This is a genomic window from Halorussus ruber (assembly GCF_004765785.1).
GTDB classification, from domain to species: domain Archaea; phylum Halobacteriota; class Halobacteria; order Halobacteriales; family Haladaptataceae; genus Halorussus; species Halorussus ruber.
The window spans coordinates 387,252-442,721 of the sequence record NZ_SBIT01000001.1; the positions used below are offsets into that span (position 1 = coordinate 387,252).

Annotated in this window: 55 protein-coding genes and 1 tRNA gene (1 of these 56 cut by a window edge); 24 read left to right on the plus strand and 32 right to left on the minus strand. The window is 65.1% G+C overall.

All coding sequences use genetic code 11. The features are described 5' to 3' along the window. From EPL01_RS06500 to EPL01_RS06510, 3 genes are all read left to right on the plus strand, one after another. Positions 1-249: the 3' portion of a 3-hydroxyacyl-CoA dehydrogenase/enoyl-CoA hydratase family protein gene (locus tag EPL01_RS06500; protein WP_135824436.1), read on the plus strand. It extends 1,734 nt beyond the left edge of the window; the window shows 249 of its 1,983 coding nt (coding positions 1,735-1,983); its start codon lies off the left edge, out of view; the stop codon is at positions 247-249. Positions 250-441: 192 nt separating this feature from the next. Next, positions 442-1,173, plus strand: a complete 732-nt coding sequence (locus EPL01_RS06505; RefSeq protein WP_135824437.1) for an NUMOD3 domain-containing DNA-binding protein — start codon at positions 442-444, stop codon at positions 1,171-1,173. 67 nt (positions 1,174-1,240) lie between these two features. Beyond that, positions 1,241-1,315 (plus strand) — tRNA-Glu (locus tag EPL01_RS06510). A 77-nt stretch (positions 1,316-1,392) separates the two neighbouring features. Here EPL01_RS06510 and EPL01_RS06515 read toward each other — a convergent pair. From EPL01_RS06515 to EPL01_RS06540, 6 genes are read right to left on the minus strand one after another with little or no spacing between them, the layout of a single operon-like run. Then, entirely contained in the window at positions 1,393-2,250 is an 858-nt protein-coding gene (locus tag EPL01_RS06515) for a DUF58 domain-containing protein (RefSeq protein ID WP_135824438.1), read from the minus strand. Then, positions 2,247-3,200 carry an AAA family ATPase gene (locus EPL01_RS06520; RefSeq protein ID WP_135824439.1) on the minus strand — a complete coding sequence of 318 codons (954 nt, stop codon included), beginning with the start codon at positions 3,198-3,200 and terminating at the stop codon, positions 2,247-2,249. Before EPL01_RS06520 ends, EPL01_RS06515 begins: the two co-directional genes overlap by 4 nt. 45 nt (positions 3,201-3,245) lie before the next feature. Next, entirely contained in the window at positions 3,246-4,202 is a 957-nt protein-coding gene (locus EPL01_RS06525) for a DUF7502 family protein (RefSeq protein ID WP_135824440.1), read from the minus strand. After that, positions 4,199-4,945, minus strand: a complete 747-nt coding sequence (locus EPL01_RS06530) for a hypothetical protein (protein ID WP_135824441.1) — start codon at positions 4,943-4,945, stop codon at positions 4,199-4,201. Before EPL01_RS06530 ends, EPL01_RS06525 begins: the two co-directional genes overlap by 4 nt. Then, positions 4,942-7,317 (minus strand): vWA domain-containing protein, encoded by a 2,376-nt coding sequence (locus EPL01_RS06535; RefSeq protein WP_135824442.1) that lies wholly within the window; start codon positions 7,315-7,317, stop codon positions 4,942-4,944. The genes EPL01_RS06530 and EPL01_RS06535 overlap by 4 nt, the downstream gene beginning before the upstream one ends. Further along, positions 7,317-9,128: a vWA domain-containing protein gene (locus tag EPL01_RS06540; RefSeq protein WP_210424083.1), complete on the minus strand. Its 1,812-nt coding sequence runs from the start codon at positions 9,126-9,128 to the stop codon at positions 7,317-7,319. Before EPL01_RS06540 ends, EPL01_RS06535 begins: the two co-directional genes overlap by 1 nt. Positions 9,129-9,517: 389 nt before the next feature. On the opposite strand from EPL01_RS06540, the gene EPL01_RS22390 reads away from it, so the two are divergent. Then, entirely contained in the window at positions 9,518-9,649 is a 132-nt protein-coding gene (locus tag EPL01_RS22390) for a hypothetical protein (RefSeq protein ID WP_281275338.1), read from the plus strand. Positions 9,650-9,779: 130 nt separating this feature from the next. Here the strand turns inward: EPL01_RS22390 and EPL01_RS06545 are convergent, their stop codons facing one another. Continuing rightward, positions 9,780-10,166 (minus strand): secondary thiamine-phosphate synthase enzyme YjbQ, encoded by a 387-nt coding sequence (locus EPL01_RS06545; protein ID WP_135824443.1) that lies wholly within the window; start codon positions 10,164-10,166, stop codon positions 9,780-9,782. Between the two features lie 540 nt (positions 10,167-10,706). Between EPL01_RS06545 and EPL01_RS06550 the strand changes: the two genes are divergently transcribed. The 3 genes from EPL01_RS06550 (at position 10,707) to EPL01_RS06560 (ending at position 12,456) form a co-directional block, all read left to right on the plus strand. Continuing rightward, entirely contained in the window at positions 10,707-11,666 is a 960-nt protein-coding gene (locus EPL01_RS06550; protein ID WP_135824444.1) for a D-2-hydroxyacid dehydrogenase, read from the plus strand. Between the two features lie 195 nt (positions 11,667-11,861). Then, on the plus strand, positions 11,862-12,170 hold the full coding sequence (locus EPL01_RS06555; protein ID WP_135824445.1) for a DUF7344 domain-containing protein: 309 nt from the start codon (positions 11,862-11,864) through the stop codon (positions 12,168-12,170). A 55-nt stretch (positions 12,171-12,225) separates the two neighbouring features. Beyond that, positions 12,226-12,456, plus strand: coding sequence for a glycine zipper 2TM domain-containing protein (locus EPL01_RS06560; RefSeq protein ID WP_135824446.1), 231 nt, complete (start codon positions 12,226-12,228; stop codon positions 12,454-12,456). A gap of 31 nt (positions 12,457-12,487) precedes the next feature. On the opposite strand, the gene EPL01_RS06565 is transcribed toward EPL01_RS06560, so the two are convergent. From EPL01_RS06565 to EPL01_RS06575, 3 genes are all read right to left on the minus strand, one after another. Continuing rightward, positions 12,488-13,333: a hypothetical protein gene (locus EPL01_RS06565; RefSeq protein WP_135824447.1), complete on the minus strand. Its 846-nt coding sequence runs from the start codon at positions 13,331-13,333 to the stop codon at positions 12,488-12,490. A 36-nt stretch (positions 13,334-13,369) separates the two neighbouring features. Beyond that, positions 13,370-14,404, minus strand: coding sequence for an aspartate-semialdehyde dehydrogenase (gene asd, locus EPL01_RS06570; protein ID WP_135824448.1), 1,035 nt, complete (start codon positions 14,402-14,404; stop codon positions 13,370-13,372). A 301-nt stretch (positions 14,405-14,705) separates the two neighbouring features. After that, positions 14,706-14,879 (minus strand): 30S ribosomal protein S17e, encoded by a 174-nt coding sequence (locus tag EPL01_RS06575; protein WP_135824449.1) that lies wholly within the window; start codon positions 14,877-14,879, stop codon positions 14,706-14,708. Between the two features lie 112 nt (positions 14,880-14,991). On the opposite strand from EPL01_RS06575, the gene EPL01_RS06580 reads away from it, so the two are divergent. Beyond that, positions 14,992-15,189, plus strand: a complete 198-nt coding sequence (locus tag EPL01_RS06580; RefSeq protein WP_135824450.1) for a hypothetical protein — start codon at positions 14,992-14,994, stop codon at positions 15,187-15,189. A 2-nt stretch (positions 15,190-15,191) separates the two neighbouring features. Here the strand turns inward: EPL01_RS06580 and EPL01_RS06585 are convergent, their stop codons facing one another. From EPL01_RS06585 to cofD, 4 genes are read right to left on the minus strand one after another with little or no spacing between them, the layout of a single operon-like run. Then, positions 15,192-15,818, minus strand: a complete 627-nt coding sequence (locus tag EPL01_RS06585; RefSeq protein ID WP_135824451.1) for a DUF447 domain-containing protein — start codon at positions 15,816-15,818, stop codon at positions 15,192-15,194. Further along, positions 15,815-16,657, minus strand: coding sequence for a triphosphoribosyl-dephospho-CoA synthase (locus tag EPL01_RS06590; RefSeq protein WP_135824452.1), 843 nt, complete (start codon positions 16,655-16,657; stop codon positions 15,815-15,817). Before EPL01_RS06590 ends, EPL01_RS06585 begins: the two co-directional genes overlap by 4 nt. Further along, entirely contained in the window at positions 16,654-17,445 is a 792-nt protein-coding gene (locus tag EPL01_RS06595; protein ID WP_135824453.1) for a tRNA-dihydrouridine synthase, read from the minus strand. Before EPL01_RS06595 ends, EPL01_RS06590 begins: the two co-directional genes overlap by 4 nt. Beyond that, positions 17,445-18,455: a 2-phospho-L-lactate transferase gene (gene cofD / locus EPL01_RS06600; RefSeq protein ID WP_135824454.1), complete on the minus strand. Its 1,011-nt coding sequence runs from the start codon at positions 18,453-18,455 to the stop codon at positions 17,445-17,447. The genes EPL01_RS06595 and cofD overlap by 1 nt, the downstream gene beginning before the upstream one ends. 368 nt (positions 18,456-18,823) lie before the next feature. On the opposite strand from cofD, the gene EPL01_RS21990 reads away from it, so the two are divergent. The 5 genes from EPL01_RS21990 to EPL01_RS06625 all read left to right on the plus strand — a co-directional run bounded on the left by EPL01_RS21990 (position 18,824) and on the right by EPL01_RS06625 (position 24,487). Next, entirely contained in the window at positions 18,824-19,432 is a 609-nt protein-coding gene (locus EPL01_RS21990; protein WP_135824455.1) for a hypothetical protein, read from the plus strand. A 104-nt stretch (positions 19,433-19,536) separates the two neighbouring features. Continuing rightward, positions 19,537-20,763: an HD domain-containing protein gene (locus EPL01_RS06610; protein ID WP_135824456.1), complete on the plus strand. Its 1,227-nt coding sequence runs from the start codon at positions 19,537-19,539 to the stop codon at positions 20,761-20,763. 219 nt (positions 20,764-20,982) lie between these two features. Then, positions 20,983-22,509 (plus strand): aldehyde dehydrogenase family protein, encoded by a 1,527-nt coding sequence (locus EPL01_RS06615; RefSeq protein WP_135824457.1) that lies wholly within the window; start codon positions 20,983-20,985, stop codon positions 22,507-22,509. Between the two features lie 315 nt (positions 22,510-22,824). Further along, positions 22,825-23,838 (plus strand): amidohydrolase family protein, encoded by a 1,014-nt coding sequence (locus tag EPL01_RS06620; protein ID WP_135824458.1) that lies wholly within the window; start codon positions 22,825-22,827, stop codon positions 23,836-23,838. A gap of 127 nt (positions 23,839-23,965) precedes the next feature. Continuing rightward, a complete protein-coding gene (locus EPL01_RS06625; protein ID WP_135824459.1) occupies positions 23,966-24,487 on the plus strand; it encodes a universal stress protein in 522 nt (173 codons plus the stop codon). Between the two features lie 389 nt (positions 24,488-24,876). Here the strand turns inward: EPL01_RS06625 and EPL01_RS06630 are convergent, their stop codons facing one another. From EPL01_RS06630 to EPL01_RS06640, 3 genes are all read right to left on the minus strand, one after another. Continuing rightward, positions 24,877-25,872 (minus strand): biotin--[acetyl-CoA-carboxylase] ligase, encoded by a 996-nt coding sequence (locus EPL01_RS06630; protein ID WP_135824460.1) that lies wholly within the window; start codon positions 25,870-25,872, stop codon positions 24,877-24,879. A 49-nt stretch (positions 25,873-25,921) separates the two neighbouring features. After that, the gene (locus EPL01_RS06635) at positions 25,922-26,251 is read right to left on the minus strand and encodes a DUF7344 domain-containing protein (RefSeq protein WP_168215831.1); all 330 of its coding nucleotides are present in this window, start codon (positions 26,249-26,251) and stop codon (positions 25,922-25,924) included. Positions 26,252-26,365: 114 nt separating this feature from the next. After that, positions 26,366-28,216 (minus strand): acetyl-CoA carboxylase biotin carboxylase subunit, encoded by a 1,851-nt coding sequence (locus EPL01_RS06640; RefSeq protein ID WP_135824462.1) that lies wholly within the window; start codon positions 28,214-28,216, stop codon positions 26,366-26,368. Positions 28,217-28,680: 464 nt separating this feature from the next. On the opposite strand from EPL01_RS06640, the gene EPL01_RS06645 reads away from it, so the two are divergent. Then, positions 28,681-29,562 carry a class I SAM-dependent methyltransferase gene (locus EPL01_RS06645; RefSeq protein ID WP_135824463.1) on the plus strand — a complete coding sequence of 294 codons (882 nt, stop codon included), beginning with the start codon at positions 28,681-28,683 and terminating at the stop codon, positions 29,560-29,562. A gap of 68 nt (positions 29,563-29,630) precedes the next feature. On the opposite strand, the gene EPL01_RS06650 is transcribed toward EPL01_RS06645, so the two are convergent. From EPL01_RS06650 to EPL01_RS06700, 11 genes are all read right to left on the minus strand, one after another. Next, positions 29,631-29,897, minus strand: a complete 267-nt coding sequence (locus EPL01_RS06650) for a hypothetical protein (RefSeq protein ID WP_135824464.1) — start codon at positions 29,895-29,897, stop codon at positions 29,631-29,633. A gap of 546 nt (positions 29,898-30,443) precedes the next feature. Further along, positions 30,444-30,773, minus strand: a complete 330-nt coding sequence (locus EPL01_RS06655) for a DUF8022 family protein (protein ID WP_135824465.1) — start codon at positions 30,771-30,773, stop codon at positions 30,444-30,446. Further along, the gene (locus EPL01_RS06660; protein ID WP_135824466.1) at positions 30,754-32,298 is read right to left on the minus strand and encodes an acyl-CoA carboxylase subunit beta; all 1,545 of its coding nucleotides are present in this window, start codon (positions 32,296-32,298) and stop codon (positions 30,754-30,756) included. The genes EPL01_RS06655 and EPL01_RS06660 overlap by 20 nt, the downstream gene beginning before the upstream one ends. Before the next feature lie 96 nt (positions 32,299-32,394). Next, positions 32,395-33,759, minus strand: coding sequence for a sodium-dependent transporter (locus EPL01_RS06665; RefSeq protein WP_135824467.1), 1,365 nt, complete (start codon positions 33,757-33,759; stop codon positions 32,395-32,397). A gap of 204 nt (positions 33,760-33,963) precedes the next feature. After that, positions 33,964-35,298, minus strand: coding sequence for a sodium-dependent transporter (locus EPL01_RS06670; protein ID WP_135824468.1), 1,335 nt, complete (start codon positions 35,296-35,298; stop codon positions 33,964-33,966). Between the two features lie 142 nt (positions 35,299-35,440). Beyond that, positions 35,441-36,184, minus strand: a complete 744-nt coding sequence (locus EPL01_RS06675; RefSeq protein ID WP_135824469.1) for an SDR family NAD(P)-dependent oxidoreductase — start codon at positions 36,182-36,184, stop codon at positions 35,441-35,443. Positions 36,185-36,444: 260 nt separating this feature from the next. Further along, the gene (locus EPL01_RS06680) at positions 36,445-37,401 is read right to left on the minus strand and encodes an NADPH:quinone reductase (RefSeq protein WP_135824470.1); all 957 of its coding nucleotides are present in this window, start codon (positions 37,399-37,401) and stop codon (positions 36,445-36,447) included. Between the two features lie 423 nt (positions 37,402-37,824). Further along, positions 37,825-38,616: a sugar phosphate isomerase/epimerase family protein gene (locus EPL01_RS06685; RefSeq protein ID WP_135824471.1), complete on the minus strand. Its 792-nt coding sequence runs from the start codon at positions 38,614-38,616 to the stop codon at positions 37,825-37,827. Next, complete coding sequence (locus EPL01_RS06690; RefSeq protein ID WP_135824472.1) at positions 38,613-40,277, minus strand: HAD-IIA family hydrolase; 1,665 nt, start codon at positions 40,275-40,277, stop codon at positions 38,613-38,615. The genes EPL01_RS06685 and EPL01_RS06690 overlap by 4 nt, the downstream gene beginning before the upstream one ends. Positions 40,278-40,375: 98 nt before the next feature. Next, positions 40,376-41,254 (minus strand): glycerophosphodiester phosphodiesterase, encoded by an 879-nt coding sequence (locus tag EPL01_RS06695; protein ID WP_135824473.1) that lies wholly within the window; start codon positions 41,252-41,254, stop codon positions 40,376-40,378. A gap of 140 nt (positions 41,255-41,394) precedes the next feature. Continuing rightward, positions 41,395-42,654, minus strand: coding sequence for a CDP-glycerol glycerophosphotransferase family protein (locus tag EPL01_RS06700; protein WP_135824474.1), 1,260 nt, complete (start codon positions 42,652-42,654; stop codon positions 41,395-41,397). 175 nt (positions 42,655-42,829) lie between these two features. Here EPL01_RS06700 and EPL01_RS06705 point away from each other — a divergent pair, with 175 nt between their 5' ends. The 5 genes from EPL01_RS06705 to EPL01_RS06725 all read left to right on the plus strand — a co-directional run bounded on the left by EPL01_RS06705 (position 42,830) and on the right by EPL01_RS06725 (position 47,688). After that, entirely contained in the window at positions 42,830-44,023 is a 1,194-nt protein-coding gene (locus EPL01_RS06705) for a redox-regulated ATPase YchF (protein ID WP_135824475.1), read from the plus strand. Between the two features lie 490 nt (positions 44,024-44,513). Beyond that, complete coding sequence (locus EPL01_RS06710; protein WP_135824476.1) at positions 44,514-44,714, plus strand: hypothetical protein; 201 nt, start codon at positions 44,514-44,516, stop codon at positions 44,712-44,714. A 608-nt stretch (positions 44,715-45,322) separates the two neighbouring features. After that, positions 45,323-46,468, plus strand: coding sequence for an ADP-forming succinate--CoA ligase subunit beta (gene sucC / locus EPL01_RS06715; protein ID WP_135824477.1), 1,146 nt, complete (start codon positions 45,323-45,325; stop codon positions 46,466-46,468). Further along, the gene (gene sucD / locus EPL01_RS06720; RefSeq protein ID WP_135824478.1) at positions 46,465-47,334 is read left to right on the plus strand and encodes a succinate--CoA ligase subunit alpha; all 870 of its coding nucleotides are present in this window, start codon (positions 46,465-46,467) and stop codon (positions 47,332-47,334) included. Before sucC ends, sucD begins: the two co-directional genes overlap by 4 nt. 99 nt (positions 47,335-47,433) lie before the next feature. After that, complete coding sequence (locus tag EPL01_RS06725; protein WP_135824479.1) at positions 47,434-47,688, plus strand: DUF7127 family protein; 255 nt, start codon at positions 47,434-47,436, stop codon at positions 47,686-47,688. A gap of 23 nt (positions 47,689-47,711) precedes the next feature. Here the strand turns inward: EPL01_RS06725 and EPL01_RS06730 are convergent, their stop codons facing one another. The 4 genes from EPL01_RS06730 to EPL01_RS06745 form a co-directional block, all read right to left on the minus strand. After that, positions 47,712-48,284: a mechanosensitive ion channel family protein gene (locus tag EPL01_RS06730; protein WP_135824480.1), complete on the minus strand. Its 573-nt coding sequence runs from the start codon at positions 48,282-48,284 to the stop codon at positions 47,712-47,714. Between the two features lie 340 nt (positions 48,285-48,624). Beyond that, positions 48,625-48,951 carry a zinc ribbon domain-containing protein gene (locus tag EPL01_RS06735; protein ID WP_135824481.1) on the minus strand — a complete coding sequence of 109 codons (327 nt, stop codon included), beginning with the start codon at positions 48,949-48,951 and terminating at the stop codon, positions 48,625-48,627. Between the two features lie 113 nt (positions 48,952-49,064). Further along, positions 49,065-49,352, minus strand: a complete 288-nt coding sequence (locus EPL01_RS06740; protein ID WP_135824482.1) for a DUF7344 domain-containing protein — start codon at positions 49,350-49,352, stop codon at positions 49,065-49,067. Between the two features lie 259 nt (positions 49,353-49,611). After that, positions 49,612-49,842, minus strand: coding sequence for a DUF7511 domain-containing protein (locus tag EPL01_RS06745; protein WP_135824483.1), 231 nt, complete (start codon positions 49,840-49,842; stop codon positions 49,612-49,614). A gap of 403 nt (positions 49,843-50,245) precedes the next feature. On the opposite strand from EPL01_RS06745, the gene EPL01_RS06750 reads away from it, so the two are divergent. From EPL01_RS06750 to EPL01_RS06770, 5 genes are all read left to right on the plus strand, one after another. Next, the gene (locus tag EPL01_RS06750; RefSeq protein WP_135824484.1) at positions 50,246-50,878 is read left to right on the plus strand and encodes a DUF7282 domain-containing protein; all 633 of its coding nucleotides are present in this window, start codon (positions 50,246-50,248) and stop codon (positions 50,876-50,878) included. 179 nt (positions 50,879-51,057) lie between these two features. After that, entirely contained in the window at positions 51,058-52,251 is a 1,194-nt protein-coding gene (locus EPL01_RS06755) for a M24 family metallopeptidase (protein WP_135824485.1), read from the plus strand. A 388-nt stretch (positions 52,252-52,639) separates the two neighbouring features. Next, positions 52,640-53,092: a hypothetical protein gene (locus tag EPL01_RS06760; protein WP_135824486.1), complete on the plus strand. Its 453-nt coding sequence runs from the start codon at positions 52,640-52,642 to the stop codon at positions 53,090-53,092. Continuing rightward, positions 53,093-54,823 carry an ATP-binding cassette domain-containing protein gene (locus tag EPL01_RS06765; RefSeq protein ID WP_135824487.1) on the plus strand — a complete coding sequence of 577 codons (1,731 nt, stop codon included), beginning with the start codon at positions 53,093-53,095 and terminating at the stop codon, positions 54,821-54,823. It begins immediately after the preceding gene. Then, positions 54,823-55,266 carry a hypothetical protein gene (locus EPL01_RS06770; protein WP_135824488.1) on the plus strand — a complete coding sequence of 148 codons (444 nt, stop codon included), beginning with the start codon at positions 54,823-54,825 and terminating at the stop codon, positions 55,264-55,266. Before EPL01_RS06765 ends, EPL01_RS06770 begins: the two co-directional genes overlap by 1 nt. The last annotated feature ends 204 nt before the right edge of the window (positions 55,267-55,470 follow it).

Genomic DNA, 55,470 nt, shown 5'->3' on the forward strand with positions numbered 1-55,470 from the left:
TTCGTCAACGAAGTCGTCGAGGTCTCGGAGTTCGAGGAGCGGGCCTTCGAACTCGCGGCCGACCTCGCCGCCGGACCGCCCATCGCCCAGAAGTACACCAAGCGCGCGATGCTCGCCGGTCGAGACGACACCGACGCCGGTCTGGAAGTCGAATCGCAGGCGTTCGGCCACCTCATGAGTACCGACGACCTGATGGAGGGCATCACGGCGTTCATGGGCGACGGTGAGCCAGACTTCGAAGGGAAGTGACCGAAGCGAACGCCGTCAGGGTTTGCGGCTGACGGGAACTAACTCATTCGGCGTAGACATTTTCATTTCCTAAGGTGGCGATTCTGATTTCACAGCGGTCGTGCTGAGTGACCACTGTCGGTTATCTCCGAATACGTTTCTCCCCCAGTTCCGAGAAATTTTTGTAGTCTCGATAGTCTAGAAAGACTACAGATGAAGCGATACCGGAACAGTCGTTGGCTCGAAGAAAAGTACTGGGAGGAGGGACTGACGCAGAAGGAAATCGCCGAGAAATGCGGTATCTCGCCGACGACAGTCCGGAAGTACATGAAGCGGTTCGACATTCCCACCCGCGAGATGCGCGGCGAGAATCACCCGATGTACGGCCGAGAGCGAACCGAAGAGGAAAAACAGAAAATCTCCGAATCGTTGGAAGGTCGGACCCTCTCGGACGAGACTCGACGGAAGATGTCGGAAGCACAACGAGGACAGGAACTTCCGAAGGACGTGCGCGAGAAGATTTCTAATTCCCTTGAAGGCTTCACTCGACCCGAGGAAACCCGCCGAAAGATGAGCGAATCTACAGCAGGAGAGCAAAACCCGAACTGGCGAGGCGGATACAGCAATCGGTACGGCTCTGGCTGGTCGGTCGTGCGCGAGAAAATCCGTGAACGCGACGTAGTGTGCCAGCATTGCGGTCACGACGGGTCAGAACGCCGTCTAGAAGTACACCACATCGTCCCTGTTCGGGTGTTCCGGAAGGCCGACCATCTCGAAATCGAGGACGCACACGAGGAATCGAACCTCGTCCTGCTCTGCAACCGCTGTCACGGTCACGCAGATCACGGACAAATCGAGTTCGACGCTCCGATAGAACTACTCTTCAAGGGCAAGCGCGAGAACCCATCACGTGACAAATCGCCCCACGGCGAGAGAGCGATTTAGTTGGGTTTATAAGCATGCGGGCCATTCGTCGAAATGCGTCCGGAAGTGGACCCGGACCGAAGTAGTCGCTCCGTTAGTGTAGTCCGGCCAATCATCAGGGCCTTTCGAGCCCCGGACCTGGGTTCAAATCCCAGACGGAGCATACTTTTCCAAGAAATTACCCTCGATTAGCGACGATTCTTCAATTCTCGCGTTCCGCAAACCGCGCCGAGGTCCGACCTACTCGAACCACAGTTGGCCGAACGATTCGAAGAACGGTCGTCCGGTATCGACCCGCTCGTAGCGCGCCCGGAGGTCTCGCGCCACGTCGGCCACCGCGTCGGCGTGGGCGTCGAACTCCTCGCGGTACGAGCGCTCTAACCGATTACTGACGTAGGCCCGGAGCGACTGGTCGCTCTCCAGCGCCTCGAAGACGGTGTCTCGGCCGGTGGGGAGGGTTCGCTCCTCGGGAGCGACGACGTGCCCGAGGAGGACCTGATTCGAGGCCAGCGCCTCTAGTCCGGCGTCGATGGCGTCCACGTCGCCCAGAAAGTCACTGCACACCACGACCAGCGCCTTCGAGTCGATGGTGGCGGCGTAGTCGGCAAGCGCGTTCTCGAAGTCGGCTTCGCCGTCGGGGGAAATCTCGTTGCATCGCTCGACCAGCCCCAGCACCTCGCCGCGGTTCGAGCGGCCGCGGTCGAGTCGCTCGGCGGCGGAGTCGAACACCGCGAATCGGAAGTCGTTGTGTTCGCGGGCGGTGAGGTAGGCGAACCCTAACCCGAGTTTGGCGGCGGTCTCGAACTTGTGGGCGTCGCCGTCGCCGAAGTCCATCGACGCGCTGGCGTCGACCAGCACGTGGACCGTGAAGTTGCGCTCGGCCTCGAACTGCTTGACGTACAACTCGTCGGTCCGGGCGTAGAGGTTCCAGTCGATGAACCGCGGTTCGTCGCCGGGCGCGTACCGTCGGTAGTCGGCGAAGGTCAGGCCCTCGCCGACCGCCTCGGTGGTGCGCTCGCCCTGCTGGTTCGACCGGGCGTCTCGGTCGCGGGCGGACTCGAACCGGTCGAGTTCGTCCAGAAAGTCGGTGGTAATCATCGGTCTGCGACCAGCGCCTCGATTACGTCGTCGGGGGCCAAACCCTCGCGCTCGGCCCGGAAGTCCACCACGACGCGGTGGCGCAGGACCGGCACGGCCATCGCGGTCACGTCCTCGCTACTGACGTGGGTCCGGCCCTCGACCAGCGCGCGAGCCTTCGCGGCTCGGACCAAGGACATGCTGGCGCGGGGACTCGCGCCGTACTCCAAGTCGTCGGCGGTCCGAGTCTCGCGCACGAGGTCCACCGCCGTGTCCCGCAGGTCGTCGGCGATGGGGACCTGATGGGTGAGCTGTTGCATCTGGCGGAGTTGCCCGGTCGAGACGCGCTGTTCGACCGAGACCGAGGAGTCCACGTCGCGGGTGTACCGGTCGACGATTTCGCGTTCGGCCTCGGCGTCGGGGTAGTCCACCAGAATCTTCATCAGGAAGCGGTCGGACTGGGCCTCGGGCAGGGGGTAGGTCCCCTCTTGGTCGATGGGATTCTGGGTCGCCAGCACGAAGAACGGTTCCGGCAGGTCGTAGGTCTCGTTGCCCGCCGTGACTTGGCCCTCCTCCATCGCCTCAAGCAGGGCCGACTGGGTCTTCGGGGTCGCTCGGTTGATTTCGTCCGATAGCACGAGGTTGGCGAACACCGGTCCCTTCTCGAAGGTGAACGACCGGCCGGTCTCGGTCTCGCGGACCATCTCGGTCCCGATAACGTCCGAGGGCATCAGGTCCGGCGTGTTCTGGATGCGCGAGAACGACAGGTCCGTCACCTCCGCCAGCGTCCGGACGAGGAGCGTCTTGCCCAGTCCGGGCGTACTCTCCAGCAGGGCGTTGCCGTCGCAGAGCAGGCAGGCAAGCACTTGGTCAACCACCTGCTCCTGTCCGACGATTCGCTTGCGGACCTCCGAGCGGATGGCCTGAATGCGGTTCGTCACGTCGTCGATGGTCGGTTTTCGGTCGGTCATGGGTCGGTTGTCGGTTTTCGGTCGGTCACGGGTCGGTTGTCGATTTCAATCATCGGTCGAGTTCGCCTCCAATCGGTGCGCGTAGCGTTGCACGAGCGCGGCGTCCTCCACCCGGTCGGGCGAGGAGAACCCGGCGCGCTGGGCCTCGACGGCCTCGTCACCGCCGGACTCGCCGCCGTCGCGCTCGTAGTTCCAGTCGCGCTCGCCCTCGCCGCCGGGGCTCGCGCTGACCGCGGCCGAGAGGTTCTTCGACCCCGCGGTCACGTCGGTCGGTTCGCCCAGCACCTCGTCGCCGGATTTCAGTTCGGCGGTCTGGTTCGGGAGCGCGCGCTCGGACGGATTCCCGGCAGGCCCGCCAGCGCCCGGCCCGCTTTCGGAGACGCCGACGCCCAAATCCACGCCGACGACCGCGGTCTGGACCGTCGCCAGACTCAGCGCGAGCGCGAGAGCGACGGTCGCGGCGAGTCGGGTCGCGTTCAGCAGGCCGACGCTGGAGGTCTCGCGGAGTTTCTCCAGCACGTCGGCGTAGAGCGCCCGCTCCACGGGGTTCGGTCGGTCGGGGTGTTCGGAGCCGTCTCCTCGGTCGCCTCGGCCGGATTCGGCCACGTCGCGGGCGGTCCGGAGCGCCTCCCGAATTTCGGGATTGGCCGCCTCGAACTGCTCGGCGGCGGGTCGGCGCGTCCGGATGCGAAACTCCGCGGCGAACGCGACCGCGCCCGCGACGAGCGCGACCAGCGTGCCGAGGTCGGGCGCGGGCAGTCCGGCCGAGGAGAACGTCTTTGCGGCGACTTCGGCGTCCAAGGCTGGCACGCCGACCGCGGTGGCCGCGAAATCGACCGCCAGCAGGACGCAGACCGCGTCGAGGCTGGCGTAGACCAGCGCCGCCTTTCGGCATTCCCGGCGAATCTCGGCGAGCGCGGCATTGATTTCGTTGCTTTCGGAATTGTCTTGATTCTCTTTAGACAACTTCTTGTTTGTCTCTGACTCCGAGTCCTCGGTCATCGTCTCACCTCCGCGGAAAGGACGCCGCTGGGAACGCGGGCGGGACTGCCGAGGTGACGCTCTCCGAGTCGTGTGAGCAGTCCTGCCTCCGACCCCGCGTCCGACCGGCTCCGCCGGAGTCGGTCGGGCCGCGCGTAGTCGTTCGACGACGACTCGTTGAGTTCCTCGCGGAGGCGCTCTATCTCCTCGCGGAGGTTCGCTATCGTCCGGTTCTTCCGGATGAGCATCCGCTCGTGGCGGTCGAGCGTCTCGTTGACGCGCTCAAGCGTCGCGTTGCGTGCCTCGCCCCGCGTTTCGAGGCGCTCGATGGTCTCGTTGAGTTCGTCGGTGCGCTCTTGGGTCTCCTCGAACTGGCGTTTCAGCCTGTCGCGCTCGTCTTCGAGTTTCGAGAGGCGACTCCGGGCCTGCGAGAGGTCTCGCTCGGTCGAGTCGAGTTCCGACTCGGTTTCGTTGAGTTGCTCCTCGGTCGCTCGCAACTGCTCGGACACCTCCTCGATGTCCGAGAGCCGAGTCTGGAGCGACTGGTTGATGTTCCGGAGCGTCCGATTCAGTTCCGCGACGCGCTGTCGCTTGGCCTCCACCTGCGCCGATAGTTTCTCGTTCTCCTCGGCCAGTTTGCGGTTCTCGGTCCGGAGTTCGTCGACCGACTCCTGATAGTAGACGGTCGTCCCGACCAGTCCGACGGCCGACAGCGTGACGAACAGCGCCAGCGCGACGTTGATGGTGTCACCGATGTAGCTCATGGAATCACTCCCTGACCGCGATAGCGTCCGAGTCGCCGGGCGCAGACCTCGCCGACGAGGACCAGCAGGCCCGCCAGCAGGGCGGCCCAGTCCCACGACCGCTCGACCCGGCGCTCGCGGGTTACCTGTCGCTCGACCGCCGACGCGACGGTCGCTGGCCGATTCGCCGAGAACGCCCGGCCGCCGGTCTGCTCGACGGCCCGCTTCAGTTCCGGCGAGACGCCGAGCGCGGCGTACTCCGCCGGGTAGTTGACGGCGTAGGCGCTCCCCGAAACCTCCCGATAGCCGACTTCGGTCGGGGTCTCCTCGGCCTCGTAGCGCCCCGGCGCGACTTCCGAGAACGACAGACTGGCGCTCCCGACGCTCTCCGGCGGCTCGCTGCCAGCGTAGACGAGGGTCGTGGGTTCGCCGACGCGGGTGTCGGGCGAGGAGACCACGCCGGTCGCCTTGCGCTGCGGGTCGCCGATGGCCCAGTTCACCGACCGCGAGACGAGTAGCGAGTCGGGCTTGGTCAGCAGGTCCCCGAGGCCGCCCTCGGCCCCGTAGGCGGTGACGCTCGCAACTCTGCCGAGGCCGAACCGCCACGTCGAGATGGCGGGCGCGCCGTAGCCGGTCGCCACCAGCAGGTCCGCGCTCTCCTTGACGCTGACCTCGTTGACGCCCGACAGCGAGGCCGTCGGCGAGACCCCGCGCGTGACGAAGTGACCGTCGTCCACGACGACAGCGTGGTCGCCGTCGTACTGCCGGTTCGCGCCGCCGAACTCGACCCGGAGTCGGTTGGTCTCGTCGGCCAGCAGGAAGGAGCCGTCGGTCCGGTCGGCGACGCCGCGGAGCAGGCCCTCGTTGACGCTCCCGACGCCGACGCTGACGACCCGGACGTTCCGGTCGGAGAGCTTTCGGGCCGCCGCGAACGCGGGTTTCGGGGAGTCACGACCGTCGCTCAGGAGGATGACCGTCCCGCCCTCGTCGCCCAGAAGTTTCGACGCCCCGAGCAGTCCCGCGCCGATGTCCGTGCTGCCGCCGCTCCGGAGGCGTCGAATCTTGTGCTCGAGCCGTCCGCGACCGGAGTCCAGCGACGTGCGGTCCGCGACTCGGTAGGCGTCGCCGTCGAACGCGACGACGCCGACTTCGTTGCGGTCGCCGAGTTGGCCCAAAACGTCGAGCGCGAGCGCCTTCTGGACCGCCATCCCGGCCTTCGCGCTCCCCGAGACGTCCACCGCCAGCACGACCCGAGACTTCTGGCCGGTCGAGCCGCCGACCCGGACCGGGAGGAGCGACGAGATGCGGGAGTTGCCGTATCGGCCCTTCTCGTAGGCGCGTTCGCCGCCGACCACCACGAGGCCGCCGCCGTCGATGACGTGGCTCTGGAGCGCGCCGACGTTCCCGAGGTCGGGTGCGGCGACGTCCTGAATCACGACCGCGTAGTAGTCGCTCAGGTTCGTCGGGACCGATTTCGCGCGAGTCACGTCGTAGAGTTTCCGGAGGTACGATTCGAGGGCGTAGTCGCCGCGACTCACGTAGAGGACCCGGGGTTGCTCGACGACTTGCACCGTCTTGCGGGAGGCGTCGTTGACCGCGAAGGCGTCCTCGGTCCCCGAGATGCGGGCCGTGACTCGGTGCGGGCCGGTCTCGCTGAAGTTGTGCGCGAACGACAACGACCCGTCTTTCGGAACTTTTCGGGAGACGACCTCGGAACCGTCGATAGTGACCGTGACCCGGGCACCGCTCGGAGTCTTCTCGATGCCAGCCACGCGGACTCCGAACCGACTCTCGACGCCGACGCTGGCCTTCCGCGGCCCGGAGAGCGTGACGCGGGCGTCGGACCGATTTGCGGTGAGCCGGACCCGATTGATCGTCGCGTTGACCGACTGGGCGAGGTCGCCAGCCCGCGATAGCGACGCGCCGCCCGTGGTCTGTCCGTCCGAGACCACGAGCAGACTCGCGTTCGGCCGGAGGTTGGCGACGACGCCCTCGCCGACTCGGGACCGGTTTTCGGTGCCGACCGTGACGCGGTTCACCGCGATGCCCTGCCGTTCGATTCCGGATTCGAGGTCGTCGGCGACCGGCGAGTGGACGCCCATGCTGGCCGACTCGTCCACCAGCATCGTGACCTGCGGGTCGCCCGCCGTGGTCGCGGTGGTGACGGTGGTCGGCCCGGCGGCCGCGGTCACGAGGCAGGTCACGACGACGAGTCGAGTCCCGAAGAGCGCGAGGCGAGCGCGGCGACTCGGTTCGCTGTCGGCCGATTCGTGGTCGGATTTTTCCCCTCCTCGCCGGACGACGAGGACCCAGAGGACGAGCGCGGCGACCGGCACCGCGCCGAAGACGACCGGCCGGGCGAACTCGATGGCGGTACCGACTGGGAGATTCATCAGAGGTCACCTCGATAGCGCAGGTAGGCCATCTCCAGCAGGACGACCAGGACCGCGAGGCCCGCGACTGCTGGCGTCAACTGCTGGGGAACGGTGGTCGTCTCGGTGTCTCCTCCGGCCGCGCCGCCCTCAGCTTCGGACTCAATCGAGGGAGCCGCGACGTTCGACTCCGCAGCGCTGGCAAGCGACGCGGCGTAGCGCCGCCCGCCGACCTCGTAGGAGCCGACCCGTCGGAAGGTGAGGAGGCCGGTTTTCCGTTTCCCGGCGGGCGTCTCGACGGTCGCGTTGCCGCCGAGCGGGAGGGTGGTCCCGGTTCGGCGGTTCATCGACGACAGCGAGCGCCGCCCGGTGAGTTCGTAGACGACGCGCTTCCAGAACACCGGATAGCGGTAGTTGTGTTCGAACGACGAGTTGTCGGCGGGGTAGCCGTAGTAGAACACCCGGCCTCCCGAAAGCGGCGCGGCGGCGAGCAGGGGCGTGCCGTTCGCGGTCCGGAGGTGGGCCGTCCCGGCCCGGAGGTCGGCGCGAACGTAGCCCTCGGGTGCCGGGAAGGTCACGTCCTCGGTCAGGGGCGTCGGCGACGGCTGGCGGACTGTCGGGTCGGTTGCGGTGCCGTTGGGCGCGACGGGGAGGAGGTCGCCGTAGCCCACCGCCGAGAGGTTCGACTGGGCCTGAATCACGACGCCGCCGCCCGCCGACAAGGTCTCGCGGGCCACGCTGAGCGTCCCGTCGAGGAGTCTGTCGGGGGCGACTTCGCTGAACACCACGAGGTCGTAGGACTCCGAAATCGACGCTGGCGGATGTTTGACCGTGACCCGCGTCCCCCGGATGACCGACAGCGCGGTGGTCAGCGGGCGGTTCTCGTCGTTGGTGACGACCAACACGTCGATGGTCGGCTCCTCGGGTGCCGCGATGGCGAGTCGGTCGTCGGTCGGGAAAGAGTCGCCGGGCGCGAGTTCGAGGGTCCCGCCGCCCGCCGGGACGGAGAGTCTCGCGGTGGCGACCTCGCCGGGGTCGAGAGTTAGGGACTCGCTCTCGCCGCCGAGCGTGACCTTCCGGGTCGCTCGGCGCTCGCCGAAGTTCTTGACCCGGACCGAGACGGTGCCGTTGGAGAAGGACGACCCCACGACGCCGACGTTTTCGGACCCGCCGCCGGAGAACTGCCGGAGTGCGACCGTGTAGCCTCTGGCGCGGGCCGACGCGACCGCGGTCCGCCAGTCGCCGGAGGCGAAGTCGCTCAGGACCACGATTCGGGCGTCGTCGCCCGCGACGGCCGCGGCGCGACTGACGGCCTCGCGGAGGTCGCTCGTCCCGGCGGTGACTCGCAGGTCCGAGAGCGCGGCCTTCGCCTCGGTCGGCGGAGCGCGCCGGGTGGGGACCGTCGTCTCCGCGCCCGCGACGACGACCGAGGTCTCTGAGGTCACGGCGTCCTCCGCGGCCTGTACGGCTCGGTCGAAGCGCGTTTTTTCGCCCGCTTCGGTCGCCATGCTCGCGGTCGCGTCCACCACGACCACGGTCTCGGAGACCGTCTCGCGCTCGGAGACGGGGACGTAGGGCGCGGCCAGCGACACCGCGACGAGGAGGACGGCGAGCAACTGGAGCGCGAGCAGGGCGTTGCGCTGGAGTCGTCGGAGCGCGGGGTGGCGGCGACGCTCCTCGCGGTCCCCGAGCAGGAACTCGACCGCGGGGAAGGCGACCTCCTCGGGGTCGGGTTTGAGCAGGTAGAGCGCGATTATCGGGAGCGCCGCGGCGACCGCGGCGAGGCCCAGCGGCCGGAGGAACACCGACGAGAGGGCGTCTGCCAGCGTCACGGCTCAGGGGCCACCTCCGGAGCGCAGAGCGGAGCGAGCGAGGAGCTGTCGCCGGGCGAAATGGACGGGGCTACGGCTTCTGACCATCGTTGGTGAGTCGCCCGCGTTCGGAGCTGTTGGAGGGCCGACGGGCGATTTGGTGGTTGTGAGAACGGATAGTGTAAATACTTTTTCATCAGGCGGCGTTCGGACGAGGGGGACCCGACTCGACGGTCGCTCGGACCGTCGGTGACGCGCTATCTCGGCGTCACGTTCGCTACCCCGGCATCACGTTCGCTATCCTGGCGTCACGTTGCCAGACCGTTGCGGGACCCGGAAGAAGACCGTGTCGTCGGTCTCGCCGTCCGCCTCGACCGTCAGCGTGTAGAGGGCCGGGTTCCAGACCGTCGGTGTCCATCGCAACCGACCAGTTGCCGTCGGTGTTCCAGTTGTCGGTCCAGACGACCGGGACGCGCCCGGCCGACGGCCCGGAGATGGCCTCGACCCGGATGGTGTTGTCGCACGGGAGCAGGTTGGTGTAGCCCGCGACAATTATCCCTGTTCGGGCGCGAGGCGAGTCAGTCGTCCGGTTCGACGGTCGAACCGTCCCGCGAGGGTCGCCGCGGGGTAGCGGTGGCCGCGATGACGGCTTGACGGCGGGTCGAGCGATTTTCAGGAGGTGACGACGACGTCCACTTTCCTGGTCCGCGGGCCGTCGCACTCCACGAGCAGTATCGACTGCCACGTCCCGGTGGCCAGTTCGCCGTCCTCGACCGGGACGCTGACCGACTCGCCCAGCACGGTGGCCCGGAGGTGGGCGTCGGCGTTGTCGTCGATTCGGTCGTGGCGATAGTCGCCGTCGCTCGGTGCAAGGTCCTCGGCGAACTCCTCGATGTCCTCCAGCAGTCCGGACTCGGCCTCTTGGACGACCACCCCGGCGGTGGTGTGACGGACGAAGACGGTGCAGACGCCCGACGAGACGGAGTCCGGAATCTCGTCGGCCACGCGGTCGGTCACGTCCACGACCTCGGTTCGGTCGCTGGTCTCGACGCGGAACATACCAAACGGTCGCACGGCGAACCCCGTAGTTGCACCGGAGGACCGGGCTTTGGGAAATGTTTTGTTGTGTTTAAGGCTTGTAATCCGTTGTGTATCAAAGCCTTCGGACTCGTTCGGAACCTACTGACCGGCGCGCGCTGGCGCGGCTTTATGCCGCGCCATCGTCGCGCGAGGGACGAGCAACGCAGGCCACAGGCCGAGTAGCGCAGGAGGTTGGGGAGGTGTGAGGGCCGTGCTGTGCGGTGCTGTGCGGTAGACGCCTCGGCTCAAGCCTGAAGCTAGCTCCGACGAACAATCCAGTGTTGATAGCTGGCTCCGACGAACAATCCAGTGTTGATAGCTGACTCCGACGAATTAACCTCGGTGCCGATAGCTGGTTCCGACGAAGCAATCCCAAGATAGCCAAAGATAGCTCCGACGAACCAATCCCGGTGCTGGTCGCGGTGCAGTTGCGGTTTCGGATACGCGAATCTTCCTCGTCTCCTGATTAGCCCCTTTCAGGTGCTACTTTACACCCGCACGCCAAACCACCGCGTACGAATGACCGACAGTACACCCGACCTGCTCGTCCTGCGGAAAGGGACCCACGGCGTCCCCGTCTCCGAGTTCGCCGACGAACTCCGCGAGCGCCTGCCGGACCTCGACGTGCGCCACGCCCGGACGCCGAAAGAGGAGCGCGAACTCGTCGCCGACGCGCCAATCGTCGCCGGGATGGAGTTGGACGAGGACCTGCTGGCCCACGCCGACGCGATGGAGTTGTTCGCCTGCGCCTACGCCGGGACCGGCCACCTGCCCCTCGACGCGCTCGAAGACCGCGGCGTGGCGGTGACGAACGCCTCGGGCGTCCACGGGCCGAACATCGCCGAACACGTCATCGGCAATCTCCTCGTCTTCGCGCGCCGCCTCCACGAGGGGTGGCGTCGCCAGCAGAACCGCGAGTGGCGGCACTTCCGCGCTCACGAACTACAGGACAGCACCGTCACCGTCGTCGGCCTCGGCGCGATTGGACAGTCCGTGGTCGAGCGACTGGCGGGCTTCGGCGTCGAGACCATCGGCGTGCGCTACACCCCCGAGAAGGGCGGCCCGACCGACGAGGTCCTCGGCTTCGGCGAGGAGGACTTCCACGAGGCGCTCGCGCGCACGGACTATCTCGTACTAGCCTGCCCGCTGACCGAGACGACGCGTGGCCTCGTCGGGAGCGAGGAGTTCGAGACCCTGCCGCCCGAGAGCGTGCTGGTCAACGTCGCCCGCGGGCCGGTGGTCGAGACCGACGCGCTCGTGACCGCCCTCCGGAAGGACTACGTCCGCGGCGCGGCGCTGGACGTGACCGACCCCGAACCGCTTCCCGAGGACCACGCGCTCTGGAACTTCGAGAACTGCCTGATTACGCCCCACTGCTCGGGACACACGCCGGAGTACTACTCCCGACTGGCTGACATCGTCGCGGGGAACGTCCGCCGGTTGGACGAGGGCGAGGAGTTGGAGAATCGAGTCGTCTGAGGCGATTCCACGCCAAACGCGGCCTCGCTCGCTTTCCGATTCCGCGCTTGTCGAAACATATTCGTAAAAGGAGAACGACGTTCAGGTGCGAGTCGATTAGTGAAAACGACCCTCAACTTAAAAACCATCGGCCTATTTCTCGCAGGCTGAAAATCTGCTCCGTTTTCTAACCCGATGGAGCGACGACGTTCGAACATGAAGGAGCAAATCGACCTCGTCTTTCGGGCGATGGCCCACCCGCTTCGGCGCGAGGTGCTGGCCCTGCTCGCCCGGCGAGACGACGGCGTGGCCGACGTGGTCGAGTTGGCAGACGGACTCGGGCACCTGTCCGAGAAGACCGACGAGCAGTTGCGGGTGGCGTTCCACCACGTCCACCTGCCGCTCCTCCGAGACGCCGGACTCGTCGAGTACGACGACCGAACCGGTTTCGCTCGACACCAAGACGGCTCCTCGTCGGACCTCGCTGAGTCCATGCTTGCGAAGTCCCGCGAGTTAGAGAGTTGAATCTGACCTCGGCTCGGCAACTAGTTTTATCTGCCCGGCCATCGACGTTCGAAGTATGCGAAAACGCATCAAACGAGTCCTGAACCGCGCAGAGTACGCCGCCGCCGGGGCTGCGGTCGGCGGAGCGCTCGGCGGACTGTTCAGTCGGAACGCCGCCAGCACCGCCGCCGGGGTCGGCGCGCTCGTCGGCGCGACCATCGGCGAGAAGCGCGGGTCGGTCGACGCGGCCGTGACGAAGGTGACGGAGACGCGAGAGCGTCCCCAGAACCTGCTCCGCGGGAAGTAACGCCGGGAGAGCGGGTCCGGCGAACCCCGTCTCAGCCGCCGCGAATCCCGACTGCGACGAGGAGGACGCCGACTCCGCCGCTCGCAAGCGCGGCGTACCAGAGGACGACCCCGCTTCGGGGATTCGCGGCCGTCGGGCCTACGGTCGAAAGTAGCCCTGCGAGTCCGAGAAAGCACGCGCCGAGTGCGAGCGCCGCGAGTCGAACCCCGCGCCGCGTCGAACCGGGGTCGCCGGAGTCGGCTTCCACGCCGGATTCGAGCGCATCGCGGACCGCGGCGTCGGCCTTTCGGGGTACCACGAGCGACCGCGGCGTGCCGAAGGTCGCGGCCTCCTCGGCGTACGAGAGTCGATAGACGACGTAGCCGCCGACCACCCACCGCCGGAAACCGGCCAGCGTTGAGCAGTCGATAGCGGTGCCGGAGTAAGTGAGCATCGCGGCGTCCGCGTCGATTTCGCCCTCGGAGGCGAGCAGACTGGCGAGCGCTAGCGGTAGCGAAACCGTCGCCACGACCAGTGTCGAGAACCAGTTGTACGGGGCGAAGAAACCGCCGAGAACGAGGAACCCGAGACCGCCGACAGACGCCGCCGCGAGTGACTTGCGTCCGAGTCCGCGGAGCGCGGGGGTTCCCTTTCGCGGGGAGGTCGCCGCGAGGTGGGGCGCAGTCCGCGCCAGTCCGAAGAGGAACGCCAGCAGGACGCCGACGCCAAGCGCGTACCGGCCTTCGACCACCAGCAGGACTCCGAGGCCGACCGCTCCGAGGGCGATGCCGAGGCCGAACCCGCCGACGACGCCGACCGAGACGGAGGCGAGCGCCCGGAGGAGTCGAGAGTTCTCCGGGGTGTGCGACCACGAGACCGTCTCGGAGCGGGGCGTCACAGCATCCGGTACTGACCCGAAGAAAGTAAACCCCCGCTAAATCCAGCCTTCGCTCTGGAGCAACTCGCCGTTCAGCACCGCCGCGCCAGCCGCGCCGCGAATCGTGTTGTGTGCCAGACAGTTGTACTGAATACCTGCGGGCGTCGTCTGGACGCCGCCAGCGGCGACCGACATCCCGCCGCCCAGCGTCCGGTCGAGTCGGGGCTGTGGTCGGCTCGGGTCCTCGAACACCTCGATGAGTTGGTCGGGCGAACTCGGCAGGTCGAGGCTCTCGACCGCGCGGAAGGCCGCCTCGATTTCGGCCTCGCTCGGGTCGGCGTCGAGTTCGGCCCAGACGTTTTCGAGGTGGCCGTCGATGGTCGGCACGCGGTTACAGGAGGCCGAGACCTCGGCGTCGTGACGGGAGAGTTCCGCGCCGTCGAAGCTACCGAGGAGTTTCCGGGATTCGGTCTCCATCTTCTCCTCCTCGCCGCCGATGTGCGGGATGACGTTGTCGATGATTTCCATCGAGGAGACCCCGGAGTAGCCAGCGCCGGAGACCGCTTGCAGGGTCGAGACGTGGACCCGCTCCAGACCGAACTGGTCGAGCGCAGACAGCGTCGGGACCATCGTGATGGTCGAGCAGTTGGGGTTCTTGACGACCGCGCCGTCCCAGCCGCGCTCGTCGCGCTGGACCTCCAGCAGGTCGAGGTGGCCCGGATTGATTTCGGGAATCACGAGGGGCACGTCGTCGGCCATCCGGTCGTTCGAGGAGTTCGACGAGAGGACGTACCCCTCCTCGGCGAAGTCGGGTTCGACCTCGCTTGCGACGCCCGAAGGGAGCGACGAGAACAGCAGGTCGACGTCGTCGGGGACCTCCGCGGGGTCGGTCGCGCGCACCGTCAGGTCTGCCACCGCGTCGGGAATCGGGGCGTCGACCCGCCACTTCGCGGCCTCGCTGTAGGAACTGCCCGCGCTGTCTTCGCTCGCCGTTACCGCCGCCAGTTCGAATTCAGGGTGGCCGTCCAGTAGCTGGATGCATCGCTGGCCGACCGCGCCCGTCGCACCGAGGACTCCGACTCGTACAGACATTGTTCGGGAGTAGGGTGATAGGCCGTGAAAACGGTTTTGGTCTCCCTAAACCTTTCCAAATCTCGAATGACATCACGATAGTACCCAATATGTTTTATAAAACCGCGGTAGTGGCGGATATAATTTATAAAATGTGGGGTCCCGTGTTCAGGAAGAGTTCACGAAGAGCATCGGTCGCTATCGCCGAGGCGGACCGATTGCACGGCGCGGCGGCGTCCGACCACGGTTGTCGCGGAGTCGCAACGCTCCGCTGGTGGGTTTCGACGCGCCGGAGAATAGCCTCGCCGATGTACTCGCCGAGTTACTGCTTGCGCGTGACGTAGCCCGCGATGCGGTTGCGGACGCCCTTCGACTCGATGTTGGTCAGCTTCTTGACGCTCTCTTTGTTCTGGTCGAAGTCGGTCGTGAACGCCTCGGGGTACCGTTCGAGCAGGATTCGCCCCGTCTTCTTTACGTAGTCGGGTTTGATTGCCATACTCGACAATTTCCCGTTGTCGACCTTAAAAGCATTCGTTCGGCCCGGCCGCGACGCGACGATGGATTCGTAAGGGTAATGAGGATGGAATATGCACGGAGAATCAGTAACCGTGCGTGGAGCTGACCGAGATACCGATGGGAACATCGAAACCGACGCCGGAAAGCGGGAGTTCGAGAGCGAACTCGAAGAACTCGTTCTCAAGGCGTTCGGGGACGGCGAGGAGATAGAGGGCGTCTGGGACCTCGAATACGAACCCGACGAGATTCCGAACTGGACCGTGACCATCGACCGCAAGGACGGGATTTGAGGCTACTCGCCGACGTACTCAGCCAGCTTATCCAGCGCCGCGCGTACTCGCTGGTCGCCGCACTTTCTGCCGACCTCCTCGAAGTAGTCGAGGCGCTCGCGGAGTTCGGTCTGGTCGTACTCGGGGACGTCGAGCCGCGAGGCCGCGACCGTGGCTTCGACCACCGCGGGAAAGCCGCGGGTGACGGTCGGCACCGTCTCGCGCTCGACGCCGGACTCGCGGGGCCGGAGTTTCCACTCTTCCCACTCTGTGCCGCCGGATTCGCCCGAATCGACCTGTTCGACTTCGACCTCGACCCACGCGTCGGCCGAGTCGAGGAGTGGCTCGTCGATCTCGTAAATCGAGAGCGTGGCGTCCACGAAATCGACCGGGTCGCGGGTGAACTGGACGTAGCCGCCGCCCTGCCGGTGGAAGTTCCGCCGGGTGCGGGTGTTGCCCCACGTGCGGGCCGTGACGACGCCGTCCGCCGCCTCATCGCAGTCTGGCGCGTCCGATTCGGGGGGATGGAGTCCGAGCGCGGCGACGTTCCACAGGTCGTTCGGACCGAGCGTGGTCGCGAGCGACTCGGTGACGCCCCGGAACTCGACGGGCCAGCCCGCAACTCCCCCGTCGCGTCTCCCGTCGCTCACACCGACACCTCCCCGCGAGCCAGCGCGACGAACAGTCCCGCCGCGGTGATGTCGGCGGTCGTGCCGGGATTGATACCGTCCTCGACCAGCGAGTCGGCGAAGGCCTCGACTACTTCGGGGCCGCCTTCGAGGGCCTGCTGGGCGCGGACCCGGACGCTCTCGGCGGTCTTCTGGCCGTGCTGTTTCGCCACGAAGGTGTCGGGTTCGCGCGCGAGGAGTTCGAGGTAGACCCGCGCGCCGATGGCCGAGGCCGGGGCCGACCCCGCCAGTTCCGCGAGGCGATTCGCCGCCCAGAAGGTGCGCTCGAACTCGTGGGTCCACTCGCGGGCCACATCGTCCTCGTCGTCGCCCAGCTCCATCACGTCGTAGAGGGTGACGCCGCGCTCCTCGACCGCGGGAACCGCGTCGCTCCCGCGCCGGGCGTCGAGCTCCTCGGCGTCCTCCGGCGGGTCGTCGACGTACACGTCGGCGTGGTCGAAGGCTCGGAAGAAGTTCGCGGCGTCCTCGACGGTCGTATTTTTCACCACGCGCGCGACTCCGTCGGGCGTGAGGTCTCCTTCTCCGGCGGCCCGGACGAGGGGCACGAGGAGCAAGAGCGCGCCGAACTGGGTGTTGCCGCCCTCCTGCTGGCTCATCCCGGCGACGGCCTGCTCGAAGGCCTCGCCGACCGGGGCACCGTTCTGGGCGGCGCGCAGGCCCGGTCCCGCGCCGACCGCGCCAGCGAGGAAGTGTTCGAATCGGAGGTCCGGAAGGTCGCGGTCGCGGTCCACGTTGCCGGGCTTGGGAGTGCCCGCGACTTCCAGCAGGAGCGCGAGCTGGGCGTTCTCGGCGGGAGTCATGCTTCGACCTCCGTTTCTTTCGCTTCTTCGATGCTCTCTGCCTCGAACCACTCGTCTACCGCGCTCCGGACGCGCCGGAGGACCGCGGGGTCGTCGCTCGGCCTGCCGACGCTGACCGCGTCCGCGCCGTAGGCCAGATACTCGCGGACGGTGGCGCGGTCGCGGACGCCGTTGTTGGCGATGACGAAGAGGTCCGATTCGTCGGTGGCTTCGGCGGCGTCTGCAATCTCGGCGACGACGCCCTCGGAGTCCATCGCGTCCACGTGGACGGCGTGGCCCCCGGCGTCGGCGACGAGTCGGGCGATTTCGGGGAGATTGACGCCGGGGAGTTCGGCCCGGACCTTGACGCTGACCGTGGCCCCTTCGCTCGCGGCGGTCCTGACCTGTTCTCGGAGGCGCTCGGAATCCCGCAGGAGGGCCTCGCCAGCGCCCGCGCGGCACATCTCGTCCTGTCGGCAGTGGGCGTTGAGTTCGAGGAGGGCGTCGCGGTCGGCGCAGGTCTCGGCGACTTTCCGGAGGGGCGGAAGGGTCGCGGTCCGGACGTTGAAGCCCGGTCGGATGTCGGCGTCTCCGAGCGCGGCGAGTTGGCGGTCCACGAACGCGACCGGATTTTCGGGCAGGAACTCCTCGCGGTCGCGCTCGACCATCTCGCGGGCGGCCTCGCGGGTCGGTTCGTCGAGGGCGATACCGCCCAGCATGGCCGCGCCAGCGAATTTTTGGGCGTTCTCGGCCCACTCGGCGTCGGACTGGCCGCTGAGGCTGGCGAGTGCGAGTCGGGGTTCGAACATCACAGCACCTCCAGCGCGTCGGCGACGGCGCGGGCCACGCGGTCGGCGTCCGATTCGTCCTCGATTTCGGTGTCGGTCTTGATTACGGGGCGGTCGAGGTCGGTGTCGTCGTGGTCGTCCAGCACGAAGGCGTCCGCGAAGGGGTAGGCCTCCGCGACGCCTCTCGTAGAGGGTTCGAAGCCGACGCCTTCCATGAGTTCCGCGGCCGGGCCGGAGAAGACCTCGTCTTCCACGAAGGGCGAGATTGCGACCACGGTGGTCTCTTCGAGCGCGTCGTGGAGTTCGTCCAGCGCGAGCATCGGGCCGATGCTGGTGACGGGGTTCGAGGGACCGATGACGACCGGCCCCTCCTCGATTGCGCCGAGCGCGGCAGGCGCGGGAGTTGCGGATTCTGCACCGCGGAACTCGACGGTGTAGACTTCGGGGTCCGCGCGGTGGGCGACCCAGTACTCCTGAAAGTGCATCTCGTCGCGGTACCGGTCGTCCTCGGGCGGCGTGTGGACGATGGATGCCACGGGGTCGTCGCTCATCGGCACCACGTCCACGGGCACGTCGAAGGCGTCGCCGAGGAGGCGCGTGACCTCGGTCAGGCTTCGACCCTCGTCGAGGAGGCCGGTCCGAGTGATGTGGACCGCTCGGTCGCGGTCGCCCAGTTCCATGAACTCCGCGACGCCGGAGAAGCGCCGCCAGCGCGAGAGTTCCCGGCCCGCGGTCTGGGCTTCGGCGGGCAGATAGCGCGGGCCGCCCTCCAAGCCCGCGGCGTCGGCGAGCGCGTGGAGTTCGTCGTGGGTCTCGGTGGTGTCGTCTTCGATACCCCACCAGAGTTCGCGGTCGAGGACGTCGCCCTGGTCGAAGAGGACGGTGTCAACGTCGGGGCACACGAGGAGGCCGCCCAACTCCACGTCGTCGCCCGTGTTGGCGACCACGGTGGTCTCGGCCGGGTCGAAGACGGAGTCGGCTCCGGCGAGGAGCTTCGGGGTGCCGGTCCCCCCGGAGAGAAACGTCGTCATAGGGGGAGGTGCGTGTTCGGGGAGGTAAATGCTTGTGCTGTCGCGGTGCGGTTGCGTGGTTGCTTGGGCTATCGTGGACTAACCCACTTGACCTCCAAAAGCTTATTACTCTACCTCAATATTCAACATTAAATTCAAATATGAGTGATAACTCATCAAGCTCTGATTCGCCCCGAGAAATCACACCTATAGAATACGAAAGCAGTCGCCGTCAGTTACTACGACGGATTGGAATCGGAGCCGCCATCACCGGAACTATCTCCCTCGCTGGTTGTAGTGGCACACTCAGCTCGTCGGAAGAAGTATCGCACAAAACGAACGTGGGTCCAGCCGATTCCGGGATGTCCCAACGAGCGTTTACGGAGTTCGTGAAGAGAACAGAGAAGAGATACGGAAATGCCGGAGTCTGGGGCAACTCCCGAACGGAACCAGCGCACGATTTAGAGTACGTCGGTGCTTGGAAGTCGAGCGAGTCGGTCGAGAAGGGCGATGCGACCGAGGGGTTCGCTATTTTCGATAGCTCCGTCACACTGTATCGGATTCCCGAGAAAGTGAGCGAGGACAGTCAACAGCACTATCAATTTTGGCTCTGGTCCGCGGTCAGACCAGTAGAGCAGGCTTCCGACGACGAGATACTCCCGTTCACACACGTAGAAAACCGCGTCTCCTTCGACGATTCAGCGTATACCATGCTCGCTTATTCTCCGTCGCACGATTCGTCGGAGGGACCCGTTTCTGTCGGGCCGCAATCTCCCGGCGTAGACGGGCTCGCGGTGGACTTTCCGCTTCGTCAGGGCAAAGTCCGGTACGACCCCGACAGCAAAGTCGGGGCAAGCGGAGAGTACGGAGTCCAATGGAACGGGGAGGTTACGCGAGCGCAATCAGTCAACGCGACGTTCGAAGCGAGTTGGCCAACCGGAGCGAAACACCAGTTCGGTTGGGAGTCCCGTCTCGAAACGACTAAATCTAAATTCTAGTGGATATCGCGCGTATTCACATCTATCGAGCGACCCGACGAAATCATCTGCCACGACCCCTCTACTCCCGGCGGTTTTTATACGAAGGCGAACAACCCAGTAATATGAAGACAATCAAGGACAGCGTCCACGACCACATCGAGGTCGAGGGCGTCGCTCGCGCCTTGTTCGACACGCCCGCGGTCCAGCGCCTCCGGCGCATCAAGCAACTCGGTCCGGCCCATCTCGTCTACCCCTCGGCGAACCACACCCGGTTCGAACACAGTCTCGGCGTCTACCATCTGGCCTGCGAGGGCCTCGACCATCTCGGGATTCAGGGCAAGCGGGCCGAGCGCGTTCGCGCGGCGGCGATGCTCCACGACATCGGCCACGCGCCCTACAGCCACACCATCGAGGAGGTCGTCTATCGCCACACCGGCAAGTACCACGACGACGTCCACGACCTGCTGGCGGAAAACGAAGTCGGCGACGTGCTTCGGAACCACGGCCACGACCCCGACACCATCGCCGACCTCATCGCTGGCGAGGGCAAACTGGGCCAACTCGTCTCGGGCGAACTCGATGTGGACCGGATGGACTACCTCGTGCGCGACGCCCACCACACGGGGGTTCCCTACGGCACCATCGATCACGCGCGCCTCGTTCGGGAGCTGACGCTCGTGGACGACGAACTGGTGTTAGAGGAGGGCAACGTCCCGACCGCAGAGAGCCTTCTGCTCGCTCGCGCCCTGATGAACCCGACCGTCTACAACCACCACGTGACGCGCATCTGCCGGGGCATCCTCCAGCGCGCCAGCGAGCGCCTGCTGGCCGAGTCGGACGTGACGCCCGAGCGACTCCGCCGGATGGACGACCACGACCTGTTCGCCGCGCTCCGGGCGACTCCCGAGACTTCCGAGTACGCCCGCCGACTCAGCGAGCGCGACCTCTACAAGCGGGCGGTCTGGGCCGAGATGGGCGACGTGCCCGAGGAGGTCATCGACGCCGACCACGACGAAATCCGCGAGTTCGAGGCCGACATCGCCGACGCGGCCGGAGTCGAGCAGGGCGAGGTCATCATCGACGTACTCGGCCGCCCGAGCATGACCGAGTCCTCGACGCGGGTCATCGTCAACGGCGAGATTCGGCGCTTGGACCAGCAGTCGGCGCTGGTCGCGGCGCTCCGGCACGTCCAGCGCGAGCAGTGGCGACTCGGCGTCTACGCCCCCGAGGACGACACCGACGCGGTGGGCCACGCCGCCGAGTCGGTGCTGGGACTGGAGACCGACGGCGCGCTCGTCAACGAGATTCGCTCGCCCGGCCAGCGCACGACGCTGGACCAGTTCGAGTAGGGTCTCCTCGGCGGCGAGAACTAATTGCAAGCCGGAAAGTGTCTCGCTCTGTCACTCGTTACGTGTTTACCCGTCATCTCGCTATCAGGTAAGAGTGCGCGGTTTGCCCCGGCGAAAGCGCTAAAAATTCTTATCTTATTTAAATCCTTTGATATTCTGGTAGTGTTATATACTACTTCGCCAGAAAATATAAATCAGAAGAGAGCTTTAGTATCTCACATGGCGACCGAACGTCAATCAGCCCCAGAGTTCGACGACGGACGCACCACCGCGCTCGACGGCCTCGAAGTCGCCCCCGAGGGCGGTTGGAACGCGCTCTACGTGGACGGAAACTGGCGGCCACAGGGCGACCGCGACGGCCTCGACGTCGTGGACCCGACCGCCCGAGACGCCGTCGGGACGGTGCCCGCCGGGACGGCCGCCGACGTGGACGAGGCCTACGCCGTCGCCGACGAGGCCCAAGACGAGTGGGCCGAGGTCGCGCCCGAGGAGCGCGCGGCCGTGGTCGCCGAGGCCCGCGAACTCGTGGACGAGTACCACGAGGACTTCGCGCACCTGTTCGCCGTCGAGTGCGGCGGGTCGCGTCTGAAGGCCGAAATCGAACTCGACTTGACGCAGGGGACGATGGAGGTCGCCGAAGACCTCGCCGACTCCTACGAGACCGAGGAGCGCGAGTCGGTCATCGACGGTAAGCGGAACCTGCTGTTCCGCGAACCGACCGGAGTCGTCGGGGTCATCTCACCCTGGAATTTCCCGCTGTACCTCTCGATGCGGGCCGTCGCGCCCGCCATCGCGCTGGGCAACAGCGTGGTGCTCAAGCCCTCCACGCACACGTCGATTATGGGCGGCCTCGCACTCGCGCGACTCTTCGACGAGGCTGGCCTGCCAGACGGCGTGCTGAACGTCGTCACGGGGAAAGGTTCAGAAATTGGTGACGCAGTCGCCGGGCACTCGACGCCCTCGGTCATCTCCTTTACGGGGTCGACCGAGGTCGGCAGGGAAGTGGGCGCGGCGGCGGCGGAACAGCTCTCGCTCCCGGCACTCGAACTCGGTGGGAACAACGCTCACATCGTCACCGCTGAGGCCGACCTCGACCGCGCGGTCGACGGCGGCGTCTTCGGGTCGTTCACCCACCAGGGCCAGGAGTGCATCTCCATCAACCGCCACATCGTTCACGAATCGGTCTACGACGAGTACGTCGAGCGCCTCGCCGAACGGGCCTCGAAGCTCCCGATGGGCGACCCGCGCGACGAGGACGTGCTGGTCGGGCCGGTCCAGAACGAATCGCAGTACGAGTCCATCGTGGACCTCCTCGAGCGGTCGGTCGAACAGGGCGCCGAAATCGAAACAGGGGGCGACCACTTCGACTGGTTCATCGAGCCGACGGTCCTCTCGAACGTGGACAACGACATGCCCATCGCGGCCGAGGAGCACTTCGGCCCGATTGCGCCGGTCATCCCGTTCGAGGACATCGACGAGGCCATCGAGATGGCCAACGACACCGAGTACGGTCTCTCGGGGTCGGTCCACAGCGAGGACGTCGAGCGAGCGATGGACATCGCCAAGCGACTCGAAACCGGCATGGTCCACATCAACGGCCAGACGCTGAACGACGAACCGCACGTCGCGTTCGGCGGCGTCGGCGCGTCTGGCATCGGCCGGTACAACGGCGAGTGGATCATGGAGGAGTTCACCGAGACCCGGTGGATTTCGGTGCAGGACGAGCCGCGAGAGTATCCTTATTAAGGCGTCAGTGACTCATTTTCTGGTCTTTTAGTCCGGCGCGTGGGCCGCGCGCAGAACTGCGCGCGGCCTCGCGCGAGGGACGAACGACCGAACGAAGTGAGGGAGTGAGGAGGCTGGGGAGGCGTGAGGGTCCTGGGGAGGCCCGAGGTTCGCGGCCGCGGGGCGGTGCTGTGCGACAGACGCCTGTGTTCAAGCCGAACTAGCTTTACGGAATCTCACGTCTCAAGAGTCTCGAACGGATACATTCCACCACAATCTCCGGTAGCCGATAAACGAATAGGGACCTTCAAGGCCGTCGCGGAGAGTCCATCCCACATGATAGTCGAGGGAACCGTCCTCCGCGGTCCCGACTTCGAGCCAATCGAGGGCCGGGTCGTGGTCGAGGACGGCGAGATTACCGCGGTCGAGGAGGCGTCGGTGGATTCGTCGCGCATCGTCCTCCCGGCGTTCGTCAACGCCCACACCCATATCGGCGACTCCATCGCCAAGGAGGCCGGTGGCGGCCTGAGTCTGGCCGAACTCGTCGCGCCGCCGGACGGGTTGAAGCACCAGCTCCTGCGCGAGGCCTCGCGCGAGGAGAAAGTCGAGGCCATGCATCGCTCGATTCGGTTCATGCAGGAGACCGGGACGGCCTCGTTCGTCGAGTTCCGCGAGGGCGGCGTCGAGGGCGTCTACGCGCTCCGCGAGGCGGTCGAAGGACTCGACGTCGAGCCGGTGATTCTCGGCCGCGAGACCGTCGAGGCGATGGAGGCCGCCGAGGGCTTCGGCGCGAGCGGGGCGCGCGACGGCGAGTTCTCCCGCGAGCGCAACGCCACCGCCCGCGAGGGCAAACTGTTCGGCATCCACGCTGGCGAGCGCGACCCCACGGACATCAACCCCGCGCTGGATTTGGACCCCGACTTTCTGGTCCACATGGTCCACCCCGAACCGCTCCACCTCGACCGCTTGGAGGACAGCGCCATCCCGGTCGTGGTCTGCCCGCGCTCGAACCTCGTGACCGGCGTCGGCGTCCCGCCCATCGCGGAACTGGCCGACCGGACGACGGTGGCGCTGGGCACCGACAACGTGATGCTCAACTCACCCTCGATGTTCCGCGAGATGGAGTTCGCCGCCAAACTCGCCGACGTGAGCGCCCGCGAGGTCCTCCGGATGGCGACGCGCAACGGCGCGCGCATCGCGGGCCTCGACTGCGGCGTCATCGAGGAGGGCCGCCCCGGAAAGCTCCTCGTGCTGGACGGCGACTCGGATAACCTCGCTGGCGCGCAGGACGTGGTCCGCGCGGTCGTGCGCCGGGCCGGAACGGGCGACGTCGAAGACGTAATTCTATAGATTTAGCATAGAAATTTGTTTCTTTAGCATATCTAATTATTTCTTGTAGGGTCGTTTTATTTCTCCAGTGGCCTCCCTCGGACGGCAAACGCTTATATCGTGTAACGTGTTACCATCCAGCAGACAGATGTACGACCGGATACTCGTGCCGACCGACGGCTCGACCGAGACCGAGCGCGCGGTCGAACACGCCGCCGAACTGGCGGCCGCACACGGGGCGAACCTGCACGCGGTCTACGTCGTCAACTCGGCAACGTTCGCGGGCCTCCACATGGAGACCTCGTGGGAGGGGGTCAGCGAGGTCCTCCGCGAGGAGGGCGAGTCGGCACTCGACCGCGTCGAGGACATCGCGGCGGGCCACGGCGTCGCGGTCACGACCACCGTCCTCGACGGGTCGCCGAGCAAGCGCATCGTGGAGTACGCCGAGGGCGAGGACTGTGACCTCGTCGTCATGGGCACCCACGGGAGAGGCGGCATCGACCGCCTGCTGTTGGGGAGCGTCGCGGAGGGGGTCGTCCGGGCCTGCTCGGTCCCGGTGCTGACGGTGCAGGTCGGCGACGAGGAGGGTGAGGGTAGTTCGGCAGAGAGTGAAGGCAATTCGGCAGAGGCCGAAGGCGAGGACGTACCTGCGGAAGGGTCGATTACGTGAGAGTGAGTTCTGTCGGCGAAAATGGAGTGGTCGGGATAGCGTCAGGAAACGAGAGAATTGAGGGCGAGAGAGACTGGAACACCGGAAAGTCGAGGGCGCTAGCTTCAGGCTCGAGCCGAGGAGTTACCGCAACCGCCCCGCACCGCGACAGCCTCACACCTCCCCAACCGATTGCGGTCCTCGGCCATGGGCCTGCGGTCCTCATCCACCGGCGGACAAACCGCGTCCGCCGAGCCTTCGGCTTCGCCGAAGACCTCGCGCGATTCGGGCGGCGCACGAGAGCGCCGACGGACAAACCGCGTCCGTCGAGCCGTCGTTCGCTTCGCTCACGACGACGCCGCCCAGCGCGCGCCAGAGGAGAAATCAGAAACCCACAGCAGAAATCCACGTCACACCGGTCGGAGGTGTTCGCAGTCGCCAGCGTGAACCCGAACGCGCTCGCCGTCGTCGGTCTCGACCACCAGCGCGCCGGGGAAAGCCACGTCCACGGCTTCGCCGACGACCTCCCGGTTCGGCATTTCGACTCGCACTCGCTGGCCGAGGGTAGCCGACCGCTCGCGCCACGCCTCGATAGCTTGCTCCGGGTCTGCCCGGAGGTCGTCGAGGCGCTCCAGCAGGCGCTGGACGAACGCCCGGCGGTCCACGTCCCCGGCTTCCTCGCGGATGCTGGTCGCGCCCTCCGGCAGGTCCTCGGCGGCGATGTTCGCGTTCACGCCGATGCCGACGACGACCCACGAGACGCGGTCGGCCTCGCCCTCCATCTCGGTCAGGATGCCAGCGAGCTTTCGGCCTCCTCGCCTCGCTTCGCTCGGCGAGACACCGGAAGACTCGCTTCGCTCGTCTTCCGAGTTCTCGTTCGCTTCCCTCACGAGAACGTCGTTCGGCCACTTGATTTCGGCCGGGACGCCCGCCTCGCGCGCCGCATCGGTGATAGCCACCGCACCCGCCAGCGTCAGCGCCGGGACGCGAGCGGGGGCGAGGTCGGGCCGGAGGACCGTGCTCACCCAGACGCCGCCCGAGGGCGCGGACCACTCGCGGTCGAGTCGCCCCCGGCTTCCGGTCTGCTCGTCGGCCAGCACGACCACGTCGCTGGCCTCCTCGTCGGCCAGTTCCCGGGCGCGGTCGTTGGTACTCCCGACGGCGTCGTGGTACTCGATTTCGAAGGGCGCGTCGAGGCCGAACTCGACGGCGGGACCGCCGTACTCGGGCACCCCGGCCAAGGCGTAGCCGTCGTCGCCGCTGTCGATTTCGAAGCCCGCCTCGCGGAGCGCCTCGACGTGCTTCCAGACCGCGTTGCGCGAGACGCCGAGGCCGTCGGCGAGTTCCGGCCCGGGCACGGGACCGTCCGCGAGGGCGTCGAGGACCGCCCGGCGCGTGTCGTTCATACCCCGCGGTAGGGCTGAACCGAACAAGAAAGGTCCGTTTCTCCGGCCGTCAGTTCACGCTTCGTCCCGCTTCGAGGAGCGCCTCGACCGACGACTGGTCGCCTGCGAGTTCGACGCGCTTCTCGGCGCGCTCGTAGGCGACGATGCCCGCCGCGTCGAGGCGCGGCAGGTGAGTGTGATAGAGCAACTCGGAGACCGACCCGGAGGCGTCGCTGCTGGTGATTCGGTCGGCGAGTGCTTCGACCGCAATCGGCCCGTCTCCGTCGCGCTCGAACAGACACGTCAGAATCTCGCGTCGGTCGTCGTCCGAGAGGGCCTGCATCGTCTGGTCGAGCGAGGGGTCGTCGGGATTCGTATCGACTGGGGAGTGTTCCGACATGATTCTCACGGATACTTGACTTCGACACGGAACTGGGTAGTGCTACTGCGTGACCTGCGAGAGGATTGAAAAAGGGGTGGCTTGCGGACGCCGACTACCGAGGAGTCACTCGATTCACTCGATGACGACCAGCACGTCGCCCATGTCCACGCTGTCGCCCTCGCCGACTGCGACCCGCGTGACCGTGCCGCCGCGGTCGGCGACCACGTCGTTCTCCATCTTCATCGCTTCCAGCACGCAGACCACGTCGCCGGAGGCCACCTCGTCGCCCTCGTCGACTTTCACGTCGAGGATGGTGCCCTGCATCTCGGCGGTGACGCTCTCGCCCTCGGCGTCGGCCGCCGCGCCGCCGCTGCTGCTCTCGCTGTCGCCGCCCGCGGGCTGGGGCTTCTGGCCGCTCGCGCCGCCGTCGCCGCCCGCGCCGCTGGCGGGAATCGCGGCTGCGCCGCGCTCTTCGAGGTCGACCTCGAAGCGCTTGCCGTTGATCTCGACCGTGAACTCGCGTTCCACGACTTCTTCGTCGTCTCCGGCGGGGGAAGTCGTCTCGGTGCCCCACTTCTCTTGGGCCTCCTCGATGCGCTCGTTGTCGAGCGTGTGGTCGAGGTACTTCGTGGTGTGGGTACCCGAGACGAAGGCGTCGTCTTCGAGCATCAGGCGGTGGAAGGGGATGATGGTCGGGATGCCCTCGATGTCGTACTCGGCAAGCGCGCGCTGGGACCGGACGATGCACTCCTCGCGGTCGGCCCCGTGGACGATGAGCTTGGCGACCATCGAGTCGTAGTCGGTGACGAGTTCGTCGCCCTGCCGCAAGGCGTCGTCCAGACGCACGCCGATACCGCCCGGCGGGTCGTAGGTCGTCAGCTTACCGCCGGTGGCGGGCGCGAAGTCGTCGGCCGCGTTCTCGGCGTTGATGCGGAACTCCATCGCGTGACCTTCGAGTTCCACGTCGTCTTGGTCGAAGCCGAGTTCCTCGTCTTGGGCGACCCGAATCTGCCACTTGACGATGTCGATGTCGGTGAGCTCCTCGGTGACGGTGTGTTCGACCTGAATCCGAGTGTTGACTTCGAGGAAGTAGAAGTTCGCGTCCGGGCCGAGGAGTTCGCCGTCTTCGCGCTCGGCGTCTTCCTCCACGAGGAACTCGAAGGTGCCCGCGTTGTAGTAGCCCGCGGCGTCGGCACCGCGGCGGGCGGCCTCCGCGATTTCCTCGCGCAGTTCGTCGGTCAGGGCCGGGGAGGGACCCTCCTCGATGACCTTCTGGTGGCGGCGCTGGAGCGAACAGTCGCGCTCGCCGAGGTGCCGGACGTTCCCGTGGTGGTCGGCGATAATCTGGACCTCGATGTGGCGCGGGTTCTCGAGGTAGCGCTCCAGATAGACGTTGTCGTTGTCGAAGTACGCCTCGCCCTCGCGCTTGGCGGATTCGAGTTGGTCCTCGGCCTCCTCGGCGCTCCGGACGACCTTCATCCCGCGACCGCCACCGCCACCTTCGGCCTTGATGGCGACGGGGTAGCCGTGTTCGTCGCCGAACTCCGTGACCTCCTCGGGGTCCTCGACGGGGTCGGTCGTGCCCGGCACGATGGGCACGTCGGCCTCGCGCATCGTCTTTCGCGCGTGGGTCTTCTCGCCGAGCTGTTGCATCGAGTCCGCCGAGGGGCCGATCCACTTGACGCCCTCGGTGTCCTCGACCTTGCCCGCGAACTCGGCGTTCTCCGCGAGGAAGCCGTAGCCGGGGTGGATGGCGTCGGCGTCGGCCTTCGTCGCGGCGTCGATGACCGCCTCGTGGTCGAGGTAGGAGTCGGCCGCGCGGGCCGGGCCGACGTTGTACGCCTCGTCGGCGTACCGGACGTGACCGGAGTCTTTGTCCGCCTCGCTGTAGACGGCGACGGTGTCGATACCCAACTCCTCGCAGGCCCGCATCACTCGGACCGCGATTTCGCCGCGGTTGGCGACGAGCACCTTGTCGAACATTCTTGCGGTGAAATATTCGGGTGGGCTACCTCATTCTGTCGGTTCCGAACGGCGAACGCGACCGCTCGTCTACTTTCGCGGCGAAGTCGGTTGACGAGTTGCCAGAAGCGCGACGAGACGATGTTCGGCAGTAAGAGACACCGCAGACTATGCTTTCGAGGACTTTCGCGGTCCACCGCGTTTCCTGAAACTCCACAGACCACAGGATGCACCGCGTTCGCGCAGAACTGCGCGAACGCGGTGGGGAGGCACGGGGCGCGGCGCGGTGGCGGTTCTCCTGTGCCTCGGCAGTAGCTAGCTCCGGGGAACAAATCTCAGAGTTGCAGTTACGTCGCGGTTGCGGTGCGGTCGCGGTCTGACCGATCCGAGAGCGTCGAAAACCTCGAAGATCACCGCGCCAAGCCGACCCACACGTCACCAACGTTTAACTCCGACTCACCTGAAATCCGACTCAGACGACCTACATGAGCGACGACACGGAGATGGACCCCCGACAGTACTACGACGAACTCGGCGACGGCGAGTGGGAGCGCCTCGATGCCAACCCCGTCGCCCGACTGGAGTTCGAGAACACGACCGACTACCTCGCCGAGCGCCTGCCCGACGCGGAGTCGCCGAGCGACCCCGCGGACGACTCGGCGCGCGGCGACTCCGACCCCGTCCGCGTCCTCGACGCCGGCGGCGGTCCGGGCCGGTACGCCTGCTGGCTGGCCGAGCGCGGGTACGAGGTCCAGCACACCGACCTTAGCAACGAACAGGTTTCTCTAGCACGTGAGAACGTTGCTAAGAGAAACGTCGAGGGGTCCGTGACCTGCCAGCAGGCCGACGTGCGCGACCTGCCCTTCCCGGACGACTCGTTCGACGCGGTGTGCTGTCTCGGCGGCGTCCTGAGCCACGTCGTGGACCCCGCCGAGCGCGAGCAGGCGATCCGGGAACTCCGGCGCGTGGCCACCCCCGACGCGCCGACGTTCGTCTCGGTCATCGGTCGCCTCGCCACGCTCCGAGACATCGCCAAGCACGTCCTCGACGGCTCGCACGGCCTGCTCGTCCCGCTCGCCGAGGACGGCGACTACACCGACGAGCGCGTCGAGCGACTGGCCGACGGCGAGGGCTGGGCCGAGTGTCACTTCTTCCGCGCCGACGAGTTCGAGCGCGAGTTGGCCGACGCCGGCCTCTCGGTCGACAGACTCGTCGGCTTGGAGGGTCCCGTCTCGCGGTTGCAGGCGGAGCTGGCCGACGCCGACGACGCGGCGATAGCGGACGTTCGAGCGATGCTCCGAGAGGTGCGCGAGGACCGGAGCGTGGTCGATACCTCCGAACACATGCTGGCGGTCTGCCGGGCGTGAACGCGGCGAGTTCCGGCAGCGGAAGAAACAGTCGGCGGCAGGACCTTCGACCCGCCCGGCAGATTGCGTCAGGATTCGGTCGTCGTGTTCGTCGGCGGCGCGGTCCGGTTCACGGTTCGGATGCCCAGGAGCGGTTCGTCCGTCGCCGCGACGAGCGCGCTGGTCCGGCTCCCCTCTGGCGTCCGTAGCGCGACGGCGTAGACGAGTTCACCCCGCTTGATGCCGGCGTTGACCACGGTTCCGTTCGTCCGGTTCTCGACCAGTCGGATGGCGTCGCCCACCGTCCGAAGTGCTGCGTAGTCGAACGCCTCGCCGCCCAAGAACGACCGTTCCACGACTTCGAGCGCGTGACGGAGGAGTTGGACCTCTCGATGGGCCTGACGCTGAGTTCGGGGGATGTGAAAGTTCGAGTTCGAGACGTTTGGGAAATGAATATCTATATTTAGTGTTTATATTTATTTGTTAAATGGCTGTATTCATTTCCTGAGACAAGAGGGACCGGGGAAACCGCTGTAACTTCGAAAGCCCTTGCGCTCGGAACCGCAGGAGTAACCGGGACAGCAACGTCCTCGAAAGCCCTCGCACTCGGAACCGCAAGAGTAGATGGGACTGCAACGTCCTCGAAAGCCCTCGCACTCGGAACCGCAAGAGTAGATGGGACTGCAACGTCCTCGAAAGCCCTCGCGCGGTTCGCGGTCGCTCAGCGACATATCCTCGACTCACCTTCGCTTCGCTCGGTTCGTCTCGGATAGGGGTCGGCTGAGACGACCACGTACACGCGAACCGCGCTCGCCCTTTCAGTCCGCCAAGGGGGTGGTTGCTCTACTGGCCGAAACCAGCCAGTAGGTACGCTACTCGAAAAATACTCTCCTGTCGCGTCCTCAGAACCGGTCGGTACGGCCCGAGGAGGCCCACGCATCAGTCGGCGCACTCTTCGGCACGCGGCCGGCGCGGCCCTGAAGGCCGCGCAGGCGGCCCGCGAACGACCAGCGTTTGCCCTGCCACGTCTCCTCGTCGTCGTCCGCCGCCGCGGCGGCCGCGGCCTCCTGCGCTCGGAGGTGGGCACCGATGGCGGCGGCGATGGCGGCGGCCTCCTCGTCGGTGGCGTCGTCCGGGATGGTCACGTCCACGCCAGCGAGCGGTCCGTCGGATGCTGAGGTGGCGGGGGCGTCCTCCTCGGACTCGGCCTCCTCAGAGCGGGATGTTGCCATGTTTCTTGTCCGGGAGTTCGTCGCGCTTGCTCTGGAGCATTTCGAGGTCGTCCACGAGTCGCGGGCGAGTGTCCTGCGGTTCGATAACGTCGTCCACGAACCCGCGGTCTGCGGCGGTGTAGGGGTTGGCGAACTCCTCGCGGTACTCGTCGATGAGTTCCTGGCGGCGGGCGTCGGTGTCCTCGGCCTCGTCCAACTCGTCGCTGTAGAGGACGTTGACCGCGCCCTTCGGCCCCATCACCGCGATTTCCGCGGTCGGCCACGCGTAGTTCACGTCCGCGCCGATGTGTTTCGAGGCCATCACGTCGTAGGCTCCGCCGTAGGCCTTCCGGGTGATGACCGTCATCAGCGGCACGGTGGCCTCCGAGTAGGCGTAGAGCAACTTCGCGCCGTGGCGGATGATACCCCCGTGTTCCTGGTCCGTGCCGGGCATGAAGCCGGGCACGTCCACGAACGTCAGGATGGGGATGTTGAACGAGTCGCAGAACCGGACGAATCTGGCCCCCTTCTCCGAGGACTCGATGTCGAGCGTCCCGGCGTTGACGCGGGGCTGGTTGGCGACGACGCCGATGGAACGGCCGTCGAGGCGCGCGAAGCCGATGACGATGTTCTTGGCGTAGCCCTCCTGTACCTCGAAGAACGAGTCCTCGTCCACCACGCCGTCGATGACCCGCGTCATGTCGTAGGGCTTCTTGGGCTGGTCGGGGACGATGGATTTGAGTTCGTCGTCGCGGCGCTCGGGGTCGTCCCACGGTTCGACTCTCGGCGGGTCCTCGACGTTGTTCTGCGGGACGTACGACAGCAGGCGGCGGATGTCGTCTAGAGCCTCCTCTTCGCTCTTCTCGGAGAAGTGCGAGACGCCGGAGGTCGATTCGTGGGTCTTCGCGCCCCCGAGTTCCTCGAAGGTGACCTCCTCGCCCGTGACCGTCTCGATGACGTCCGGGCCGGTGATGAACATGTGGCTGGTGTCCTCGACCATGAAGATGAAGTCCGTGATGGCGGGCGAGTAGACCGCACCGCCAGCGCACGGACCCATGATGGCCGAAATCTGGGGGATGACGCCCGATGCTTCCGTGTTCCGCCGGAAAATCTCGGCGTAGCCCGCCAGCGAGGCGACGCCCTCCTGAATCCGGGCACCCGCCGAGTCGTTCAGGCCGACAACGGGCGCGCCGACTTCCATCGCCTTGTCCATGACCTTGCAGACCTTCTCGGCGAACACCTCGCCGAGCGACCCGCCGAAGACGGTGAAGTCGTGGGCGAAGACGAAGACCTTGCGACCGTTGACCTCGCCGTAGCCCGTCACGACGCCGTCGCCTTTGATTTGCTTCTCCTCCATCCCGAAGTTGTGGCTCCGGTGGGTCCGGAGTTGGTCGAACTCCTGGAAGGTGCCGTCGTCGAGGAAGTAGTCGATGCGCTCGCGCGCGGTCATCTTACCCTTCTCGTGCTGGGACTCGATGCGGTCCTCACCGCCGCCTTTCAGGGCCTCCTCGCGCAGTTCGCGTAACTCGGCAATCTTGTCTTCCATCGTCATGCTCGTCGAACCCTCCGATGGCTACTCATTGAGCGATTTGATGGCCACGGAGCGGAAAAACGTTCCTAAAGAGGCGAAGAAAGCGAGGGCCTACCCCAGAACCGCCGTGACCAGACTGGTCAGCGAGAACCCGGCCAGCGAGAGGAGGTTGACCGCGAGCGTGCCGACCAGAAAGAGGGGCAGAATCGTCCGGACCGACCAGAGCCACGCCGGGCCGACCGACCGGACCCGCGACCCCGCGCCGGTCGAGTACTCCGCGAGGGCGTCCTTGCCCAGCACCCACCCGACGAACACGAGGAATCCGGCGAGCCCGGCGGTCAGCATTAGGTCCACGAGCGTCCCCGCCACGAAGCCGAACAGCGCGGGATTCAGCGCGTTCGCGCTTCCGGTCAGCAGGACGAGGCCGGCGAGCGAGAGGGTCGCGGTCCGGCGCGAGATGTCGTGTTCGTCCACGAGGTACGCAACCGGAATTTCGAGCATGCTAATCGACGAGGAGAGCGCCGCGAGGACGATGACGCCGAAGAAGACGACCGCGAGGAACCGTCCGAGCGGAACCTGCGAGAACGCGCCCGCCAGACTCACGAACAGCGCGCCGGGACCGCCGCCGGAGGCCGCGGGACCGGTCAACTCGCCGAAGGTGGCGAACAGCAGGGGGAAGACCACGAAGCCAGCGAGGACGCCGACGCCGGTGTTCAGCACCGCGATGAGGCTCCCGTCGGAGGCCAGATTGTGGTCGTCGCCGAGATAGGAGGCGTAGGTAATCATCGTGCCGACGCCGAGTGAGAGGGTGAACAGCGCCTGTCCGGCCGCCGCGCCCAGCACGTCGAAGAAGTTCGCCCGGAGGTAGGCGGCGTCGAAGTCGAGGTAGAACGAGAGACCCGCGCCCGCTCCAGGTCGGGTGACTGCCCAGCCAGCGAGCGCGACCAGCAGAATCACGATTGCGGGCATCATGATTTTGGTCGCCCTCTCGATGCCGTCTCGAATCCCGCCGACCACGACGAGGGCGGTCAGCGCGAGGAAGCCGACGTGGAAGCCGACCGCGCCGAGACCGTAGTCGATGGCCTTGAAGTACTCGCCCGGCGACCCGAAGTACCCGCCGGTGAAACTGGCGACGAAGTACCGGAGAATCCACCCGCCGACGACGCTGTAGAACGACAGTAGGACGATTGCGGTGACGACGCCGAAGAGGCCGACCGCGCCCCACGACTTCGACCCGGAGGAGAGCCGATAGAGCGCGCCCGCCGGGTTGCGCTGGGAGCGCCGCCCGATGACGAACTCCGCGAGCAGGCCGGGGACCCCGACCAGCAGGACGATTGCGAGATATACGACCAGAAACGCGCTCCCGCCGTTTTCGGCCGTCATCCAGGGGAAGCGCCAGACGTTACCGAGCCCGACCGCGCTCCCGACCGCGGCGAGGATGAAACCGAGGCGGGTGCGCCACGATTCACGTGTCATTGGCACACACTCGCTCACACGGCCATAAGAGTTTTTCGAGTTACAAATCGTAAATTCGGAAATACAATGCTCTTTCGGGCGTGATTCGGTAGTTCTTCGCAACACTTTCCGGAGAATTTTGGAGAGGGTTCTACGAAGCGTAGATTCTCCTCCGTATCTGCGGGATATCAGCTACGATTCGTAACCGAGGAGAGAGGGGACGGCTTAGAAGTAGGCTCCCGACGCGAGGCCGGACGAGAGCGCCTTGACGCCGAGGTAGAGCGTCACGATGACGGCGACGGGGACGACGAGTCGGACCCACCACAGCCACGCCGAGGTGAACGAATCGCCGACGGACGACCCTCGACCGAGTTCGTCGATGGCCTCCCGGTCGGCGACCCAGCCGACGAAGACGGCCAGCAGCAGCACCGAGATGGGGAGCAGGAGCTTGAACACCAGGTCGTTGTAGAACCCGAGCCACGACGTGCCGAACGTCGCGGGCACGCCGATGAGAGCGATGAGACCGCCCATCGCCACGGCGGTCGTCGAACGCTTGTAGCCGTGGTTCTCGCTGACGTACGAAACCGGGACCTCCAGCAGGCTGATGGAACTGGAGAGGGCCGCGAACAGCAGGATGGCGAAGAAGACGAAGCCGATGATGCCCCCCGCGGGCAGGCTACCGAACGCACCGGCGAGTGCGACGAACGCGGTTCCGGGACCGCCGCCTGCGCCCTCTGCACCGCCCGTGGCGAACAGAATCGGGAAGACCACGAAACCGGCCAGCAGCGCGATGAGGGTGTTGACGACCACGATGGCTCCGCCGTCGGCCGGGAGGCTGTCGTCGCGGCCGAGGTACGACGAGTAGGCGATCATGACGCTGAACCCGAGCGAGAGGGTGAAGAAGGCCTGACCCATCGCGGGCGGGACGATAGAGCCGAAGTTACTGGCGATGACGCCGAAGTCCGGCGAGAGGTAGTAGCTGTAACCCTCGGTCGCGCCGTCGAGCGTCGTCGCCCAACCGGCGAGCGCGACGAGGAGAACCAGCACGCCGGGAATCATGACCTTGGTCGCGCGCTCGATGCCGTCGGTGACGCCGGAGGCCACGATGCCGATGGTCAGCAGCATGAAGACGAGGTGGCCGCCGATAGCGGTCGGCCCCGAGGCGACGGACCCGAAGTAGGCTCCGGCGTCGGCGAAGTACGCGCCGGTCGCGCTACCGACGATGTAGCTCAGGACCCAGCCGCCGACGACGCTGTAGAACGACAGCGTGATGAGCGACGAAAACAGGCCGAGGCCGCCGGTGAACGACCAGTTATTGTATCCGATTTTGCCGAAGGAGGCGACGGGGTTCTGCTCGCCGCGCCGACCGATGACGAACTCGACCATCATGGTCGGGAAGCCGATGAGGAAGACGGCCGCCAAGTAGACCACGAGGAAGGCCGCGCCGCCGTTCGCTGCGGTCTGGAAGGGGAAAGACCAGATGTTCCCGAGTCCGACCGCGCTCCCGACCGCGGCGAAGATGAATCCTATCCGACTCGTCCATGTCTCGCGTTGTGCCATGTGTGAGGGTAGCTTTCAAACGCCTCTGTATAAACGACACGATTTCAGTTTCGTCGGGCGATTTTTGCCCGATTTGTTCGTGTCAACGAGTACGACGGAGGGGAGAATTTGACGAACGTCAAAAGGAAAGATATCTTATAATTCAGGCCTCGCCGTAAACCGGGACCGCCGCGCCGCTGGTGACCGAGGTGGCGTCCGAGCAGAGGACCAGAATCGTCTCGGCGATGTCGGCGGGGTCCACCCATTTGTCGTGGTCGGCGTCGGGCATCATCTCGCGGTTGGCGGGCGTGTCGATGACGCTCGGCATGACAGCGTTGGCCCGGACCTCGCCCGCGTTCTCCTCGGCGATGGTCTCGGTCAGCAGGCGGACGCCCGCCTTCGACGCCCGGTAGGGACCGTCGCCCTCGCCGCCTTCGAGCGACGAGCGGGCGCTGACGCTGACTATCGCGCCCTGTTCGCCCTCTCGGTCGCTCCCGTTACCGCCGCCATCGCGCAGATGGGGCAGGGCGTGCTTGCTGGCCAGAAACATCGTCTTGAGGTTCACGTCGAAGAGGAAGTCGAACGTCTCGGCGTCGGTCTCCTCGATTGGCGTGCCGCCGCGCCACGTGCCAGCGATGTTGGCGAGGTAGTCGAGGCCGCCGTGGTCGTCGGCGACTTCCGAGACGACGCGCTCGACGTCGGACTCGTCGGTGAAGTCGCCCTCGTAGAAGTGGATGCGCTCGCGGTCGGCATCGAGGGCGGTGTCCTCGTCGTCGGGCGCGACCACGTCCGCCGCGGCGACGGTCGCCCCCGCGTCGGCGAACGCTCGGCAGACCGCGCTTCCGAGCGCGCCGCTGGCTCCGGTCACGAGTGCCACGTCGTCGCTGAAGTCGAAGCTGACGCTCATACCCGGTGGGACGACGGCCGGAGTGATAACGTTCGGGCCGGAGTTCCGTCGCGGCGAACGCGGCGAGTTCGCGTGCGAACTCAGCCCGCGCCTTCTCAGTCCAGTCGGCGCGACTCGTGACCGCGAACAAGCCGACGAGGAGACCAGCGATGACCAGACCAGAGGGAAACAATATTAGCCATCTACTGATTGTTTAGGTGTCCTAAAGAAATAAATAGTTATATCTGGCCGCTCTCTCTCCGTGACGGTCCGCCATCTGGCTACGGTTCCACGACCAACTTGCCGAGGAAGCTGTTGTGCAGGACCGCCTTCTGGGCGTCGGCGGCGTGGTTCAGGTCGTAGCGGTTCGAGACGCGCGGCCGGAGGTCGCCCTCCTCCAGCATCCACGCCAGTTTCCGTAGGACCGCCGAGATATCGGGCGTGTTGAACATGCTCATCAGGTGGAGGGTCATCTCCTGCCCGCGGGCGACCGCGATGTCGCCGAACCCGGCCTTCGGTTGGGTGTTGCCGATGCCGACGACGCGGACGCCGGTCGTGCCGACCTCGGCGTCGAAGTCGAGGTACTGGTCGAGTCGGTGGTCCACGATTACGTCCGGGCGTCCGGCGTCCACGACCGCGTCGGCGAGGTCGTCGCGGCCGTAATCGACCGTCACGTCCGCGCCTAAGTCTTCGAGTTGGTCGTGATACTCCTTGGAGGCGGTCGTGACGACGCGGGCACCCGAGGAGGCCGCAATCTGAACCGCGGCGTGGCCGACGCCGCCGTTGCCGCCGTGGACGAGACAGGTTTCGGCGGGTTCGAGGCCCGCGTGGTCCACCAGCGCCCGCCACGCGGTCACGCCGACCAGCGCGGCCGCCGCACCCTCGGCGAAGTCCACGCGGTCGGGCAAGCGGGCCACGCGGTCGGTCGGCGCGACGGCGAACTCGGCGTAGGTCCCCTGCCGGTCGTTGCCGAGGCCGGTGCCGAACACGCGGTCGCCCTCGGTGAACTCTGTTACCTCCTCGCCGACCGCGTCCACCACGCCCGCGAAGTCCGACCCCGGAATCATCGGCAGGGCGGCGGGGTCGTAGCTCCCCTCGCGGAAGTAGGTGTCCACCGGGTTGACGCCCGCGGCCTCGACTTCGACCCGGATTTCCCCGGGGCCGGGGTCGGGCTGTTCTGTCTCCTCGACTGTCAGTACGTTCGGGCCGCCGTGTTCGTGGTATCGGACTGCTCGCATGGAAGTGGGTACGCGGTTGTGGCTGATAAAGTCGGACGGTGAAGTCAAATCTGACAGTCGGAAGGCTCGGCGGCGACTGATAACTCAGCAGAGAGCGTTTCTTGAAGCCGCTTCCCGGTCGCTCTGCATGGCTACAGCTACGACAGCAACTGAGGTGGTGAACGTTTTTTGAAGCCCCCGCCCGGTCGCGGTCGCTGAGCAGGATATTCGGGGCCTCTCCGCACAACCCGGCCCCGAATAGTTGCCTGCTCAGACGACCACGGGTCTCCGACCCGCGACCGGGCGGCCCCTTCATCCACCCACACTGTCGGCTGTCAGGCCGAGCGCATCCTCAGTGGTTCGGTCAGTCGAGCGTACCCTCGGCGGCTGATTCACCGAGCGCATCCGCGGCGGTTGGGTCGCCGGGCGCACCCACACCCGGACTCAGAGGTAGCCGTCGAGTTTCTCGGCGCTGAGTTCCAGATAGTCGAAGTCGAAGGTGTAGACCTCGACCGAAACCGTGCCCTCCCAGTCCTCGCGGAGGGGTGCCAGCGCGGTGTCGAAGTCGGTCGTCCCCGACCCCGTGGGGACGTGTTCGTCGGCGTCTTCACGGGCGTCGTTGACGTGGACGTGGGAGATGCGGTCGCCGTGGTCGTCCAGAAAGTCGGCGGTGTCCTCGGCGTCGAACCCATCGACGCGGGCGTGGCCGGTGTCGAAGGTCATCGACGCCTCGGTGTCGGCGAACACCCGGTCGAAGTGGTGAATGGTGAACGGAACGCCCGGCAGGTTCTCGACGCAGATTTCGACCCCGCGGTCGGCGGCGAACTGGTCGAGTTCCCGAATCGCCGAGAGCAGGTTCGGCGCGACCGATTCGAGGTCCCACTCCGGCGGTCGGGCGCTGGTCCCGGCGTGGAGGACCGCCTTCTCGGCTCCCATCTCGGCCGCCAGCTCGATGCAGGCACGCTGTTCGGAGAGCGACCCCTGCCGGACCGGCGCGCGGGGCGACCCGATTTCGATGTCCACGAACGGGAGGTGGACCAGCAGGTCGAGGTCCTCGTCGTCCACCAGCGACTCGACCGCCCCGGCGTCGAGTTGGGTGCGCTCGGTCGCGCCGTCCACGTAGAGTTCCACGAAGTCGAAGCCGATTCGCGCGCCCTCCCGAATCGCCTCGCGCCACGACACCGCCCCGGTGTGGGTCTGAGTGACGTACCCCCGGCGGACGCTCGCGTCGGTCACTCGTCGCCTCCGCGCTCGCCGACGATGGCCTCGTCCGGTTCGGCGGCATCGACCGAGTCCAGCGACTCGCTGGCGGGGCGGGCGACGAACTCGGTCAGTACCGACACGTCCGAGGCGACGAGGGTCGGGTCGATGGCGCTCTCCTCGACTTCGGCGCGAGTCGCGTCGCCCGACAGCACGCAGACCGACTCGCACCCGACGTTCTCGGCGAGTTGCACGTCGGTCTCGAGTCTGTCGCCGACGACTGCGACCTCCTCGGGGTCGTAGCCCTCGCGTTCGAGGACCGGCGCGAGCATCTCGGCGTTGGGCTTGCCGAAGACGCGGGCCGGGGACTGGTCGGTCGCGCGCTCTATCATCGCGCCGATTGACCCGCAGTCGGGGACGAACCCCTCGCCGGTCGGGCAGACCGCGTCCGGGTGGGCCAGCAGGAAGGTCGCGCCGTCCCGAATCGCCAGCGTCGCCTGCCGGGCCTTCTCGTAGGTGAGTTCGGTGTCGAAGCCGACGACCGCGGCGTCCGGGGTGCCGGTCTCGTCGCCGCCCTCGACCGCCTCCACGACCGGAATACCGCCGTCCGAGAGCGCATCGCGCATCGCCTCGGTGCCGAGGACGTACACCCCGTCGGAGTCCGCCTTGCCGGAGTCCGCCCCGCCGGAGTCCACCCCACCAGAGGCGGTGCGCTGGAGGTGCTGAATCACGCCGTCGGTCGAGAGGAGAACGTCCTCGGGGTCGGTCGGGACGCCGAGGTCGGTGAGTCGCTCGGCGTAGTCGTCCTTCCACTTCGAGGAGTTGTTCGTCAGGAAGTAGACGTCCACGCCGCGCTCGCGGAGCGTCCGAATCAACTCGCCAGCGCCGTCGAGCAGTTCGTCGTCCAAGTAAATCGTCCCGTCGAGGTCGAAGAAGACGGCCTCCTTCGAGTCGAGGGTAGACAGCGACGAGAATCGGCGGTCGGCGGTCCGGAGGTCCGCGAAGTTGTCGATTTCCACCCAGTCGCGCCCGGAGACGTCCACGGCCTCCACGTCGTGGTCGCGGTTCCGGACGAGGCGGTCGATGGCGGCCTCGGTCCAGTCGGTGTAGTCGCCCTCGCGCTCGATGGTCTCGGTCATCTCCTCGAACAGCATCGACGAGAAGTCGGCCGAGAACCGGTACACGTCGGTCGAAACTCCGCGGGCGACCTCCGGCGGGACGCCCTTGTCGATGTGAGTCACTCGGTCGCCCTCCTCGACGGTGACTTTCATCCCCTCGTCGGAGTAGGTCCCCACGTCGGTGGCGATGGCGCTGTCGGCCTCGGCGTCGAGCAGGTCGACCAGCAGTTCCCGGTCGAAGGCGACGTCGCCGTTGCTGAGGACGAACGGTTCCCCGGCGACCACCTCGCGGGCGAGGTACAGCGAGTACATGTTGTCGGTGTTGGCGAACACCTCGCTCTCGCGGACAGTCACGTCGAGTTCCGGTCTCGCCTCCCCCATCTCCTCGCAGAGCGCTCGCACGTCGTCGGCCAAGTAGCCCGCGATGACCGTCACGTCGGTCACCCCGGCGTCGGCGTAGGCGTGCAGTTGGCGCGCGAGAATCGGCGTCCCGTCGACTGTCACGCAGGCTTTCGGCTTCTGGAGCGTGAGCGGTCGGAGGCGGGACCCGATACCCGCCGCTAAAATAACCCCCTTCATGAATAACACTGCACCAGAAGGCAACGCCGTCGGTCATAACAGTATTGGCTATCCTTTCGCTACAGACAAATCATACTCGACATGTGGGAAAAGAGGTACTACTGGTCGCCGAACCGAAGCACGCCGGGATAGTCGGTGATGAGGCCGTCTACTCCGGCCTGCCGGAGCTGGTTGGCCTGATACCAGCTCTCGACGGTCCAGACGTTGACCGCCCGGCCCTCCTCGTGGGCCGCGGTCACGAGGTCGATGTTCTCGTAGGGCCCCAGCGTCCCGTAGTCGGCGTTGAAAAGCGCCGTGTCGGCTATCATGTTCCACGGCGGGTGGACCGCCTCGCAGTCGTACCGCCGGGCGATTTCCATTCCGTCGGCGATGGACTCGGCGAAGACGGCCGCGATGGGGACCGAGGAGTCAGACTCGCGGACCGCGGCCAGCGCGCCCTCGCAGAACGACGAAATCAACACGTCGTGGTCGTACGTCGAGAGGGTGTCGAGAACCTCGTCGGCGAACGCCTGCCAGAGGGCGCGTTGGTCGTCGCGGTCGCCCGGCGGGAGGTTCTCGCGGGGTCGCACCTCGTCCGACCCCGGATTCTTGAACTCGACGTTGACGCCGACCTCCTCGGGGAGGGCATCGAGAACGTCGGTCAGCGTCGGGACGCGTTCGCCGGTCCCGAGGACCTCGAACTCCGCGAGGGTGTCGTAGGAGACCTCCCAGACGTTCCGGTCGGCGAGTTCGTCGGGCGCGTCGGTGAGTCGGCCGAGATTCCAGTCGTGGAAGGTGACGATTTCGCCGTCGGCGGTCGGCATCACGTCGATTTCGACCATGGAAGGCGGGTCGTTGGCGGCCGGGGACGTTACCGCCTGTTCGACCGCGGCGACGGTGTTCTCGGGGTAGACGCCCGCGAATCCGCGGTGGGCGATGAGCGATACGTCGGTTCGATTCGCCGTCTCCTGCTCGGTCTGTCCGCTGGTTTGTGGCATGTTGGGTCGAGTGTCGCTCGTCTGCGGCGGGGACCGCAACTGCTCTCGTTCGGGGGTTTGGAGAAGGAGAACTTCAACCTTTCTTTCTGCATATAAATACCCCTGTAGAACAGAAGGAAATCAATAGAGAGACCGGTACGCTATTTATTCGGACGCTCTCTGTCGGTTTTCCCGTCTCGGTCGGCGAGGAGGTCACGGACGAGTTCGTAAATCGTGTGCCCTCGACTACATTTGCATCCTCCTCTCGCGCGGGGGTCGCCGTCGAGGAGTCGATTTCTCAGGTCACGCCTGCGTTCGGCGTCCGCCTCCGGGTCGGCGAGCGCCCGGTCGAGACCGTCAAGCAAGTCCTCGAAGTTTTCGGCGACCGGGCCGGGCGTCACCGAACCGTAGTCGAAGTAGAATCCGCGGCGCGCGCGGTACTCGTCGAGGTCGTAGGGGTAGAAGACGACCGGACGGTCGAGCAGGAGGTAGTCGAAGTAGACCGACGAGTAGTCGGTGACGAGCAAGTCGGCGTGCCGGAGGAAGGGGTAGACGTCGATTCCCTCGGGGAGTTGGCGGACGTTCGAGAGACCCTCGGGGAGGTCGAACGTCTCGTTCGGGTGGGTCTTGACGACGAGGATGGCGTCTCGCTCGGCGAAGAACGCGTCGAGGGCCTCGAAGTCGAGGTGGTTCTCGACCGACTCGTCGGTCCACTCGCGGAAGGTCGGCAGGTAGAAGACGAGCCTGTGGTCGGTCCCGAGGTCTCGGATTCGGGCGAGCGCCTCCGAGTCGGTCCGCTCCTCCTCGCCCGGAATCGGACCGAAGAGGGCGTCGTTGCGGGGGTAGCCCGCTCGGGCCATTCGCTCGCGGTCGATTCGGAGACCGGACGCGAAGACGTCGGCCAGTTCCCGACCGGGGGTGACGAAGAGGTCGAACTCCTCGGCCACGTCGGCGTGGACGGCCCGGACCGGTGCGGGCAGGTCGCGGAATCCGGCGTCCCACGAGATGTGCTTGAGGGGGACGCCGTGCCAGAGCAGGACCGCGAACGCACCCGCCGTCGCTGGCATGGCGAGGTCGCGGTGGCCCTGCGTCAGGAAGACGACGCCCGCCCGGAAGGTGAGGGTAAGGCCCCGAAGCGAGTAGCACGAGTAGGCCTCGTAGCCCGCCGACTGGAGTTCGGCGACGACCTCCGGGTTCTTCGAGAGCCAGACCGGTCTGATTTCGGGATGTTCGGCCGCGACGTGGAGGTAGAGGTACTTCGAGTTGTCTACGAACTCCTCGCCGCCGCGCGCCCCGAAGACCCACAGCGTTTCGTCGCGCTTCCAGAACGATTGGAGGGCCTCGATGCCGCGGTAGAGTCTCCACTGGGCGAGAAACGAGGCGTGGTCGGCGAGCGAGGAGAGGCCCGCTCTCAGGTCCATCGGTGCGACTCCGGCGTCGGCGACGGTCGGCGAGTCATCGTCGGAGCCACGACGCCCGGAACAAAAGTCCCTGCGGGCCGTCTGCTGTGGGTCGTTACCAATAATCGTGAGACTACGTACCGGTCGATTCCGCCATTAGCAGTCCTTATAACTGCTGAACCGCCAGTCGGATGCAATGAGTTACAAAATCGGTCTCGTGGGCAAGCCCTCGGTGGGCAAGTCCACGTTCTTCAACGCCGCGACGATGAACGACGTACCCGAAGGGGCCTACCCCTTCACGACCATCGACCCCGCCGTGGGCGAGGCCTACGTCCGGGTCGAGTGCGCCGCGCCGGAGTTCGACGAGGAGTGTACGCCCAACGTCGGGTTCTGCGAGGACGGCACCCGGTTCGTCCCGACCAAACTGGTGGACGTGGCGGGACTGATTCCCGGTGCCCACGAGGGGGCCGGACTGGGCAACCAGTTCCTGACGGACCTCAACGAGGCCGACGTGCTGGTCCACGTCGTGGACTTCTCGGGCAAGACCGACATCGAGGGCGAACCCACCGAAAATCACGACCCGCGCGAGGACATCGACTTTCTGGAGAACGAGTTGGACATGTGGTACCTCGAAGTGCTGGAGAAGGGCATCGAGCGCTACCAGAGCGGGTACGACGGCAACGACGACGACATCGAAATCGAGTTGGCCGAGCAGATGAGCGCCTTCCGGACCAACAAGGACGAAATCAAGCGCGAAATCCTCTCGCTCGGCATCGGGCTGGAACCCGAGGAGTGGGACGACGAGGACCGCGAGGAGTTGGCCCGCGAGATTCGCAAGACGACCAAGCCGATGGTCATCGCCGCGAACAAGATGGACACGCCCGAGGCACAGGCGAACTTCGAGGAAATCACGTCGGACCCCGAGTACGAGCATCTGACGGTGGTGCCCGCCAGCGCCCACGCCGAGAAGGCGCTCAAGCAGGCCGACGAGCAGGGCGCGGTCGAGTACCGACCGGGCGACAGCGACTTCGAAATCGTCGGCGACGTGTCGGGCGACCAGCGCGAGGGACTGGAGGCCATCGAGGAGTTCGTCAACGAGTTCGAGGGCACCGGCGTCCAGCGTGCGCTCGAAGAAGCCCTCTTCGAGGAGTTGGGCCTCGTGCCGGTCTTCCCCGGCGGCGCGAACGGTCTCGGCAACGAGAACGGCGAGGTCCTGCCCGACTGCTTCCTCCTGCCGGAGGGCGCGACCGCCGAGGACTTCGCCCACCACATCCACTCGGACCTCGGCGAGGGCTTCCTCCACGGCATCGACTGCCGGAGCAACCGGCAGGTCGGCGCTGACGCCGAACTCGACAGTCGGGACGTCATCGACATCGTCTCGACGAACTGAACGCGCCGGAGTAGAGCAGTAAGTAGTTGTCTTTGAGCATTGTCTTTCTTTTCTAAGAATATCTATTTCTTTCCTACCAGCCCGCGAGCGCCCGACCGCTGGCGGCCGGGCGCTGGGGTAGCAATCCACGGGCGAAGGCTCGGCCGACCAGCCGACAGCGAACGCTCGGTGAATCAACTGACGGGTGGGATGAAGGGGCCGCCCGGTCGCGGTCACGCGAGGGAACCGAGCGTGACCGCGACCGGGCGGGGGCTTCAAGAGGAGAACACGGCTACGAATCCCCTCGAACACGCAACAAAGTAACGCGACCGGGCAGGGACTTCAAGAAGCGTTCCTCCTCCTGATTCTGCGGTTCGCGCTCACAGTCATCCGAATTCGCTGTTCACGTACACACTCACGTCGAGGACAACCCCGAACCACCCCGTGCAAGTTATAGACAAATTGAACAAAGTTCGATATGTTTTTCGTCGGACCCCGAGAACGCCCGCGTATGGGTGGCGAAGCGCGGTGTCCCGACTGCGACGTGTCGCTCGAAGAGGCCGACCTGTTCACCGGACAGGGCGAGTTCAGGATTCGGACCGAGGCCGAGAGCGACGACGTGCTGGCCGCAGTCGGCGTGACGAAGGCGTTGGACGTGACTCCTCGGCGGTGTCCCGACTGCGGGTTGGTGCGGTTCTACGCCGAGGAGTGAATAGTCGTACTCGACTATTTTCCGACACGCTTTTCGGGGCACTCTGTGACGGTTCGAGCGCGGTGCTACAACACCGCAGGAGAATAAATGGTCGAAAATCTGTTGTACGGAGTAGTCGCGGTAGTACCGTGTGCAGTCGCACTCCTTGCGATGGTCTGCCTGCGATACGTGCCGAAGCGTTGGCGGCACGTTGACGTGGGTGTCAAAACACCCTTGTTCGGCGTCGAGATGTCGGCAAGGGACGACGACAGCGAAGGCCCGAAGTAGGGGCCTGAAACGTCTTTTTATTGCGTCAGTCGAGAAGGGAAGGCAATGAACCCAATCATTTGGCTAAGAAGTTACTCTTGAAACGTTGAAATCGGCAATGCGGTGCTACAACACCGCATGCCAAGAAGTTCTGTTGTACGCTCGTAGCAGTACCGTGTACTGCCTACGATACATCCCATACTTCTTCCGCCGCCCATTTAAAATTGTCGATTACACCTATCCTCCCACCGCCTACTGACCCCGGACCGTATGCTACTGTACCCCACAGAAAAAACGCCTCGAATCCCGACGATTCCGATACGCCTAACTCGCGGGCGGGAAAAGTTGCGTGCGAGTCGAAAATGAGATTACACGAGTATCAGGCGAAGAGCGTCTTCGCCGACGCAGGGATTCCGACGCCGGACGCGACGCTGGCGTCGTCGGTCGAGGAGGTAGTCGAGGCCGCCGAGGAGATCGGCTACCCCGTCGCCGTCAAGGCACAGGTACACGTCGGGGGCCGCGGAAAGGCTGGCGGCATCAAACTCGCCGAGAGTCGAGACGAGGCCGAGGAGGCGGCCGAGTCCATCATCGGCATGGACCTCAAGGGCTACCACGTCGACCGCGTGCTGGTCGAGGAGGCCGTCGACTTCAAGAACGAACTCTACGTCGGCGTGACGATGGACCGCGGCGAGGGCAAGCCCGTGGCCATGGTCTCGACCAAGGGCGGCGTCAACATCGAGGAGGTCGCCGAGGAAGACCCCGACGCTATCGCTCGGGAGCACATCGACCCCGCCTTCGGGATGCACCCCTATCAGGCCCGCAAGGCCGTCTACGACGCTGGCGTCCCGCGGGAACTGGCCCGCGACGTGGCGAGCGTCCTCCAGACGATGTATCAGCTCTGGGACGACCGCGACGCCAGCGAGGTCGAAATCAACCCGCTGATGGTCACCGAGGACGACGAAATCATCGCGGCCGACGCCGTGATGAACATCGACGACGACGCGCTGTTCCGCCAGCAGGAACTCGCCGAGATGGAAGAGGAGACCTTCGAGGACGACCTCGAACGCAAGGCTGGCGAGTACGGCTTCGACTACGTTCGCCTCTCGGGCAACGTCGGCATCATCGGCAACGGTGCCGGACTGGTCATGACGACGCTCGACCTCGTGGACTACTACGGCGGCGAACCCGCCAACTTCCTCGACATCGGCGGCGGCGCGAAGGCCGAGCGCGTGGCGAACGCGCTGGACATGGTGTTCTCCGACGAGAACGTCGACGCGGTCGTCTTCAACATCTTCGGCGGCATCACTCGCGGTGACGAGGTCGCCAAGGGCATCAACAACGCGCTCGAACAGTTCGACGAGATTCCCAAGCCCGTGGTCGTCCGCCTCGCCGGTACCAACGCCGAGGAGGGCCGCGAGATTCTGAACGACGAACTCGTCACGGTCGAGGAGACCCTCGAAGACGCGGTTCAGCGCACGGTCGAATACTCCGAGGAGGAAGCACAATGAGCGTTCTAGTCGATTCGGACACCAGAGTCGTCGTACAGGGCATCACCGGCGGGGAAGGCAAGTTCCACGCCGAGCAGATGATGGACTACGGCACCAACGTCGTCGCTGGCGCGGTGCCGGGCAAGGGCGGCCAAGAGGTCAACGGCGTGCCCGTCTACGACACGGTCCACGAAGCGGCCCGCGAGGAGGACGCCGACGCCTCGGTCGTCTTCGTCCCGCCCGCGTTCGCCGGAGACGCCGTCTTCGAGGCGCTCGACGCGCCGCTGGACCTCGTGGTCGCCATCACGGAGGGCATCCCCACCCAGGACATGGCGAAGGTCAACAAGCGCCTGAGCGAGGTCGACACTCGCCTCATCGGTCCGAACTGTCCGGGCATCATCACCCCCGGCGAGGCCAAACTCGGCATCCTGCCGGGCAACATCTTCGAGTCCGGCGACGTGGGGCTGGTCTCCCGGTCGGGTACCCTGACCTACCAAGTCGTGGACAACCTCACGAGCCGAGGAATCGGTCAGACCACCGCCATCGGTATCGGCGGCGACCCCATCATCGGCACGGACTTCATCGACGCGCTGGAACTGTTCGAGGCCGACCCCGACACGAAGGCGGTCGTCATGTGCGGCGAAATCGGCGGCGAGGACGAGGAGGAGGCCGCCCGCTACATCGCCGAGAACATGGACACCCCGGTCGCTGGCTTCATCGCCGGTCGGACCGCCCCGCCGGGCAAGCGCATGGGCCACGCTGGAGCTATCGTCTCGGGGAGCGGTACCGGCACCGCCGAGAGCAAAATCAACGCGCTGAACGACGCTGGCGTCCCTGTCGGCGACACGCCGAACGAAGTCGCTGACCACATCGAAGACTTCCTGTAGTCTCTCTTTCTCCCGTTTTCTCTCGTCTCTACGCCTTTCTCTCGAAGCGTAATCCGCCGGGGGCACAGCACTTACCCGTGACAGGCCCGTAGCAAAGGTGTGAAGACTCCCCAACCACTTCGGTCGGCCGCCGACGAAGAGGACGACCTGACCATCGCCCGCCGGGAGTACGACGACGAGAGCGTCGTCACCGTGGACTTCGGCCGAGGCGTCGAGGCGAAACTCGACATCCTCGGCGACACGGCCATCGTCGTCGCTGGCGACCGGCAGTTCGAGTTCGCGGTCCCCGACGAGGCGACCGAGTTCACGACCAACGAGGGCATGCTCGTCATCAGAGAGAAGCGCACCGAGTGAGCGCCTGCGGAGGGTTCTGCGGTCTATTCTGGCGACTCTGACGTTGCTGTCGAGTCCGCCGCCGCGGTCTTTTTGATCCACTTCTCCTCGACAGAGCCGTTGCCGAGGACCACCACGTCGCCGCTTTCGACCTCCAGTCGCGTCTTTCGGAGGCCGATGTCCAGCACGACGCCCGACACGTCGGCGGTCTCGACCCTGTCGCCGGGGTTGAAGTCCGGGTCTTTCAGGAGGTAGACCCCGGCCACCGTGTCGGCTATCACGTCCGAGAGGGCGTAACTGACACCCAGCGCGACGAACCCGGTCGCGGTGCCCAGACTCGCCGCGATGTCGCCCATGCCGAGGAGTTTCAGGAAGGTGAGCGCGGCCCCGAACCAGAGGAACACCGCCGCGACGGTGGCGAACAGGTCGGCGACGAGTTCGTTGTCGGCGTAGACGCGCCCGAGAATCGACCGGACGACCCCGAGCGTGAGTCGGATGGCGACGTAGGCGACGACCAGAAAGACCAGCGCGGTGAGGAGGCGCGGAATCGCGTCCACGAAAGTCGCCCGGAGGTCGGCGAGGACCTCGGCGAGCGGACCGTCCGCTGACACCTGCATGCCGACGTACTACTCGGGCGAGCGACAAGAGGTTTCGGCAGGGGAGAGTCGGAGTCGCGGGGTCGAACGGCGAGGATTGAGTTTCGAAAGTCCTCGCGCGGTTCGCGGTCGCCGGAAGACAAACTGCGTCTTCCGAGGTCACCCTCGCTCCGCTCGCGTGACCGCGCCCCGCGCTCGCTCTTTCAGTCCACCAGGAAATCGCCTGTGTCACCGAGCGAAGCAGGTGGTTGGCACGCTGTTCTCAACCACAGTTCCAAAAGAGATGGAGGACAACTAGACCTATGTCTGAGAAATATACAATTTCTTAGGAAATAGAAAAGTTCCCTAAACCCGCAGAAACCTACCCCTTCAGTTCGCCGAGGCAGTTCTGGCAGTAGCGCGCGCCGGTCATGTTCGACGCGCCGCAAGTCGAGCAGACGTAGGAGTCGGCGGTGGGGACCGAGTCGCCCGCCGCGGGCGACCCGCGGCCGTCGGCCCGAATCGGTCCCTTGTCGAGGGCTTCGGCGGCGGCGCTCGACACGTCTCGTGGTGCCTCGTCGCTCTCGGCGAGTCGCATCAGGAGGGCGTCGTCGCGGAGTTTCTCCAGTCCGCGCATCAGTCCCAGAAACAGCAAGGTCGGCGAAGCGATGACGAAGCAGGCGACCAGTAGTCGGAGGGCGAGGTTCATGTGCGAGAGCCTCGGCCGATACTTATTAATTGTTCCGATTATTTGAAGCCATGCCGGTTGCTACCGAACCGACTGACAGTTGGAGAGAGTAAGCCAAGCGGATTCGGCTGGATTTACGCTTCGTCAGTATCTGCCGCCGACTCCGAGCGAGCGAGGAGTCGGCGGTCGATTCGTGACCGGGCCGTCGGCGAGAGGTCCGCGAGTCGTACTCGCTGGCTCGCCCGGTCGTACTTCAGCAGGCCAGCCTCGGCCATGACCGCCAGGTGGTGGCGGTCCAGCGAGACGAGGAGGCGCTCGGCGCTCTCGGCGGTGGACCGCGCCACCTCGTCGGCGAGTTCGTCGAGCGCCACCGACTCGCGTTCGCACAGGAGCGCCAGCGCCGCGCGCCGACACCAAACCATAGAGATATTTATATATCCCGGTACGCTCGGGTGAGAGTGCGAACATCCCACACAGTAGGCGAGTGTCGAGTCACGTCTGACCGGCGGCGACGCTCGAGCACGAAATAGAGTCGGGAAAAGAAATCCGGACGCAGTCGCCGAGCGACGGCGGCGAGGCGTCCTCGGGCAGGCGTCGGAGTGGATGACAGTCCGCGGTCGGCAAATCCGGATGTCGGCGGGTCCGGATGTCGGCGGGTCCGGATGTCGGCGAGTCCGGGCGTCAGCGCATCGCGTCGGGGTCCACGAATCCGTCGTCGTCGGCCGTAATCCACGCGGACATGCGCTCTACGCCAGAGGCCTCGGCGGGATAGATCGTTCGTCGGTCGGGGCGGTCGTCGTAGTTGACGACGACCGAGTCCAACTCGATGGAGGGCCGGTCGGCGCGCGGTTCGGTCCGGCAATCGGCGTCTGCGTCGGTCCGTGTGTCGAGGGTGTCGGGGTCCGTACTCATGTTGCTCCGGCCGCATACGTGACTGCGGCCTGACTCGGTTAAGTATTTTCTATGACGTATATATATACGTTAGGGCCAATCAGGAGGCGAAATTAGATGTGACGGTGGGGGTTCCGAGCACGAATTCGAGCTGGAACGTGCCGAGAGAACACGCCACGTTCGTGTTGCCACCCCATCACATCCGCTTCCGTAAGGTAGTTTTCAGTCCCGTGTCAACGACGTATCGCGTTCCGGAGATGTCTCGACCGCGGGCGTTTTGCGCCTGTCGGAGAGTCTCACGAGATACATCTCTGGGGCAGGGAAACTAACGATGACAGGTACGACGCGAACGGTCCTCGTTGCGGCACTACTGGCGCTTGCAGTCTTCACGGGAGCAGCCCTCGCAAGCCCCGCAACCACGGCTATGACGGACGCACAGGCGAACGAAACGACGACGAATACGACGACCACCACGACGACTACGGCGAACACCACGACCACCGCCACGACGAACGAGACGGCACCGAACGAGACGGCGTCGGTGTCGGCTCCCGACCAGCAGTTCGACGGCGAGTCCCTCGACGTCGAGTCGGCGACCCTCCCCGACGGCGGCTTCGTCGTCGTCTACAACCAGAGCGGCGCGGTTCTGGGCCACACCGACTACCTCGACGCGGGCGACCACGAGAACCTCTCGGTCTCGCTGAGTCCGACGCTCGAAGACCCGCAGGTGCTGGTCCTCGGCGTCTACCGCAACAACGGTAGCGAGACGTTCAACGCCTCGGAAGACAGCGTCTCGTACGAGACGGCCAACGGCAAGGAAGTCTCGGACGTGAGCTACGTCTACTTCCAGAAGCGCGGCGAGGAGACGACCGCCGAGGAGTCCTCGGAGAGCGAGCGCTCCACCGCGACTGCGACCGAGACCGACGAACCGACTACCTCCGAGTCCGGTGACGACACCGAGACCACCGAGTCCTCCGGCGACACCCCCGGCTTCACGCCGATTACGGCAGTCGTCGCACTCGTCGCGGCCGCACTGGTCGGCTGGCGACGGAGCTGACTCCTCGGGTCCGAGCGACGGACTCCGACGGTTTTCGGCTAACCGATTTTTGAACGACTGATTTCCAAACGACTTCTTTTTCCAGTCTCGAACCGGCAGTTCTACTCGGCAAGTCGGCAGTCGCGGTGAAACCAACCTGACTCCCCAGACTTTTCCGAGTCCGGGGCGGGCGTACCGCCATGGACGCGCCGGACTCGCCGACGACCACTTACGACCGAATCGACGACGCGCTGGACGCCAACGACGCCGACGCGTTCGTCCACGTCGGCGATAGATTCGACGACTTGCTCCGCTATCTGACCCGATTCGGCGGACCTGACCGAGCCTACGCCTTCGTCTACGCGGACGGAGCGGCCCACCTCTGCGCACCCTCGCTCTTCGCAGAGCAAGCCGAGCACGAGTTCCCGGGAGCGACGGTTCACGCGGCGAGCGAGCAGCGCGCCTCCGACGCGGGAGAGCGGGCGCTGGAAGTCCTCGACGCGCAGGCCGACGACCGCGACGTAGCGACCGATAGCCTCCGAGTGCTGGTCCCGCCAGCCGTCTCCGTCGAGTCGTACCGAACGCTCGCGGATGGAGTCGGCGAGGTCGTCGCGGCGTCGGTCGATGCGGGCCGAGCGCGGAAGACCGACGCCGAGCGCGCCTGCCACGCCTTCGTCCAGCGAGCGGCCCAGCGGGGAATGGCCCGCGCCGAGGCGGTCCTCGCGGCGGCAGAAATCGACGGCGACGAGGTCCGCTGGCGCGGCGAGCGCCTCACGACCGAGCGACTCCGCCGCGAGGTCAACGCCGCGCTGTCGCGGTCCGGCGTGACCGACGCCGGAAACAGCGTCATTGGCGCTGGCCCGACCTGTGCCGACCTCCACTTCACCGGGAACGACGTGGTTCGCCCGGGTGAGACGGTCCTTCTGGACCTCTCACCGCGTGGTCCTCACGGCTACTACGCCGACCTCACGCGGACCTTCGTCGTCGGGGACGCGGGCGAGTGGGAGACGACGGCCTACGAGGCGGTGGCGAAGGCGCAGGACGCCGCGCTCGCGGTGCTGGAAGGCGGCGCGGGAACCCGCGCCGGAGTGGCCCACGACGCCGCGACCGACGCGCTGGAGGAGTACGGCTTCGAAGTCGGTGACGTGGATGCGGGGATGTATCACAGTCTCGGTCACGGTGTCGGGATGAGTTTGCACGAAAGTCCGTCGTTGGCGGGTGATGCGGCTCTGAAGGCCGGAAACGTGGTGACGGTCGAACCGGGCGTCTACGATTCTGCGGTTGGCGGTGTTCGGATTGAAGACCTCGTGGTGATTACCGAAGAAGGGTACGAGAATCTGACCGACTATCCGCGGGAGATGGTTCCGGATTCCGACGGGAATGGACGGTTGTAGGCGAGTCTATCGAAGTCGTATTTTCGGCAGGAATGGGCCGGGGTGGATTCGAACCGCCGACCTGCCCACCAGGCCAAGCGAATACGGCCCACAAAAGGCCGTAGGTTGTCGCCAAGCAGCTTGGTGAAGCCTGGCGGTATAGCTCGCTGTACCACCCTCCGGCATCGAAGGGCCGACGTCAGAATTGTCGCCTCACGTTCGTATCCTGGTGCGGGCTACTGCATTGAGCGGACTGCGTTCTGAACTCCCTCAACGCGGCAACCAACTGCTTACTACATTGGTTTTTTAGCGCAGTCTACTACAGCCAAGAATAAGTCGTCCGACATAGCAACCACAGAGTATGTCTCTAATCCGAATCATTACACAAGCTGGCCCTGGAGGAACCGTAGTGTCTGTTCTGGCCTACTCTATTGGAAAATACTGGTTTCCAAATATCACCAGAAACGAGTTAGTACTCGCAGCAGCAGTTTCCGGCTTCATATTCGCCCTCGTCTTGAAGTTGCTTAGTAAACAGGCAATCGGTTTCATTTCATTCCCGATAATTCTCCGTGCGAAACGGAGTATCGATGAGAAGAATGGTCAGGGGCACTTTTATTTCGACAATGAAGATAAGAAAGATGACTTCGACAAGTTCGACGGCCAAGTCTTCCAATACACTTGTCTATTCTATTCTGGATTGCTTGTTGCCGCAACATCTGTAATCCATGCTTTCCTGCTAACAGGCCGGCTGGCAACTCTCGGACTTCTCGCAGCTGCTTGTGTCTCTATTGTCGTACTATGTTGGTTACCAATTATAAAAATCAAAAAGACTATTCTAATGACTACAGTCATGTTTGATTAGATGAAGGTAAATAAGATTCATTCCCGGGAATTTGCGAAAGACGAGTACGGCGGATTCGAACATACGAACATTGAGGGGGAGAATTTGCTCATTCAGGGCGGCAACCGCACTGGGAAGACTCTTACATTCAACGCGGTTCTGTACAACCTTCTCGGCGCTCAAGAAACGATTGATCTATCCACTGGCCGGAACAACAACGTGAGCCTTGAATTCACCGACGGAGCCGAATTCCGGCGGGGTAAGCTGGGTGCACGATTTCGGAAGGACGATATTGAAAAAAGTGAAGATGAAGCACAAGAAGAGCTCGCAGACTGGCTGGCAAACGATTTGTCCTCAGAGGTCTCAAGCACGGATATAATTAAAAACCACTTTGTCCATACCCATATCGAACGAATGCCGCTATCGCGGCTCTCGGAAGACGCTCGGCTAAATCACGTTCGGTCGGCAGTTAATCAAGACACTCAAGAGAGTATTGAGGAGACTGAGGAAGAAATCTCTCAACTAGAGGAACGAATCACAGAGATCAAGGCGAGTCTACGCCGGAAGAAGGAGGATAAGCGTGAGCGTGAGAACAACCTTCGGAGCAACGAAAACCAACTAGAAAAGTACCAAAAAGTAAAATCTCTTGCCGAGTCTGGTAAACTCGAAGACATCATCAAGACAATAGAATCTGACGAGGAGCTTCAAGAAACGCTCTCCGAATTATCGAAGAGGCAGGACTTCCTCCAGCGCAAGCAGAGAAGTAGGCAGAAGGATAAGAGACAGTGGGAACGATACCGAGAGTCAGAGAGGAACGAGATTATTGCTGAAGCGGTCAACGACTTCGTCTGCCCAGCCTGTAGCGGCCACGTTGATACGGAATTAGCGAAGAACCGCATAGGGTCTCGATGCCCATTCTGTGCTGTTGACGGTCGTAGCGACGACATAAAGGCAGATGTCGACGAGAAGATTAGTCACTCCGAAGAAGAGCTAGAAGAAATCGAGGGAGAACTGGAGGAAATCGCATCGGAGTTAGAAGAAGTCGACAAAGAAATTGCTAAAATTCACGAGGAGCGACCCGAGCTGGGTGACATCGACGGCAGGATTGAACGAGTCATCCGGAATAACGGATACGACTTATCCAGTATCCTCGAAGAAACCGAAAAGCAGCTAGAACGCTATCAGTCGAGCATCGATGAGGCCGAGGAAGAGATCGCAGAGCGGGAAACCGAGATTGAGGAACTGGAAGACGAATTGAATTCCTCACAAGAACGTCTGGAGGAGGCTAAAGACGAGGTGGCAGAAATGCGGGATGAGAGCATTAACGCCGAGATTAATGAGTTCTCCGAAGAGTGGCAGGAGGTTTTCGAGGAGATAGCTGGCGAAATTGGACTAGAGATTCAGATAACGCAAGATGGTGACATCGAGATTCCTGGATCTGAAGGGCCCCGAAAGTACGACCGTGCAGGCGACCTGAGCGATGCGGAGATCACCTTCATGAACATCTCGTTTGCAGTTGCATACAATCGCTTCGTCCGAGAGGCGGAAGCAACGGAATGGTCGACAATCGTCTGCGACGAGCCATTCTCGAACCTCGACGCGGAAGGTCGGGAGAACCTTCTTGAGTTCATCCAGTCATCTGACTTGCAGTTCATCTGCACCTCCTCTAACGAAGAGATGCTGGAGGAGTTCCCGAAGACTGGGCAACTGACTCGGCAGCGGATTCAAGCCTCTCTCGGGAGGTACACATAATGAAAGACGAAGAGGGGAAGAACCACCCCCACCTCCTCATGCTTGATGGATTCGATGGCGAGGTCGACGGGGAACTGAAGTACCAGAAAATCCTCTACAAATATCGGGTGAACGCACTCGAAGAGGAAGACTGGGGTTTTACGAGAGAACGTTGGGGCCCAACCGACCCGGGTTTCACTGAAATCATGCAGTCACTGGAGGACCTAAACCTCGCGGAAATAGACGAGAACGACCGGATACACATCTTTCGACTCACAAACGCGGGGGAAGAAGTGGCAGATGGCCTCAAACGAGGTCTCAGTAAGTTGGACCCAGGATTTAGTTCCCGGGTTCAGACAATTATGGGTATTGCTGAAACCGACAAGGACCGCTCCGGGTCGGAGATCGTTGAAGACGAAGTTGTGCAGGATGCGAAAGAGGAGACAGAGCAGTCACAGGTGTAGGCGAATACGGACGTACACTTACTTATCGGACGTTTCACGCCGAGATGGCGTGACGAAAATTGTGACTCTCAGCCGGAAATTTCGCAGACTGAGTTACCTCATACGCGCATGTGTGTACTTCGGTAATGTTCTAACAGGTGGGGAACTTCATAGAGTCGATGGTTCGTTCCCCCTCGACTTCGATATGGGAAACACTCTAGGTGG

What these genes read in the sequence shown, in the direction of transcription:
- EPL01_RS06505 (WP_135824437.1), top strand. Translation starts at nt 442, where the DNA reads ATGAAGCGATACCGGAACAGTCGTTGGCTCGAAGAAAAGTACTGGGAG.
- EPL01_RS06515 (WP_135824438.1), bottom strand. Translation starts at nt 2,250, where the DNA reads ATGATTACCACCGACTTTCTGGACGAACTCGACCGGTTCGAGTCCGCC.
- EPL01_RS06520 (WP_135824439.1), bottom strand. Translation starts at nt 3,200, where the DNA reads ATGACCGACCGAAAACCGACCATCGACGACGTGACGAACCGCATTCAG.
- EPL01_RS06525 (WP_135824440.1), bottom strand. Translation starts at nt 4,202, where the DNA reads ATGACCGAGGACTCGGAGTCAGAGACAAACAAGAAGTTGTCTAAAGAG.
- EPL01_RS06530 (WP_135824441.1), bottom strand. Translation starts at nt 4,945, where the DNA reads ATGAGCTACATCGGTGACACCATCAACGTCGCGCTGGCGCTGTTCGTC.
- EPL01_RS06535 (WP_135824442.1), bottom strand. Translation starts at nt 7,317, where the DNA reads ATGAATCTCCCAGTCGGTACCGCCATCGAGTTCGCCCGGCCGGTCGTC.
- EPL01_RS06545 (WP_135824443.1), bottom strand. Translation starts at nt 10,166, where the DNA reads ATGTTCCGCGTCGAGACCAGCGACCGAACCGAGGTCGTGGACGTGACC.
- EPL01_RS06550 (WP_135824444.1), top strand. Translation starts at nt 10,707, where the DNA reads ATGACCGACAGTACACCCGACCTGCTCGTCCTGCGGAAAGGGACCCAC.
- EPL01_RS06555 (WP_135824445.1), top strand. Translation starts at nt 11,862, where the DNA reads ATGAAGGAGCAAATCGACCTCGTCTTTCGGGCGATGGCCCACCCGCTT.
- EPL01_RS06560 (WP_135824446.1), top strand. Translation starts at nt 12,226, where the DNA reads ATGCGAAAACGCATCAAACGAGTCCTGAACCGCGCAGAGTACGCCGCC.
- asd (WP_135824448.1), bottom strand. Translation starts at nt 14,404, where the DNA reads ATGTCTGTACGAGTCGGAGTCCTCGGTGCGACGGGCGCGGTCGGCCAG.
- EPL01_RS06575 (WP_135824449.1), bottom strand. Translation starts at nt 14,879, where the DNA reads ATGGCAATCAAACCCGACTACGTAAAGAAGACGGGGCGAATCCTGCTC.
- EPL01_RS06590 (WP_135824452.1), bottom strand. Translation starts at nt 16,657, where the DNA reads ATGACTCCCGCCGAGAACGCCCAGCTCGCGCTCCTGCTGGAAGTCGCG.
- EPL01_RS06595 (WP_135824453.1), bottom strand. Translation starts at nt 17,445, where the DNA reads ATGTTCGAACCCCGACTCGCACTCGCCAGCCTCAGCGGCCAGTCCGAC.
- cofD (WP_135824454.1), bottom strand. Translation starts at nt 18,455, where the DNA reads ATGACGACGTTTCTCTCCGGGGGGACCGGCACCCCGAAGCTCCTCGCC.
- EPL01_RS06610 (WP_135824456.1), top strand. Translation starts at nt 19,537, where the DNA reads ATGAAGACAATCAAGGACAGCGTCCACGACCACATCGAGGTCGAGGGC.
- EPL01_RS06615 (WP_135824457.1), top strand. Translation starts at nt 20,983, where the DNA reads ATGGCGACCGAACGTCAATCAGCCCCAGAGTTCGACGACGGACGCACC.
- EPL01_RS06620 (WP_135824458.1), top strand. Translation starts at nt 22,825, where the DNA reads ATGATAGTCGAGGGAACCGTCCTCCGCGGTCCCGACTTCGAGCCAATC.
- EPL01_RS06625 (WP_135824459.1), top strand. Translation starts at nt 23,966, where the DNA reads ATGTACGACCGGATACTCGTGCCGACCGACGGCTCGACCGAGACCGAG.
- EPL01_RS06630 (WP_135824460.1), bottom strand. Translation starts at nt 25,872, where the DNA reads ATGAACGACACGCGCCGGGCGGTCCTCGACGCCCTCGCGGACGGTCCC.
- EPL01_RS06635 (WP_168215831.1), bottom strand. Translation starts at nt 26,251, where the DNA reads ATGTCGGAACACTCCCCAGTCGATACGAATCCCGACGACCCCTCGCTC.
- EPL01_RS06640 (WP_135824462.1), bottom strand. Translation starts at nt 28,216, where the DNA reads ATGTTCGACAAGGTGCTCGTCGCCAACCGCGGCGAAATCGCGGTCCGA.
- EPL01_RS06645 (WP_135824463.1), top strand. Translation starts at nt 28,681, where the DNA reads ATGAGCGACGACACGGAGATGGACCCCCGACAGTACTACGACGAACTC.
- EPL01_RS06655 (WP_135824465.1), bottom strand. Translation starts at nt 30,773, where the DNA reads ATGGCAACATCCCGCTCTGAGGAGGCCGAGTCCGAGGAGGACGCCCCC.
- EPL01_RS06660 (WP_135824466.1), bottom strand. Translation starts at nt 32,298, where the DNA reads ATGGAAGACAAGATTGCCGAGTTACGCGAACTGCGCGAGGAGGCCCTG.
- EPL01_RS06665 (WP_135824467.1), bottom strand. Translation starts at nt 33,759, where the DNA reads ATGACACGTGAATCGTGGCGCACCCGCCTCGGTTTCATCCTCGCCGCG.
- EPL01_RS06670 (WP_135824468.1), bottom strand. Translation starts at nt 35,298, where the DNA reads ATGGCACAACGCGAGACATGGACGAGTCGGATAGGATTCATCTTCGCC.
- EPL01_RS06675 (WP_135824469.1), bottom strand. Translation starts at nt 36,184, where the DNA reads ATGAGCGTCAGCTTCGACTTCAGCGACGACGTGGCACTCGTGACCGGA.
- EPL01_RS06680 (WP_135824470.1), bottom strand. Translation starts at nt 37,401, where the DNA reads ATGCGAGCAGTCCGATACCACGAACACGGCGGCCCGAACGTACTGACA.
- EPL01_RS06690 (WP_135824472.1), bottom strand. Translation starts at nt 40,277, where the DNA reads ATGAAGGGGGTTATTTTAGCGGCGGGTATCGGGTCCCGCCTCCGACCG.
- EPL01_RS06695 (WP_135824473.1), bottom strand. Translation starts at nt 41,254, where the DNA reads ATGCCACAAACCAGCGGACAGACCGAGCAGGAGACGGCGAATCGAACC.
- EPL01_RS06700 (WP_135824474.1), bottom strand. Translation starts at nt 42,654, where the DNA reads ATGGACCTGAGAGCGGGCCTCTCCTCGCTCGCCGACCACGCCTCGTTT.
- EPL01_RS06705 (WP_135824475.1), top strand. Translation starts at nt 42,830, where the DNA reads ATGAGTTACAAAATCGGTCTCGTGGGCAAGCCCTCGGTGGGCAAGTCC.
- EPL01_RS06710 (WP_135824476.1), top strand. Translation starts at nt 44,514, where the DNA reads ATGGGTGGCGAAGCGCGGTGTCCCGACTGCGACGTGTCGCTCGAAGAG.
- sucC (WP_135824477.1), top strand. Translation starts at nt 45,323, where the DNA reads ATGAGATTACACGAGTATCAGGCGAAGAGCGTCTTCGCCGACGCAGGG.
- sucD (WP_135824478.1), top strand. Translation starts at nt 46,465, where the DNA reads ATGAGCGTTCTAGTCGATTCGGACACCAGAGTCGTCGTACAGGGCATC.
- EPL01_RS06730 (WP_135824480.1), bottom strand. Translation starts at nt 48,284, where the DNA reads ATGCAGGTGTCAGCGGACGGTCCGCTCGCCGAGGTCCTCGCCGACCTC.
- EPL01_RS06735 (WP_135824481.1), bottom strand. Translation starts at nt 48,951, where the DNA reads ATGAACCTCGCCCTCCGACTACTGGTCGCCTGCTTCGTCATCGCTTCG.
- EPL01_RS06740 (WP_135824482.1), bottom strand. Translation starts at nt 49,352, where the DNA reads ATGGTTTGGTGTCGGCGCGCGGCGCTGGCGCTCCTGTGCGAACGCGAG.
- EPL01_RS06745 (WP_135824483.1), bottom strand. Translation starts at nt 49,842, where the DNA reads ATGAGTACGGACCCCGACACCCTCGACACACGGACCGACGCAGACGCC.
- EPL01_RS06750 (WP_135824484.1), top strand. Translation starts at nt 50,246, where the DNA reads ATGACGGACGCACAGGCGAACGAAACGACGACGAATACGACGACCACC.
- EPL01_RS06755 (WP_135824485.1), top strand. Translation starts at nt 51,058, where the DNA reads ATGGACGCGCCGGACTCGCCGACGACCACTTACGACCGAATCGACGAC.
- EPL01_RS06765 (WP_135824487.1), top strand. Translation starts at nt 53,093, where the DNA reads ATGAAGGTAAATAAGATTCATTCCCGGGAATTTGCGAAAGACGAGTAC.
- EPL01_RS06770 (WP_135824488.1), top strand. Translation starts at nt 54,823, where the DNA reads ATGAAAGACGAAGAGGGGAAGAACCACCCCCACCTCCTCATGCTTGAT.